Origin of the sequence: Serratia sp. CY56464 (assembly GCF_052168435.1) — a bacterium.
Lineage (GTDB): Bacteria > Pseudomonadota > Gammaproteobacteria > Enterobacterales > Enterobacteriaceae > Serratia > Serratia marcescens.
On sequence record NZ_JBJNMV010000001.1, the window covers coordinates 2699334 to 2755362 of the forward strand.

General features: G+C 56.2%; 56 protein-coding genes, 1 tRNA gene and 4 pseudogenes (2 of these 61 only partly in view). 26 read left to right on the plus strand and 35 right to left on the minus strand.

Going from position 1 to position 56029, the window contains the following annotated elements; translation table 11 throughout:
- Positions 1-1086, plus strand: partial view of a low temperature requirement protein A gene (locus ACJ8KE_RS13150; RefSeq protein WP_016928910.1) — the 3' portion only. 90 nt of this gene lie to the left of the window's left edge; only the last 1086 of its 1176 coding nucleotides appear in the window; the start codon falls outside the window, past its left edge; the stop codon is at positions 1084-1086.
- 31 nt (positions 1087-1117) lie between these two features.
- Here ACJ8KE_RS13150 and ACJ8KE_RS13155 read toward each other — a convergent pair whose 3' ends face one another.
- Entirely contained in the window at positions 1118-2482 is a 1365-nt protein-coding gene (locus tag ACJ8KE_RS13155) for an esterase-like activity of phytase family protein (protein WP_261420039.1), read from the minus strand.
- Between the two features lie 425 nt (positions 2483-2907).
- Between ACJ8KE_RS13155 and aqpZ the strand changes: the two genes are divergently transcribed.
- Positions 2908-3603: an aquaporin Z gene (aqpZ, locus tag ACJ8KE_RS13160; RefSeq protein WP_004940529.1), complete on the plus strand. Its 696-nt coding sequence runs from the start codon at positions 2908-2910 to the stop codon at positions 3601-3603.
- Positions 3604-3660: 57 nt separating this feature from the next.
- On the opposite strand, the gene ACJ8KE_RS13165 is transcribed toward aqpZ, so the two are convergent.
- Entirely contained in the window at positions 3661-4431 is a 771-nt protein-coding gene (locus tag ACJ8KE_RS13165; protein WP_049299700.1) for a class I SAM-dependent methyltransferase, read from the minus strand.
- Between the two features lie 117 nt (positions 4432-4548).
- On the opposite strand from ACJ8KE_RS13165, the gene ACJ8KE_RS13170 reads away from it, so the two are divergent.
- The 3 genes from ACJ8KE_RS13170 (at position 4549) to ACJ8KE_RS13180 (ending at position 6829) form a co-directional block, all read left to right on the plus strand.
- A complete protein-coding gene (locus tag ACJ8KE_RS13170; protein WP_033641179.1) occupies positions 4549-5352 on the plus strand; it encodes a helix-turn-helix transcriptional regulator in 804 nt (267 codons plus the stop codon).
- 107 nt (positions 5353-5459) lie between these two features.
- Positions 5460-6185, plus strand: coding sequence for a DUF2076 domain-containing protein (locus ACJ8KE_RS13175; RefSeq protein WP_016928915.1), 726 nt, complete (start codon positions 5460-5462; stop codon positions 6183-6185).
- Between the two features lie 95 nt (positions 6186-6280).
- On the plus strand, positions 6281-6829 hold the full coding sequence (locus tag ACJ8KE_RS13180; RefSeq protein WP_016928916.1) for a GNAT family N-acetyltransferase: 549 nt from the start codon (positions 6281-6283) through the stop codon (positions 6827-6829).
- Here ACJ8KE_RS13180 and ACJ8KE_RS13185 read toward each other — a convergent pair.
- The 6 genes from ACJ8KE_RS13185 to ACJ8KE_RS13210 all read right to left on the minus strand — a co-directional run bounded on the left by ACJ8KE_RS13185 (position 6820) and on the right by ACJ8KE_RS13210 (position 11367).
- On the minus strand, positions 6820-7071 hold the full coding sequence (locus tag ACJ8KE_RS13185; RefSeq protein WP_016928917.1) for a hypothetical protein: 252 nt from the start codon (positions 7069-7071) through the stop codon (positions 6820-6822). The two genes, ACJ8KE_RS13180 and ACJ8KE_RS13185, sit on opposite strands and share 10 nt — an antisense overlap.
- An 86-nt stretch (positions 7072-7157) precedes the next feature.
- Positions 7158-7610 (minus strand): thiol-disulfide oxidoreductase DCC family protein, encoded by a 453-nt coding sequence (locus tag ACJ8KE_RS13190; RefSeq protein WP_049299702.1) that lies wholly within the window; start codon positions 7608-7610, stop codon positions 7158-7160.
- 75 nt (positions 7611-7685) lie between these two features.
- Positions 7686-8015 (minus strand): hypothetical protein, encoded by a 330-nt coding sequence (locus ACJ8KE_RS13195; RefSeq protein WP_015376796.1) that lies wholly within the window; start codon positions 8013-8015, stop codon positions 7686-7688.
- 239 nt (positions 8016-8254) lie between these two features.
- Positions 8255-9430, minus strand: a complete 1176-nt coding sequence (locus ACJ8KE_RS13200; RefSeq protein ID WP_060444103.1) for a type I restriction endonuclease — start codon at positions 9428-9430, stop codon at positions 8255-8257.
- A 310-nt stretch (positions 9431-9740) separates the two neighbouring features.
- Positions 9741-10367, minus strand: a complete 627-nt coding sequence (gene ycaC, locus ACJ8KE_RS13205) for an isochorismate family cysteine hydrolase YcaC (RefSeq protein ID WP_004928476.1) — start codon at positions 10365-10367, stop codon at positions 9741-9743.
- Between the two features lie 118 nt (positions 10368-10485).
- Entirely contained in the window at positions 10486-11367 is an 882-nt protein-coding gene (locus tag ACJ8KE_RS13210; RefSeq protein WP_079449621.1) for a pirin family protein, read from the minus strand.
- A gap of 125 nt (positions 11368-11492) precedes the next feature.
- Between ACJ8KE_RS13210 and ACJ8KE_RS13215 the strand changes: the two genes are divergently transcribed.
- On the plus strand, positions 11493-12401 hold the full coding sequence (locus ACJ8KE_RS13215; protein ID WP_033634044.1) for a LysR family transcriptional regulator: 909 nt from the start codon (positions 11493-11495) through the stop codon (positions 12399-12401).
- On the opposite strand, the gene ACJ8KE_RS13220 is transcribed toward ACJ8KE_RS13215, so the two are convergent.
- A complete protein-coding gene (locus tag ACJ8KE_RS13220) occupies positions 12402-12785 on the minus strand; it encodes a VOC family protein (RefSeq protein ID WP_199561516.1) in 384 nt (127 codons plus the stop codon).
- A gap of 2 nt (positions 12786-12787) precedes the next feature.
- Positions 12788-13570, minus strand: a complete 783-nt coding sequence (locus ACJ8KE_RS13225) for a DeoR/GlpR family DNA-binding transcription regulator (RefSeq protein WP_110146716.1) — start codon at positions 13568-13570, stop codon at positions 12788-12790.
- A gap of 34 nt (positions 13571-13604) precedes the next feature.
- Between ACJ8KE_RS13225 and ACJ8KE_RS13230 the strand changes: the two genes are divergently transcribed.
- Positions 13605-13895 (plus strand): hypothetical protein, encoded by a 291-nt coding sequence (locus ACJ8KE_RS13230; protein WP_228988477.1) that lies wholly within the window; start codon positions 13605-13607, stop codon positions 13893-13895.
- Positions 13837-14361, plus strand: coding sequence for a hypothetical protein (locus tag ACJ8KE_RS13235; RefSeq protein ID WP_232036913.1), 525 nt, complete (start codon positions 13837-13839; stop codon positions 14359-14361). The genes ACJ8KE_RS13230 and ACJ8KE_RS13235 overlap by 59 nt, the downstream gene beginning before the upstream one ends.
- 35 nt (positions 14362-14396) lie before the next feature.
- On the opposite strand, the gene ACJ8KE_RS13240 is transcribed toward ACJ8KE_RS13235, so the two are convergent.
- The 4 genes from ACJ8KE_RS13240 to ACJ8KE_RS13255 form a co-directional block, all read right to left on the minus strand.
- Entirely contained in the window at positions 14397-14660 is a 264-nt protein-coding gene (locus ACJ8KE_RS13240; RefSeq protein ID WP_016928925.1) for a putative hemolysin, read from the minus strand.
- 50 nt (positions 14661-14710) lie between these two features.
- Positions 14711-15199: a DUF2501 domain-containing protein gene (locus ACJ8KE_RS13245; protein WP_079449624.1), complete on the minus strand. Its 489-nt coding sequence runs from the start codon at positions 15197-15199 to the stop codon at positions 14711-14713.
- A 126-nt stretch (positions 15200-15325) separates the two neighbouring features.
- Positions 15326-15916 carry a lipid IV(A) palmitoyltransferase PagP gene (pagP, locus tag ACJ8KE_RS13250; RefSeq protein ID WP_028128205.1) on the minus strand — a complete coding sequence of 197 codons (591 nt, stop codon included), beginning with the start codon at positions 15914-15916 and terminating at the stop codon, positions 15326-15328.
- Between the two features lie 156 nt (positions 15917-16072).
- Positions 16073-16552: a universal stress protein gene (locus tag ACJ8KE_RS13255; RefSeq protein ID WP_016928927.1), complete on the minus strand. Its 480-nt coding sequence runs from the start codon at positions 16550-16552 to the stop codon at positions 16073-16075.
- Positions 16553-17227: 675 nt separating this feature from the next.
- Here ACJ8KE_RS13255 and ACJ8KE_RS13260 point away from each other — a divergent pair.
- Positions 17228-18907, plus strand: coding sequence for an alpha-keto acid decarboxylase family protein (locus ACJ8KE_RS13260; protein WP_442517263.1), 1680 nt, complete (start codon positions 17228-17230; stop codon positions 18905-18907).
- Positions 18908-18962: 55 nt separating this feature from the next.
- Here the strand turns inward: ACJ8KE_RS13260 and ACJ8KE_RS13265 are convergent, their stop codons facing one another.
- Complete coding sequence (locus tag ACJ8KE_RS13265; RefSeq protein ID WP_079449625.1) at positions 18963-20066, minus strand: DUF1615 domain-containing protein; 1104 nt, start codon at positions 20064-20066, stop codon at positions 18963-18965.
- 178 nt (positions 20067-20244) lie between these two features.
- Here ACJ8KE_RS13265 and tehB point away from each other — a divergent pair, with 178 nt between their 5' ends.
- Complete coding sequence (gene tehB, locus ACJ8KE_RS13270; protein ID WP_016928930.1) at positions 20245-21108, plus strand: SAM-dependent methyltransferase TehB; 864 nt, start codon at positions 20245-20247, stop codon at positions 21106-21108.
- Here tehB and ACJ8KE_RS13275 read toward each other — a convergent pair.
- On the minus strand, positions 21103-21816 hold the full coding sequence (locus ACJ8KE_RS13275; protein WP_274871031.1) for a 2OG-Fe(II) oxygenase: 714 nt from the start codon (positions 21814-21816) through the stop codon (positions 21103-21105). The genes tehB and ACJ8KE_RS13275 overlap by 6 nt on opposite strands.
- Complete coding sequence (ada, locus tag ACJ8KE_RS13280; RefSeq protein ID WP_306376626.1) at positions 21813-22868, minus strand: bifunctional DNA-binding transcriptional regulator/O6-methylguanine-DNA methyltransferase Ada; 1056 nt, start codon at positions 22866-22868, stop codon at positions 21813-21815. The genes ACJ8KE_RS13275 and ada overlap by 4 nt, the downstream gene beginning before the upstream one ends.
- Positions 22869-23105: 237 nt before the next feature.
- Here ada and leuE point away from each other — a divergent pair, with 237 nt between their 5' ends.
- Together leuE and ACJ8KE_RS13290 are read left to right on the plus strand one after the other, a co-directional pair.
- Entirely contained in the window at positions 23106-23744 is a 639-nt protein-coding gene (gene leuE / locus ACJ8KE_RS13285; RefSeq protein ID WP_016928933.1) for a leucine efflux protein LeuE, read from the plus strand.
- A 159-nt stretch (positions 23745-23903) separates the two neighbouring features.
- On the plus strand, positions 23904-25403 hold the full coding sequence (locus ACJ8KE_RS13290) for an aldehyde dehydrogenase family protein (protein WP_016928934.1): 1500 nt from the start codon (positions 23904-23906) through the stop codon (positions 25401-25403).
- A 33-nt stretch (positions 25404-25436) separates the two neighbouring features.
- Here the strand turns inward: ACJ8KE_RS13290 and feaR are convergent, their stop codons facing one another.
- The 3 genes from feaR to ACJ8KE_RS13305 form a co-directional block, all read right to left on the minus strand.
- The gene (feaR, locus tag ACJ8KE_RS13295) at positions 25437-26336 is read right to left on the minus strand and encodes a transcriptional regulator FeaR (RefSeq protein WP_240293895.1); all 900 of its coding nucleotides are present in this window, start codon (positions 26334-26336) and stop codon (positions 25437-25439) included.
- Between the two features lie 137 nt (positions 26337-26473).
- Positions 26474-27115 (minus strand): protein disulfide oxidoreductase DsbA, encoded by a 642-nt coding sequence (locus ACJ8KE_RS13300; RefSeq protein WP_016928936.1) that lies wholly within the window; start codon positions 27113-27115, stop codon positions 26474-26476.
- Positions 27116-27222: 107 nt separating this feature from the next.
- Positions 27223-27627, minus strand: a complete 405-nt coding sequence (locus tag ACJ8KE_RS13305) for an Exc2 family lipoprotein (protein ID WP_016928937.1) — start codon at positions 27625-27627, stop codon at positions 27223-27225.
- Between the two features lie 192 nt (positions 27628-27819).
- On the opposite strand from ACJ8KE_RS13305, the gene ACJ8KE_RS13310 reads away from it, so the two are divergent.
- The gene (locus ACJ8KE_RS13310; protein WP_016928938.1) at positions 27820-28068 is read left to right on the plus strand and encodes a hypothetical protein; all 249 of its coding nucleotides are present in this window, start codon (positions 27820-27822) and stop codon (positions 28066-28068) included.
- Here ACJ8KE_RS13310 and ACJ8KE_RS13315 read toward each other — a convergent pair.
- Entirely contained in the window at positions 28065-28832 is a 768-nt protein-coding gene (locus ACJ8KE_RS13315) for an NAD(P)H-dependent oxidoreductase (RefSeq protein WP_016928939.1), read from the minus strand. The two genes, ACJ8KE_RS13310 and ACJ8KE_RS13315, sit on opposite strands and share 4 nt — an antisense overlap.
- A gap of 84 nt (positions 28833-28916) precedes the next feature.
- On the opposite strand from ACJ8KE_RS13315, the gene ACJ8KE_RS13320 reads away from it, so the two are divergent.
- Positions 28917-29297, plus strand: coding sequence for a winged helix-turn-helix transcriptional regulator (locus ACJ8KE_RS13320; protein ID WP_016928940.1), 381 nt, complete (start codon positions 28917-28919; stop codon positions 29295-29297).
- Here the strand turns inward: ACJ8KE_RS13320 and ACJ8KE_RS13325 are convergent.
- Positions 29294-29875, minus strand: a complete 582-nt coding sequence (locus ACJ8KE_RS13325) for a flavin reductase family protein (protein WP_047572514.1) — start codon at positions 29873-29875, stop codon at positions 29294-29296. The genes ACJ8KE_RS13320 and ACJ8KE_RS13325 overlap by 4 nt on opposite strands.
- Before the next feature lie 174 nt (positions 29876-30049).
- On the opposite strand from ACJ8KE_RS13325, the gene ACJ8KE_RS13330 reads away from it, so the two are divergent.
- The 5 genes from ACJ8KE_RS13330 to ACJ8KE_RS13350 all read left to right on the plus strand — a co-directional run bounded on the left by ACJ8KE_RS13330 (position 30050) and on the right by ACJ8KE_RS13350 (position 35678).
- Positions 30050-31651: an ABC transporter substrate-binding protein gene (locus tag ACJ8KE_RS13330; RefSeq protein ID WP_442517264.1), complete on the plus strand. Its 1602-nt coding sequence runs from the start codon at positions 30050-30052 to the stop codon at positions 31649-31651.
- 269 nt (positions 31652-31920) lie between these two features.
- Entirely contained in the window at positions 31921-32445 is a 525-nt protein-coding gene (gene cybB / locus ACJ8KE_RS13335; protein ID WP_079451037.1) for a cytochrome b561, read from the plus strand.
- A gap of 53 nt (positions 32446-32498) precedes the next feature.
- A complete protein-coding gene (locus ACJ8KE_RS13340) occupies positions 32499-33785 on the plus strand; it encodes a hypothetical protein (protein WP_442517265.1) in 1287 nt (428 codons plus the stop codon).
- Entirely contained in the window at positions 33782-34957 is a 1176-nt protein-coding gene (locus ACJ8KE_RS13345) for a hypothetical protein (RefSeq protein WP_016928945.1), read from the plus strand. The genes ACJ8KE_RS13340 and ACJ8KE_RS13345 overlap by 4 nt, the downstream gene beginning before the upstream one ends.
- A 16-nt stretch (positions 34958-34973) precedes the next feature.
- Entirely contained in the window at positions 34974-35678 is a 705-nt protein-coding gene (locus ACJ8KE_RS13350; RefSeq protein ID WP_016928946.1) for a hypothetical protein, read from the plus strand.
- A 3-nt stretch (positions 35679-35681) separates the two neighbouring features.
- On the opposite strand, the gene ACJ8KE_RS13355 is transcribed toward ACJ8KE_RS13350, so the two are convergent.
- Positions 35682-36797, minus strand: coding sequence for a hypothetical protein (locus tag ACJ8KE_RS13355; protein WP_442517266.1), 1116 nt, complete (start codon positions 36795-36797; stop codon positions 35682-35684).
- Between the two features lie 485 nt (positions 36798-37282).
- On the opposite strand from ACJ8KE_RS13355, the gene ACJ8KE_RS13360 reads away from it, so the two are divergent.
- Positions 37283-37813, plus strand: coding sequence for a hypothetical protein (locus ACJ8KE_RS13360; RefSeq protein WP_016928948.1), 531 nt, complete (start codon positions 37283-37285; stop codon positions 37811-37813).
- Between the two features lie 50 nt (positions 37814-37863).
- Here the strand turns inward: ACJ8KE_RS13360 and ACJ8KE_RS13365 are convergent, their stop codons facing one another.
- Positions 37864-38082 carry a TM2 domain-containing protein gene (locus tag ACJ8KE_RS13365; RefSeq protein ID WP_015376761.1) on the minus strand — a complete coding sequence of 73 codons (219 nt, stop codon included), beginning with the start codon at positions 38080-38082 and terminating at the stop codon, positions 37864-37866.
- 620 nt (positions 38083-38702) lie between these two features.
- Between ACJ8KE_RS13365 and ACJ8KE_RS13370 the strand changes: the two genes are divergently transcribed.
- Together ACJ8KE_RS13370 and ACJ8KE_RS13375 are read left to right on the plus strand one after the other, a co-directional pair.
- Positions 38703-40145 carry a hypothetical protein gene (locus tag ACJ8KE_RS13370; protein ID WP_442517267.1) on the plus strand — a complete coding sequence of 481 codons (1443 nt, stop codon included), beginning with the start codon at positions 38703-38705 and terminating at the stop codon, positions 40143-40145.
- Positions 40146-40165: 20 nt separating this feature from the next.
- Positions 40166-40410: pseudogene (locus ACJ8KE_RS13375) on the plus strand (integrase core domain-containing protein); the annotation flags it as partial.
- A 291-nt stretch (positions 40411-40701) separates the two neighbouring features.
- On the opposite strand, the gene traD reads toward ACJ8KE_RS13375, so the two are convergent.
- The 3 genes and pseudogenes from traD to ACJ8KE_RS13390 form a co-directional block, all read right to left on the minus strand.
- Positions 40702-40875 (minus strand): conjugal transfer protein TraD, encoded by a 174-nt coding sequence (traD, locus tag ACJ8KE_RS13380; protein ID WP_442517281.1) that lies wholly within the window; start codon positions 40873-40875, stop codon positions 40702-40704.
- Between the two features lie 100 nt (positions 40876-40975).
- Positions 40976-41233, minus strand: a pseudogene (locus ACJ8KE_RS13385) (hypothetical protein).
- A 169-nt stretch (positions 41234-41402) separates the two neighbouring features.
- On the minus strand, positions 41403-42056 hold the full coding sequence (locus ACJ8KE_RS13390) for a hypothetical protein (RefSeq protein ID WP_442517268.1): 654 nt from the start codon (positions 42054-42056) through the stop codon (positions 41403-41405).
- A 558-nt stretch (positions 42057-42614) separates the two neighbouring features.
- Between ACJ8KE_RS13390 and mobQ the strand changes: the two are divergent.
- Positions 42615-44003: pseudogene (gene mobQ / locus ACJ8KE_RS13395) on the plus strand (MobQ family relaxase).
- Between the two features lie 198 nt (positions 44004-44201).
- Positions 44202-46322 carry an endonuclease NucS domain-containing protein gene (locus ACJ8KE_RS13400; protein WP_442517269.1) on the plus strand — a complete coding sequence of 707 codons (2121 nt, stop codon included), beginning with the start codon at positions 44202-44204 and terminating at the stop codon, positions 46320-46322.
- Between the two features lie 193 nt (positions 46323-46515).
- On the opposite strand, the pseudogene ACJ8KE_RS13405 reads toward ACJ8KE_RS13400, so the two are convergent.
- From ACJ8KE_RS13405 to gpt, 7 genes and pseudogenes are all read right to left on the minus strand, one after another.
- Positions 46516-46998: pseudogene (locus tag ACJ8KE_RS13405) on the minus strand (tyrosine-type recombinase/integrase); the annotation flags it as partial.
- 175 nt (positions 46999-47173) lie between these two features.
- Positions 47174-47249: transfer RNA gene (locus ACJ8KE_RS13410), tRNA-Thr, on the minus strand.
- Positions 47250-47440: 191 nt separating this feature from the next.
- Complete coding sequence (proA, locus tag ACJ8KE_RS13415; protein WP_016928977.1) at positions 47441-48694, minus strand: glutamate-5-semialdehyde dehydrogenase; 1254 nt, start codon at positions 48692-48694, stop codon at positions 47441-47443.
- Between the two features lie 9 nt (positions 48695-48703).
- Positions 48704-49807: a glutamate 5-kinase gene (gene proB, locus ACJ8KE_RS13420; protein ID WP_015376738.1), complete on the minus strand. Its 1104-nt coding sequence runs from the start codon at positions 49805-49807 to the stop codon at positions 48704-48706.
- 238 nt (positions 49808-50045) lie between these two features.
- Positions 50046-50447, minus strand: coding sequence for a sigma factor-binding protein Crl (gene crl, locus ACJ8KE_RS13425; protein WP_033641981.1), 402 nt, complete (start codon positions 50445-50447; stop codon positions 50046-50048).
- Between the two features lie 60 nt (positions 50448-50507).
- Positions 50508-51755, minus strand: coding sequence for an esterase FrsA (frsA, locus tag ACJ8KE_RS13430; protein ID WP_442517270.1), 1248 nt, complete (start codon positions 51753-51755; stop codon positions 50508-50510).
- 303 nt (positions 51756-52058) lie between these two features.
- Positions 52059-52517: a xanthine phosphoribosyltransferase gene (gene gpt / locus ACJ8KE_RS13435; protein ID WP_004930253.1), complete on the minus strand. Its 459-nt coding sequence runs from the start codon at positions 52515-52517 to the stop codon at positions 52059-52061.
- A gap of 339 nt (positions 52518-52856) precedes the next feature.
- Between gpt and pepD the strand changes: the two genes are divergently transcribed.
- Positions 52857-54317 (plus strand): beta-Ala-His dipeptidase, encoded by a 1461-nt coding sequence (gene pepD / locus ACJ8KE_RS13440; protein ID WP_274985227.1) that lies wholly within the window; start codon positions 52857-52859, stop codon positions 54315-54317.
- Between the two features lie 42 nt (positions 54318-54359).
- Here pepD and dinB read toward each other — a convergent pair whose 3' ends face one another.
- Positions 54360-55421 carry a DNA polymerase IV gene (dinB, locus tag ACJ8KE_RS13445; RefSeq protein WP_016928981.1) on the minus strand — a complete coding sequence of 354 codons (1062 nt, stop codon included), beginning with the start codon at positions 55419-55421 and terminating at the stop codon, positions 54360-54362.
- A gap of 183 nt (positions 55422-55604) precedes the next feature.
- Here dinB and ACJ8KE_RS13450 point away from each other — a divergent pair, with 183 nt between their 5' ends.
- Positions 55605-56029, plus strand: the 5' portion of a protein-coding gene (locus ACJ8KE_RS13450; protein ID WP_079450826.1) for a glycerophosphodiester phosphodiesterase family protein. 469 nt of this gene lie beyond the right edge of the window; only the first 425 of its 894 coding nucleotides appear in the window; its start codon is at positions 55605-55607; its stop codon lies off the right edge, out of view.

A 56029-nucleotide genomic window follows, 5' to 3' on the forward strand; every position in this document is an offset into this window, starting at 1 on the left:
GTGACCCAACTCTCCCACTATCTGTTGCATCATCTGACGCTGACCGGCGCGCTGGAAACCCTGCTGCTGTGGTTCGCCGTCTGGCTGGCCTGGCAATACACCGCCTGGGTCACCAACTGGTTCAATCCGGATACCCGTCAGATCCGCCTGCTGCTGTTCGCGATCATGCTGCTGGGGCTGTTCGCCGCCGCCGCGCTGCCACAGGCGTTTGGCGAGCGCGGCCTGATCTTCGCGCTGTTCTATGTCGCCATTCAGGTCGGCCGCTCTGTCACGGTGCTGCGCCTGCTGGCGCCTGGTCACCCGTTGAAACAGAACTTTCGCCGCATCCTCGGCTGGCTGTGCATCTCCGCCGTCTTCTGGATCGCCGGTGGGCTGGAGGAAGGCAATGCCCGCCTGGCGCTGTGGGCGATCGCCGTCTTGTGCGAATACGTCTCGCCGATGTTCGGCTTCCGTCTGCCGGTGCTGGGGCGCTCGGACAGCAGCAGCGAATGGACCATCGAAGGCCACCATCTGGCGGAGCGCTGCCAGCTGTTCGTTATCGTGGCGCTGGGGGAAACCATTCTGATCACCGGCGCCACCCTGAGCGAGATGGAAAGCTGGAGTCTGCCGGTGCTCATCGCCTCGCTGGTGGCCTTTCTCGGCAGCCTGGCGATGTGGTGGGTTTACTTCGACACCAGCAGCAAAGCAGGCAGCCACGCCATCAGCCAGGCGGAAAACCCCGGCCAGCTGGGCGCTTATTTCCACTACGTGCACGTCGCGCTGGTGGGTGCCATCATCGTCTGCGCCGTGGCCAACGAGCTGGTGATCGCCCATCCCGATGGCCGCATCCAACACGCCACGGCGGCGGTGCTGCTGCTCGGCCCGGCGCTCTACCTGTTCGCCAACGCGCTGTATAAACGGCTGGTGTATCGCCGTTTCCCGCTGTCGCACCTGGTTGGGCTGCTGGCGTTGGCGGTATTGGCCCCTGTCGCCTATTTAACCGATCTGCTGATGGTCAATGGCCTGACGACGCTGATCATGGTGGTGGTGGCGGTGTGGGAGAGCATCTCGCGCGGCAGAGCGCCGCAGCGGCACGCGGAAGCCTGAAGCGAACGGGGGCGCTGTCGCCCCCTCTCGATCACTTCAAGGGTTGCGGCAAGGTGAGCACCCAGAGCTCGCTCAGCGACTCCGGCTGCTCCAGAGGGCGCAATTCGATACGGGCGTCGGTCTTGTCGCCGTCGAGGCTCAACCGCCCTTCTTTCTCCAACTGGTAGTCGCCGATTTTTTTGCTCTTTGGCGACGCATCCACCAGCTTCGCCTGCAAGCCGAAATCGTTGTCATTGATCACCGCCAGCGTGCGATCGTCGATCAGCGCCAGCCCTTCCGCTTTCTCCTGGCGCCAGCCCAACTGGCGCAGATCCGCCACTTCCCGTTTCTGCGCCAGCTTCACGCCGCGTTTAGCCAGATCTTGCGCGTCGTCGAATTCCAGCGCTTTACCCTGGCCATCAAACGTACTCAGATCGCTGGCCTGCGCGAGATCCACCAGATAGATCTTGTTGATCATCGTCTTATCTTTACCGGTTCCCTGTTCAATCAACAGGATGCGCTGGTTGTCCAACGCCACGACATCGCCAATCTTGGCGTCTTTGGCTTTTTTATAGCGGTCGATATCGATGGGATAGCCATACATCGCAGTTTTGCCACTGCGCGGATCGAAGCTCACCAGCCGGGTAAACTGCGCCTTGTTTTTGCTTTTACCATCGACATCCAGCGTGCTCTGCACCGCCGCCAGAATGCGCCCATCCGGCATCCGAGTCAGCCCCTCAAAACCGCGGTTAGGCTGGCGCCACTTCAGGATGTTCGGCAAACCGCTCGCCACCGCCTGCTCGCCGGCCTGCGGCGTTGGGCCATATTTGGCGAGAATTTTGCCTTTGTCGTCGACGTGGATCAGAAACGGGCCATACTCGTCACACAGCCAATAGCCGCCGTTGCCGTCACCGATGATGCCTTCGGTATCCAACCCGCGGCGATCGCCGGACAGCGGTTGCAGCGCGTCGTTCAACGCCACTTCGTTCGTGGAACCAATCAGCTCGCTCGGCAGCGGCAGCCCGCTAATCGGCCCTTTTTCGTCATGCAAGGGCCGCGCATTCTCGGCCACGGCCTTGCCGCCGCCGCCGATGCGAATATCCATCAACAGAGGCGTGAATTGCGGATTGGCAAAAATCTTGGCTTCTTGCTTGCCCACCGCAGGGGCATCAGCATTCGGGCCGCGATCGGTCAGCGTCGTCAGCACCAGATCGTCGCCCTGCTTGCGATTGAACGACAGCCCTGAGCCGATCCCCACCGGCAGCCCCTGCGGGAAATGCTTGGCAAACGCCCCCTGATAGGCGACGCGCTCCCCGCCGGGGAAGCCGACCACATAACGCGCCACCTCAATATCTGCAGCGTAGGTGAATACAGGAAACAGCGAAGCCAACAGCAGGGAGAGCGATTTTATTCTCATGTTTTTACCCGAGGTTGAATGAAGCGTTATCAGGCAGAAGAAGATATTAATTTAGCATGACACTTAGATGACAACAGGCGCTGCGTCAAATGTAAAACAAGCAATAAGGTTGGCTGGCAAATAGAAATTAGCAATTAACCTGAGCGTATTGAATGGAGAAAACCGCTGGAAAAAACCGCCCAAAAATAGCCCGCCATTTTGCTTAGGGTAAATTCTTATAGTAAAGATAAAAAAAACGGCAAACGCGCGTCGGCACGGGGAAAAACGGTGTTTTTCTCATAGACAAAATAAAATACCAGGGATTTAATACCGCCGTTATTCAAGGTGCATTAAGAAAATTCTATAGAATATCTGCATGAACTCAAAAAGCTGTTCTATAGTTTTTAGTGCTAACGCCCGTTAGTCTATTCCGCAGGATGGAATCTATGTCAAAGCGACTTTTTGCTGAATTTTTTGGCACATTTTGGTTGGTGTTTGGTGGTTGTGGTAGCGCAGTATTGGCAGCGGCATTCCCACAGCTGGGTATTGGTTTCCTCGGCGTCGCGCTCGCTTTCGGTTTGACCGTGGTGACGATGGCCTATGCCGTCGGCCATATTTCCGGCGGGCATTTTAACCCGGCGGTCACCGTCGGCTTATTCGCCGGCGGCCGTTTCGCGGCGAAAGACGTGATTCCTTACGTTATCGCTCAGGTCATCGGCGGTATCGCCGCAGCGGCGGTGCTGTATTTGATCGCCAGCGGCAAAGCCGGTTTCGACGCCACCGCAGGCGGCTTCGCTTCCAACGGTTACGGCGAACACTCACCGGGCGGTTATTCTCTGCAAGCCGCGATCGTGATTGAGCTGGTGCTGACGGCCTTCTTCCTGATCGTTATTCACGGCGTGACCGACAAGCGCGCGCCGGCAGGCTTTGCCCCGCTGGCGATCGGCCTGACGCTGACGCTGATCCACCTGATCAGCATCCCGGTGACCAACACCTCCGTCAACCCGGCGCGCAGCACCGGCGTAGCGATCTTCCAGGGCACCTGGGCGCTGCAGCAGCTGTGGGTGTTCTGGCTGGTGCCGCTGGTCGGCGGCATTATCGGCGGCCTGATCTACCGCTGCCTGCTGGAAGACAAAAAATAAGCGTATCGCAGTCGATCGCGTTTCACGGGGCAGCCTTCATCGGCTGCCCCGTTGCTTTCAGCCCTTCGTCACTGCAAACATCATGATATCGCTGGTAAAGGAGCCGTCCGGCTGAATGGCGAAATGCGCCGCCACCTCCTGCGACACGCTTTGCTGCAGCGCGCGGATCGCGGTAACGAAATGCGCCGGCGTGCGCATGCGCGCCACCCAGCTGCCGAACTCCAGCATCAAGCGATCCGACGTCACCTCACGCACCACCAACCCGGCTTCGGTCAATAACGTCAGCCACTCGCCCGGCGCATAATTGCGCACGTGCGAGGTGTCGCGCAGCACTTCCACGGTTTGCAGGTAGATATCCAGCAGCGGATGCCCCGGCGAGACCACGTCCATAAAGATCGCTCTGCCGCCCGGTTTGAGTACCCGCCTGACCTCGCGCAGCGCCTGGCCGACGTCGTGCCAGTGGTGCGCCGAATAGCGGCTGATGACCAGATCGAAGCTGGCGTCTTCAAACGGTAAAGACTCGGCCACGCCCTGCTGCAGCTGAATGTTATTCAGGCCTTTTTCCGCCGCCGCCTGCTTCACCACCGCCAACATTTGCGCCGACAGATCGTAGGCAACCACCTGCGCCACCCTGGCCGCCGCCGTGAAGCTGGCGTGCCCGGCGCCGCAGCCCAGATCGAGCAGGCGCGCGTCGGCGTGCGGCTCCAGTAACTGTGCAAGGCGTTGCAAATCCTTGCCCTGCGCGTGTACCGCGCTGGTTAAGTAGGCGTTGGCCTGCTCGCCGAACTGCCGGTCTACCGCGTTTTTATGGCTGTTGCTGATGCTCATGTTTGCTCCCGTTATTATCCGGCTTGCGCCTGTGCCTGAAGGCTTTCGGCTACTATAATCAGGCTACTATACGGGTACAATATGAGCAGTTATCCTGGTATAAATAGGTACCACGCTATGTCATCAGAAGCCTTATCCGGGCCAAAGGCCCTCGGCGCGTTCCTGCGGGCGCACCGCGAACGCATCACGCCGGAAATGCTCGGCCTGCCCAGCTCCTCGCGCCGTCGCACCAGCGGCCTGCGGCGCGAAGAGCTGGCGCAAATCAGCGGCATCAGCGCCACCTGGTATACCTGGATCGAACAGGGCCGCGAGGTATCCATTTCCCCCTATACGCTGGCACGCATCGCCAAGGCGCTGCGGCTCGGCCCGGCCGAACGCCACTACCTGTTTACCCTCGCGCGCGTCGCCGACCCCGAGCAGGAAACACACCGCGAAACCGCCAACGACGCGGTGCTGCAAAGCGTGCACCAGATGACGGTGCCCTGCTACCTGCTGGACGTGACCTGGAACGTCGTCGCCTGGAACCCGCAGGCGGCGGCGCTGTTCAGCGGCTGGCTGGATGTGGCCAACAGCCCCAATCTGCTGCACTTCATGTTCTTCCACCCGTTGGCGAAAACGCTGGTCAGCGATTGGGAGGAACGCGCTCGCCGCGTGGTGGCCGAGTTTCGCGCCGAGACCAGCCATCATCAAAATACCGAAGAGATGCGCGCCTTCGTGCGCAACATGACGCACAACAGCGCGGACTTTAATCACTGGTGGAAGCAACATGACGTCATGGCGCGCGAAGGCGGCGAAAGAGCGTTCGAACATTCTCGGCAAGGCGCACTGCGCTATCGCCAACTGACCTTCCACCCGGCAGAACACGCCGGTTTGAAGCTGGTGATGCTAATCCCGCTGCCGCAATTGGTAACAAATTCATAGGCAAGTTTACCCGCCATTTATTTATTGGTTCATGTAAACGCGCTAGGGTGATTAATACCGATGATAATGATCATCCAGCACCGTTATTTATCTCCTGAGGTACTCCTATGCAATCCGAAGAACAACGCCTTATCGATGGTCTGTTTGGCCGCCTGAAAGACGCCGAGACCAAGACGGGCCCACGGGATCTCCAGGCAGAGCAGCAAATCAACCAGCATATTCGCGAGCAGCCTTCCGCCCCTTATTACATGGCGCAGGCGATGATTATTCAGGAGGCGGCGCTCAAGCAGATGGATCAGCGGGTCAAAGAGCTGGAGGCTCAGGTGGCACAGCTGCAGCAAACCGCCAACGGCCAGCAGAGCAGCGGCGGCTTCCTGGCCGGTCTGTTCGGCGGCGGCAGCCGCACGCCAAGCCCGCGCGAACAGTATCAGGCACAGCAGCAAAATACGGCGGCCTGGAACAACGCGCAGCAGCAGCAGCCTGCCTATGCCCAACCGCAGCAGGCGGCGCCTTCACGCGCCGGCGGCTTCCTGGGAGGCGCCTTGCAAACGGCGGCGGGCGTCGCTGGCGGCGTGGTGTTGGCCGACATGCTGACCGGCATGTTCCGCCATTCGCAACCACAGGAAATCGTAAATATTATCGAGGAAACCCCGGCGCCGCTGGACGACAGCGCAATGCGCAATTTCGACGCCTCCAACAACCTCGATACCTTCAACAACGGCGATGGTGGCAGCTTCCTGAACCAGGACAACGGCTTCCAGAACGCCAGCTATCAGGACGACACGGATTACGCCGACGACGATTACAGCGACGACGACGACTCCTTCCTGTAATTCCCTTCGCCCCCTCTCACCCGCAGAGGGGGATTTCCCGTTTCACCAATCTGGTCTACAGTGAACACTGTTCATTTATCCAGCCGGGAGAAACGATGATGAGCCTTACTCCTTCAGACCCTTTTTTCAGCGAACGCCTGCAGATGCGCCCGCCGGTGATGGCGGATCTCGCACGTTTCTACGCCATCTTCGGCGATCCGCAAACCCAGCGTTTCAATCCCGCCGGCCCGCTCACCAGCGAAGCGCAGGCCGCCTCGGCGCTGCAAGAGAGGATTTCCGGGTGGCAACAACACGGTTACGGTTCCTGGGCGATCGCCCTGCGCGAACGGCCGGATTGGATTATCGGCTTTGGCGGATTGTCCTGGAAACCGCTCGGCGCGCAGCGCACCGTGAACCTCGGCTATCGATTCGATACACGCGTCTGGGGCATGGGGTTGGCCACCGAGATGGCGCGGGCTTCGCTGCGATATGGTTTTGTCGGATTGGCGATGGAGGAAATTTCCGCCATTGTGCGAGCGGAGAATCAGGCGTCGTGGCGAGTGCTGGAAAAGATCGGCATGCGGCGGGTGGATACGCTGGATGACGTGCCCGGCGCCGCGCCGAGCCTGGTGTACACACTAAAGCGCGGCGACTATCAGGGCTGATCGTCGCTGATTTTGGCCAATGCCATGCGATAAGATTTGACCTTCTGACGCTTCTTTAGCCAGGTAGTGGTCGACACGATGAACACCGCGCCCGACATCGCCAACACGCCGGTCGGGTGGCCGTAAAACACCATCAAGGCAAAGTACACGGCGGAAACGATCGCCACCCATTTCGCCGTATTGCCCATGTCGTTTTTCTCCTGGGTCAAACGGCGAATGCGCTCTTCTTCACTGATTCCCATACGCCCTCCTTGTTGGTTGAACGTTCCATTATATGGAGTTGGAGTGCTGATATTTCAAGCGATTGGATGGTAAAGAAGCGTAAAGCTCAGGCCGGCGGCTCCCGCCGCCGAGACAGATAACGCCCGGGCTGATCGGCGCCCGGCAGGCCGCTACCGTCGTTGCGGCCAAACAGCCGGTAGCGATTGCCGGCGACCGCATCATAGACCTTGTCCGCCAGTCGCGGCGGCAGGTAACGCGCCAGCGCCAGCGCGCGGTACGGCCATCCCAATTGGCGCAGCGCCTGAAACAACGCCGCCGAACGTAGCCAACAGCGCCCCTGCTCAACATAGACCACGGAATCGAATCGATCGGTCGGCAATCCCAGCGCCTGCAGGATCGCCTGCCCTTCGACGGATTGCACCGTCGCCAACAGAATGCGCCGCTGCCGATCGGCGCGAATAAGGTATCTCACCAGCCCGTGACACAGATTGCATTCGCCGTCGAACAACAGCGCGCGATCGCCGGGCTGGAGATAAGGCAGCTGTGATAAAAGGGTCATCCCGCCTCCCGAGAACCGCTCTCCTTAGCCTAACGCGCCTGGCGCGCCCAGGCCAGGACGGGATGACAGGGCTCGTTAAGGCGCAGGCGGCGCGTCAGGCACGGCCACCACCGCGACGCGCACTTCGTAATGTTTGGCGCTGCCCGCCGGGATCACCGCCGTCAGTTTGTTGATGGTTTCCACCGGATTGTCGCTGGCCGAGGTGGCGCAGAACAGCTCGCCGCCGTGGCAGAATCCCGGCTTGGGCGGGTGCCCGCCCGGGAAAGGCGGCATGCGCATCGGCGCATCCATCAAAGGCGGCAACGCGTTGGCCGCAGGCTTCTCAGGCGCCGACATCGCGCTCGCGCTGAACAATAGCGCCATGCCCATGCAGGGCAGCGCCAGGATCTTGATTGCTTGTTTCATTGAATTAGCCTCATTTGCCGGGTTCGGGATTACGCTACCCCGCCCCCGGCCCATGAGAAAGCCGCTTTTCGCTACCTTTTCGCCTCACTGCGTTTTGCTTACATCCCGCGTCTAACGTGATGAAAACAGAAGATTTGGTAAGCATTCCGATCTTTCCCACTTTCCGCACGGCACATGCCGCCCTGCATGGAAAGCTCTTCATGTTCTTTTTTCAATCAATGGATTAAAGTGGGTATGGACTAACTTTCCTGCTTATCTTTTCTCTTCTGCCTAAAGTTTTCGTCATTAATACAATATTGGTAAGAATCAACGATCAAACCCGTTAGCCGCAAAATATTTTCCGGGCGGTCGATAATGATATGCCCCCCTGCAGCCAACTCCAGGCCGGCGCGAGTTATCTCAGCCTGCCTGGCATCGTCTATCTCAAGCGGAAGCAAAATGGTTGGACGTTGCTTATTGTCGAAATAACGCAGAACCCATCGCGTCGTCTTTCCTTGAAAGAGGATGCTGTAATAGCTTTCCGTATCTTTCGCAATCAACTCTGCCTCAGTGCCCAAGATCATCGCCACATTGTCAAACAAACACCTTTCTGCAAAGGTTGTCACTATTTTACTATTTTCGGGGTCAACGATCGGGGCAAGCGGGTCGGGTCTGTTTTGCATTTCACCTTCATCTGGTGACTCAGACGCTACAACATTTTCCGACGTCACAGACAAACCAGAAACGACCATCGCACTCACCGCTTTTTCAACAGCCAAACGAACCAATGGCGTTATTGTGTCCAAAAAACGTTGATTTAGCTGACGCTGAACGTTAGAGCGACTTGCCACATAACGAACAAAATCTGAATCAACGTCTCGAAGGCTGGCGCTGATTGTTTTTGTAAATGAAGTCAGATAGATACTTTCCTCAGCTAAGGTTCGCAGCGCTTCCGGCTGAAATTGGTCGTGTCTAAATCGATAGAGCTGATCAATATCAGAGTCGTTTAGATTATTAAAATCTATCTTCAAGAATGGCGTATCATCCATGATATTTTTATCTTTCAGGTCGGTAAAAAATCGCCATTCTTTTCCATTCGTTATTGCAGAAACCGTGACCTCCGGTGTCGCATTAAAATAACGAGATAGTTGGGGACTATGATTTGACAGATTTTGATTGAAAGACTTCGCCTCGATGAACATGACGGGAACAGCATGACAAAAAAGGGCGTAATCAACGCGCTCACCCACCTTAACACCTGGAAAATCAGCACCATACTCTGCCTTCACCTTAGTAGGGTCATACGGATGAAAGCCTAAGGTTTCTAATAACGGCAAAATTAATGCCTGTTTAGTCGTTTCCTCAGTATTGCAATGCTGGCCTACAGAAGCCACATGAAGAACATGGGCCTTAAGCTTATCTCTGAATGCATTCATCAACCATCCCTCTGCTGTGTTAAATCGCTGTAGTCTCAAATCACACGTTCAAAAATGCTTTTCTTGCAACAAAGCGGGGCTCTTAAATAGAACTCCGTCAATATTTAATAAAATTAACATTAATTATTAGTTATATAGCAGAACAAATAGCCTTAATCAAAATGGAAGCGCAAAGACCTATAGCCGATCACAATAAAAAAGAGAGAAGTATTAACAGATGGGAATTTATAGCGAGTGAACCATTGCTGGTTGGTACTTATACAGAATCCAAATACAAATGATGGGCAGCAAATACTGCCCATCTATCGCGTTACTTACCGTTCGTCAGCGTGTTATAGCTGGTCATCAGGTTGCGGTAGTCCGGGATATGGTTGGAGAACAGCGTGCCCAGCCCTTCGATATCGTTACGCCAGTCACGGTGCAGCTCGCAGGCGACGCCGAACCAGGTCATCAGCTGCGCGCCGGCGGCTTCCATGCGGCTCCAGGCCGACTGACGCGTCAGCTCATTGAAGGTGCCGGAGGCGTCGGTCACCACAAAGACCTCGAAACCTTCATTGAGCGCCGACAGCGCCGGGAATGCCACGCACACTTCGGTCACTACGCCGGCGATGATCAGCTGCTTGCGGCCGGTGGCTTTTACCGCTTTGACGAAGTCATCGTTGTCCCAGGCGTTGATCTGGCCGGGGCGCGGAATAAAGGGAGCATCGGGAAATTGGGCTTTCAGTTCCGGCACCAGCGGGCCATTGGGGCCGTTTTCGAAACTGGTGGTGAGAATGGTCGGCAGGTTGAAGTACTTCGCTAAATCACCCAGCGCCAGCACGTTGTTTTTAAACCGATCGGGATCGATATCACGCACCAGCGAAAGCAGCCCTGCCTGATGATCCACCAGCAATACGGCGGCCTGGTCTTTGTCGAGGCGCTTGTAGTTTGCAGTCATGGTTTTACTCCTGTGGGGGGTTGATGTTGCGGATGGAACGCCCCGCCTTGCGGCGGGGCGTTGAGGTTTAAGTGTAGCGCCTGAGCCGGGAAACACGGCCCGCCCCAGGCGCCAAAGTTCAACCGGCGCTCGCTTCGGCGTTCATGCTGCCGAACTTGCCGCTGTTGAAATCGCGGAACGCCTGCTGGATTTCCGCGTCGCTGTTCATGACGAACGGGCCGTAGCCGACGATAGGCTCATCGATCGGTTCGCCGCTCAGCACCAGCAGCGCGACGTCGTTGTTGGCTTCGATGGTGATCGAATCCCCCGCCCGGTCGAAACGCACCATTTGGGTTTCACGCACCACGTCTTCGCCGTTGACCAGGATCGCGCCGTGCAGCATCACCAGCGCCAGCGTATGGCCTTCTTTCACCGTCAGCGTGGTGGTATGGCCGGCATTCAGCTTCATGTCCCACACGTTGAGCGGGCTGAAAGTGCGTGCCGGGCCGGCGTGGCCGTCAAAATCACCGGCGATCACCCGCACCTGCCCTGCGCCGTCCGCCAGCGGAACCACCGGAATATCGGCGTTCAACAGCGTCTGGTAACCCGGCTCGGCCATTTTGTCCTTGGCCGGCAGGTTGACCCACAGCTGCACCATTTCCATGGTGCCGCCCTTGCGCGAGAAGTCCCGCGAATGGAACTCTTCGTGCAGGATGCCGGAGGCGGCGGTCATCCACTGGACGTCGCCGGGGCCAATCACCCCGCCGCTGCCGGTCGAGTCGCGGTGTTCCACTTCGCCCTGATAGACGATGGTCACCGTTTCAAACCCGCGATGCGGATGCTGACCCACGCCACGGGTGCCGGAGGCGGAGCGGAATTTGGTTGGCGCCGCGTGATCCAGCAGCAGGAACGGGCTCATTTCCGCCCCCAAATCGTTATAAGAGAACAGCGAATTCACCAGGAAACCGTTACCGACCCAATGCGCTTCCGGGCTGTTGTGAATACCGAGGATTTTTTTCATCTTGAACTCCCGTTTCAGACCTCACGGCCTTAAGTTGATGTCAGAAGTTTAATCCGCCGGAGTTTGCTGCAGTAGTAGGCAAGATGTACACTCAGCGTTCTACTGATAGAACGATAAGGGGTACGATGCTGACCGATCTGAACGATCTGTTTTTCTTCGCCAGCGTGGTCGATCACCAGGGATTCGCCCCCGCCGGCCGGGCGCTGGGCATTCCCAAATCCAAGCTCAGCCGCCGCGTGGCGCTGCTGGAGGAGCGGTTGGGCGTGCGCCTGATCCAGCGTTCAACGCGGCGCTTCTCGGTGACCGAGGTCGGCCAAACCTATTACGCGCACTGCAAGGCGATGCTGGTGGAAGCGGAAGCGGCGCAGCAGGCGATCGAACAGACGCGCGCCGAGCCCTGCGGCACGGTGCGCATGTCCTGCCCGGTGGCGATCCTGCACACTCGCGTCGGCAGTATGGTGGCGGCCTTTATGGCCGATTATCCCAAGGTGACGGTGCATCTGGAGGCCACCAACCGCCGGGTGGACGTGGTGGGGGAAGGATTGGATCTGGCGATCCGCGTGCGGCCGCCGCCGCTGGAGGACAGCGATCTGGTGCTGAAGATCCTGGCGCAGCGCACCTGGTGCGTCGCCGCCAGCCCGGCGCTGGTGCGCACCCTCGGGCCGGCGCACACGCCGGAAGACCTGCGTAAATACCCGACGCTCGATCTCGGCCCGGCGCGCGGTCAGCACCAATGGCGGCTGACCGGCCCGCAGGGTGAACGGGTGGAGTGGGAACACACGCCGCGGCTGGTCACCGACGACATGCTGATGCTGCGCACCGCCGCCATCGCCGGCGCCGGCATCGTTCAGTTGCCGGCGATGATGATGCGCGACGACATGCTGCGCGGCGAGCTGGTGCAACTGTTGCCGGGCTGGCAGCCGCAGGGCGGCGTGGTGCATGCGGTTTACCCGTCGCGCCGCGGCCTGCTGCCGGCGGTGCGGCTGCTGCTCGACTATCTGGGCGAGCAGTTCGCCAGCATTGAAGAAGAGTGATCAGGCGGTGATTTCGATCGCATTGCCGTCTGGATCGCGAATGACGGCCTCGTAGAAACCGTCGCCGGTCCAGCGCGGCGCGGACAGCAAAATGCCCTCCTGCTGCGCGCGCTGCGCCAACCGATCGACCTGCCGCTCATCCCCCAGCGACAGCGCGATGTGCGCCCAACCGACCCGCTCCTCCTGCGCCTGTGCCGGCAGCAACGTCGGCACGCGCATGATCTCCAGCGACGGCCCGGCCGCCAGGCTGACGAAGCGGGAAACGAACCCCGGCCGATTGCGGCTGACATACTCCTCCCCCGCTGCACCGTTGAAATAGCGCAGCCAAAATGCCAGCTGCGCGTCGATGTCACGGGTCCACAGAGCAACATGGGCTATTTTCATCATCATTCTCCGGTCGGTAAATCGCTGTGCCAAACCTGGCCGCCGCCCTGCGCCACCTGCAGCTCAAGCTGCGGGTGCGCGCCGCGCGCCGTCACCAGATGATCCACCCGCCCGGCGGGCAGGAAGGTGTAAGGGGCGTAGGTATTGAGCTTGTCGCGGGTGCACAGCACCGCCACGCTGCCGGCGCGCGTCAACAGCCGCTTTTTGAAGGTGGCGTCCTGGTAGCTCAACGCGGAGAAGCCGCCGGCCGGGTCGTAGGCGCAAATGCCGGTGAACACCAAATCGAAATGGAAACCGTCGATTTCTTCCGCGGCCTTGGCGTCCACGCAGCCGCCGACCTGCGCATCCAACTCGCCACCGATCAGGATGGTGCGGATCCCCGGCCGCTCCAGCATTTTGCCGGCGATGCTCAATGCATTGGTCACCACCGTTAAACGCCGATCGCGCGGCAACAGATCCGCCAGATACAGGTGGGTGCTGCCGGCGTCGAGGAAGATCAGCTGTTCTTCACCGATCACCCCCAGCGCGGTTTGCGCCAGCGCCAGCTTCTCGTCACCGCTGAGCGCAATGCGCGTCGCAACGGGCCCCTCGGCCGGCGTCGGCGCCAGCGCGCCGCCATAGATGCGTTTGCACAGGTTCTGCGCCGCCAGCTGGCGCAGATCGCGGCGGATGGTCGCTTCGGTGGTGTTCAGCCGCTGCGCCATCTCCAGGGCCAGCACCCGCCCCTGTTGGCGGAGCGTGTCAAGAATGGCCTGGTGACGCTCATTCGGTAACAGTTTGGACATCATGTCAATCCGGTGACGCTAAAAGTGATCACAAATGTACACAAACAAACAAAAACGTACAATCCAGGGCGGAAGAAAAATCGCCGGGCAGGATTTTCGCCTGCGGGATGTTGGCTATACTGAGGCAAGCGAAGTTACCGCAGACGTAACGGCTTGGGCGCTAAGGGAAAACGATGTTATTGACGATCGCAAGGTGGCTGTTTCAACTCCCCGGGAAGCTGTTCGGGCTGATTTTCAAAAATCGCCTGAGGATATTTTTGTTCTTCATGCTGGTCGCCGTTGGGGTGCTCGGCGCCAAGCGCTATCTGCGCGCCCACCAATATGACGACGAATTCAGCCTCGCCGCCCCCGCCGATTACAATCGCGCAATCAAGCGCGAAATGCCGCTGCGAGAGGCGCGCGAACAGTGCGGTGGGCCGTTGCACGACAATGTCGGCCAGCCGTGGCCCGCCTCAGCCGGTTATCTGCATCAGCCGACGCGGCTGCCCGCATCCGGCCTGCATCGGCTGACGCTGGATAATCAGGGCAACGATTTCGCGGTGCTGGTCAAACTGGAAACGCCGGCGGCGCCGCAACAGCTGGCGGAAGTCTTTATTCCGCCCGCCGGCAGCTTCGAGGTAAAAATCAATGCGGACGCGGAACACGTGATGAAAATCAAGAACATCAAGACCGGCTGCATGTTCCGCTCCCGGCCGTTCAACCTGGATAAACAGCGCGATTGGCGCATGCCGCTGACGCTACAGAAGGATGGCAGCCTGCAGCTGCAGCCGATAGGCGATCGCCAATTCTGATCGGGCGCCGGGCGGAAGAGCCGGCGCCGCATAGGTTACTTTTTCACCGGATGATCGCGGCGGAACAGTTCCCAGCTTTCAATTTCCTGCCCACTCGGCAAGGTACAGGTGGAATACTGGCCTGCCGCATTCTCTTTGGCGTTCAACTTGCCGCCGATTTGGGTGCAGTACACATCGGCCGGGTTCGCCATGCCGATCGGTTTCACCTGCGGCGGTGGCGGCGCCTCATTGGATTTCACGGAACACCCCTGCAACATCGTCATCCCTGCCAGCAGGGAAAGCATCAACGTTTTTTTCATTTTTTCAGCTTATGCAAAAACGAACGGCGGAGCGCTCCGCCGTTCGCTCATCATGAAATAAAGGATTTGCCCTGTTTCAGCACCAGATCGCAGGCTTTTTGCTTCACCTTCTCGGTGATCTGCGAGGTGCCCAGGCTGTTCAGATCCAGACTCTTGCCTTCGCCGGTCTGCAGCAAGCCGCCCAGGCCCTGCTGATAATCCTGGCTCTTGGCGTTTTCGGTGCTGGTGATGCCCAGCTTGCTGAGCAGCTGATCTTTCACCCCTTCGGCACCGTTAGCCGACAGCACGTTGTTTTTCACGCAGTACTGCAGGATACCGGCGGCATTGGTCATGCTGCTGGAGCTCAACGCCTTGTCGCCGCCGTTCAGCAGGCCGGTCAACGAGGAGAGCGACATGCCGCCGCTGCTGTCGCCGCCCGACTTGCTCAGTTCGCCCGCCGCGCTGCTGAGGGAATCCATCAGCCCGGCGGCCTGGGTGGCGCCGCTGGCCAGGGTAGCGGACAGCGCCAAAGCCAGAAATAAACGATGTTTGGTGATCATAGTGGTGAAACTCCTGTCATAACGGCATGCAATCGGCGCAGCGCGCCGGGATACCCTTCCGACGCCGTCGGCGGCGACAAGTTCCTTTTATCTCGCCGCCGCGCCGTTTTTCGGAATTCAGGAAGTTTAGAACTGCCAGCGCAGCCAGGCGAAGAACACGTTGCCGTTGTTATAGGTGCCGGGAATGTAGGTCGCCTGGAACGTCAGCCGCTGATAGCCGATAGAGGCCAGCGGCAGCGGCGCCGGGATAGGGATGTAATTCCAGTTGTCGCGCGCGGTGACGCTGGCGGTGAAGCCCAGCCCCAGGCGAAAATCCTTGTCATCCAGCGGGCGCCAGATCTTCTCGTAGGCATAACCGCCGATCGGCTCCCATTTGTTGAAGGAGTCCTTGAACGCCATGATATAGATGCCGTGCCAGTCACCGTCGCTGTCGTAGCGGGAGATGCCGTAACCGGCGCCCCACGGGCGTTCGTTGTACTTATCGATATGCTCATCATCATAAGTCCAACGGTTGTGCCAGGTGATGGCCGGGATATAGAGATCGTGGTTAGGCGAGTTGTTCCAGGTCTCCGCCACGTTATCGGTAAAACGCTGCCATAAACCCGGTTTTTCAGCCTGTGCGGCATTGCCACTTTCTGCACCAACCTCAGCGTACGAAGGCAGTGCAGGAAATATCAACGCCAGAGAACACGCCAAAAGAGTCCGTTTTAGAAACATCGTAAAGCTCCTGTAAAAATACGGCCGCAGATTTTTACCGATAGCCCGGGCAAGATCAAGCCGTATCTAATTTATCCAACGCCCGTTGTGCTTTGGTTAAGTTTAGCACCGGAAAATTCCCAATAATTCATGACAGACCGTACCGATATCCGCATGCTATCGCCTTTCGGGCGGCAAAACCGTGGGAAAAGTCCGCTTTGTCGCACGCGACTCGCGAGCAAGGTGCTTGACCAACACATCGACATCGAGACGGTTCACAAACGCCAGGGAATAAGAGGAATAGAGGCCGAACAGGCGGTTTTGGTGCCCGACCACCACCAGATCGATGCCGGCCTGGTGAATAAAATCGCTCACGTCCTTAAAGCGCCTTATGGTGACAATCTCCTTGACCGCGACCGGCACATCGACGGCGCTCACCAACCGGCTCAGCATCGCCTTGGCGGCGATCACTTCCTGCGCCTGGCGATCCTTGATTAACGCATCGCTGCCGTACTCCAGCTCCGCATAGTCGGCGTTAAGATGGCCGACAGTGAGGGCGATTGGCTGCCCGCGCACCATCGCCGCCGCTTGACTCAGCAACGGCAGCCCATCACGCTCGTTATGAATCAGTACCAAAATATGCCGATAGCCTTTCATCACACTTCCCCCTCCCAGGCCAGCACTACTGGGATATGATCCCCTCTGGTAGGTATACGCCATCCGCGCACACGTAGAGAAAAGTTTACGTATCACTTCCCACAGAATGTGATGACCGCCACGTTATATTAACGCCCGTGACGGCCCATTTTTACACCGGCCCGACGCGGCGCGCATTGCGGCATCTGTAAAGCAAAACTGACAACCATGACCGAATAAAAAAACCTTATTGTTAATTTTTTGTTTTTTATTGGTTACGGGATGGTTTCGTGAAATAAGCGTGCGGCGGATCACCAAAATGCCCCTTTACGCCAGGCTCTGCTTTTCTTTCTCAGGCAAAAAGCGTTACGCCACCCGATGGGACTTAACGCGGCGTCAAAAGTACCGGATGTCTCGCCCTGCATCACGATAAATGCCAATGCGCCGCCGCTTCTCTGCCGATATACCGTCAATGAAAAATACCGTCTCTTCCCAATATCCAATAACCCTACTTTTTATGTATTACTCAATCGCGTAAAGCGCCGAATACAAACCGCCTATTCACCGGCCGCCCTCCTTATCTTGAACAAGCCGAGACTTTAAATAACTGTTAATGCTAACGACACAACATCGCCAGCAATTTATTTTTGCTGATTTTCGCCTGACAAAATAAAGATAAATAATCCGGAGCAATCAATGAAAATAACTATCGGGTCATTCATTCTGCAACAGCTTCATGCCCTGAGCGTCGATCGTATTTACGGCGTGCCCGGCGACTATAACCTCAGCCTGCTGGAGCTGTTGGAAAGCGACGAACGGCTGACATTTGTCGGCAACTGCAATGAATTGAACGCCTCTTACGCCGCTGACGGCTACGCACGGATGAAAGGCGCCGGCGCGCTGATCGTCACCTACGGCGTCGGCGATCTGGCCGCGTTGTCCGGCATCGCCGGCGCCTATGCCGAATCTTCACCTGTGGTCTGCATCGCCGGCACGCCGCCGCTGCACGCGATGAAGAATCATCAGCTATTGCACCATACCCTGGGCGACGGCAATTTCGACAACGTCATGAACTGCTTTAAACAATTCACCGTCGCTCAGGCTCTGATCACGCCGGAAAATGCCGCTCAGGAAATTCCACGCGTTATTTCTCACGCCTGGATAGAGAAGAAACCGGTATATTTACAGCTGCCGTCTGATATTTGCGATGTCGAAATTGAAGTTGCCGCAGCCGCAGCACCGCCGCAGTTGCCGGCAAGCGATAAATACAATGTGCAATTAGCGGCGATGGCGCTGTTAACCAAAATAAAACGCGCGCAGCGCCCGATCATATTTGTCGACCAAATGGTGGATCGTTATCGGTTGCAGCAGCAGGTTATCGCCGTCGCTCACCGCTTTGCCATTCCGCTGACCAATATGCCAACCGCCAAATGCATTATTCCGGAAGATACCGCCGGTTGGATGGGCGGCTACAGCGGCAACCTATCGCGCCCCGAACTCTATGAACGCATGGCCCACTCGGACTGCGTGCTGAGTTTCGGCGTGCGTCTGGTGGACTCCACCACCGGCTATTTCTCGCAGCAAATTCCCGCCGCCGCTCAGGTGGATATTCAGCCGTTCTCGATGACGCTGGACAAGACTTCCTACCCGGCGGTGTCGACGGCGGATCTGCTGCAGGCGCTGTTGGACCTGAGCGAAGACGCGCCGGCGCAGCGTTTATCACCGCTGGCCGATCCGCGTGACAAGCTGGCGACGCCGAGCGACGCGCCTCTCGACCAGGCCTATCTGTGGCAGCGGATCCAACGCTTCATTCAGGCGGATGATGTGGTGGTGGTGGAAAACGGCACCTCGGGCGCGGCCATCGGCGGCATGCGCATGCCGGGCGGCGTCAAGGTGGTCAACCAACCGATTTGGGGCTCGATCGGTTATACCCTGCCGGCGCTGCTCGGCACCCTGATGGCGGCTCCTGAGCGCCGTCACCTGCTGTTCATCGGCGACGGCTCCTTCCAGCTTACCGCGCAGGAAGTGTCCACCCTGCTGCGCTGTGAACAAAAACCGATCATCTTCCTGATCAACAATGACGGTTACACCATCGAACGCTATATCCTCGGCGAAAACTCGTCCTACAACGACATCAGCCCGTGGGACTACACCAAACTGCCGGCGGTATTGAATACCCAGGCGCAGCCGTTCAGCGTGGCGGTGGAAACCACACAACAGTTGGAAATGGCCCTGGAACACGCCTCGCGGCAGGATCGGCTGGCGTTTATCGAGGTGAAAGTGCCGATGATGGACACGCCGCCAGTGATGAAAGAGTTCTGTAACCGCTGCAACAGCTTTAACTTCGGCCTGACCAACCCGCGCCGCAGCGCCTGAGGCGCGATGATCGCGCCGCCGGTGGTTCAGGCCGCCGGCGGCGTTTTTCATGCCGTTACCCGCCGGCGCGCGCCATGCAACGCTGGCGGCGTTCATCCACCCGCTTGGCGAACCAGGCGGTGGTCAGCTTGCGGGTGATTTTCGGGCTTTCCAGCTGAATGCCCGGCAGCATCTCACGCGGCAGCTTGCCGCCCGCCAACGCAAAGACCTTCTTATACAGGTCGGTATCGGCAAAGTCAGCCGTATCGCCTTTCTCAAGCGCCCGGCGAATGGCGCTGTCGCTCATGTTCAGGCGCTTGCCGAGCGTGCGCACCGCCAGCTCGGTCGAGCCGGGCTTGTCGCTGCTGAAGTCGATCAGATCGCCGTCCAGCGCCAGCGGAATGGCGCTCGCCCGGCTGACCGCGTTTTGGAACGCCGCGTTGCGGCTGGCGTACCAGCCGGCGTTGAAGTCGGCAAAGCGGTAAATCGGCCGGCTGTAATCGGCCGGGTACCCCAGCAAATGCATAATGCCGAAGTACATACCGCCGCGCCGGCTGAAAACTTCGCGGCGAATCGAGCCGTCGACCGGATAAGGATACCCTTTGGCGTGCGCCTCGGCGAAGGCGATGCTCACCTGCATCGGGCCGCCGGTATGTACCGGGTTCAAATGGCCGAACAGTTTCTGTCCCATCGGCACGCGGTCGATCATGTCATCGAAGATATCGCTCAGATCCTTCTCCGTGCGCACCTTATCCAGACGCTCGCTGTAGCTCTGGCCGTTCGACGACGAGATCTTCAACGCGGTATGCACCAAAAAGTTCGGGATATGCATCTGATCGGCGCGGCGGTCGATCTCTTTCCAGGCGATCTTCGGCAGCCCCGGCACCTGCGGGTTAGCCTGGAACGTCGACTCTTGTTCGGTCACCGCCAGCACCGAACACAGGTTCTCATCGCTCGGTTCGATGCCCTGCGCGGCAAAGGCGGCGGTAATATCGGTGGCCCAGCCCTGACGATCGCCGGCGTTGGCCGGGATCAGCGTCATCAGTCGGGCTTTGACGTCGGCGGGACGCGCCGCCGGCGCCGTGGTGGTGGTCTTGCTGGTACAGCCCGCCAGCGCCAGCAGCGCGGCCAGGCTCAGCCAACGGAAGGGCATCGGGTGGAATAAACGAGGTATCGGCATCTTTTCCCTGAACGTGATGACATGAACAGCACTGAAATTAGCCCAGCCGCCGCGCACAATCCAGTATAAAGATACCGCCGCACCTTTCCATCAGGCCGCTATGTTCAAACGATCGATAAAGATGTATTTTATATACATCATATAAATCACTTTGCTCACCCAGCCAGAGGAGCCCCCTATGGAGCAGCAGCTACTTTGCTATAAAACCCTGCCGGAATGGAACAGCGATACGCTGCCGGAAGCCTTCCGCCAGCGCCACAACACCCAGAGCGGCACCTGGGCGAAGCTCACCGTGCTGAGCGGCAACCTGACGTTCGCCATGATGACCGAAGACGGCGCCACCACCGAAACCTGGCAGTTCAGCCCCGAAAGCCAGCCGCCGTTTATCGCGCCGCAGCAGTGGCATCGCATCGTTTCCTTCTCGGACGACATGACCTGCCGGCTGGCGTTTTACTGCACGCCGGAAGATTACTACCACAAGAAATACGAACTGACGCGCACCCACTCCGAAGTGATCGAGGCGGCGGCGCGCATCGCGCCGGGCAAGGCGCTGGATCTGGGCTGCGGCGGCGGCCGCAATTCGCTCTATCTCAATCTGAAAGGTTTCGACGTCACCGCCTGGGACAAGCACGCGCCGTCGATAGCTCGCCTCAACCAGATCGTCGACGCCGAGCAGCTGACCCGCCTGCGCGCCGGGGTGCAGGATCTCAATACTCACCGCTTCAGCGGCGAATATGACTTCATCCTGTCCACCGTGGTGTTGATGTTCCTCGAGCGGCAGCAAATCCCGCATATCGTGCAAAACATGCAGGACAGCACCGTGCGCGGCGGCCATAACCTGATCGTGGCGGCGATGGATACCGAAGATTATCCCTGCCCGCTGCCGTTCCCGTTCACCTTCAGCCCGGGTGAGCTGAAGCATTATTATCGCGACTGGGAAATCCTCAAATACAACGAAGACGTCGGCCAACTGCATAAGACCGACGCCAACGGCAACCGCATCTCGCTGCGCTTCGCCACCCTGCTGGCGCGCAAGCTATAGCGCGTCGTGAAAGATCACCCCCAGCGTATGGCGTTGGCCGGTGCGTATCCGGCTGACGCCGTGGCGCAGATTGACCCGATAGTAACCTTTCATTCCCGCCACCGGCCGGTGATGCACGGCGAACACCACCGCGTCGCCCTGCTGCAGTGGCACCACCTCCGGCCGGCTCTGCATCCGAGGCCGCTGTTCGGTCAGCACAAATTCGCCGCCGGTGAAATCCCGTTCGGGGACGGAGAGCAAAAACGCCACCTGCAGCGGAAACACCCGCTCGCCGTACAGATCCTGATGCAGGCAGTTGTAATCCCCTGTTTCGTAGCGCAACAGCAGCGGCGTCGGCCGCCGTTGGCCGGCCCGGTGGCATTCGGCCAGGTAGGCTTCGTGTTCGGCGGGATAGCGCGCCGCCAGGCCCAACAAGGCGTTCCAGCGGTTGGCCACCGGCGCCAGCCGTGCATACATCAGGTTGCGCGCCTCGGCCACCGGCGGCGGCAACGGATAGGCGAAATAGCGGTACTCGCCGCGGCCAAAACCGTGCTTCGCCATTACGATGCGGCTGCGGAAGTGCGCATCCTGCGGGTAGAGCGCTGTCAGCTCGCGGCACAGCTCTTGGCTGAGCACGCCGGGCAGCCGCGCGCAGCCCTGCGCATCGAGTTCGCACTCAATCGCCGCCCAGTCCAATTCGGCCAGCCGGGCCGCCAGCGCGCCGCTCATCGCTGCGCCTCTTTTTCCAGCAAGGCTTTCTTGCGCTCGACGCCCCAGCGATAGCCGGACAAGGCGCCGTCGTTGCGCACCACCCGGTGGCAGGGGATCGCCACCGCCAGCATGTTGGCGGCGCAGGCGCCGGCCACCGCGCGCACCGCTTTGGGCGCCCCAATGCGCCGGGCGATATCGGCATAGCTGACGGTTTCGCCGACCGGTATCGCCTGCAGCGCCCGCCAGACTCGCTGTTGAAACGCGGTGCCGCGAATATCCAGCGGCAGCGCCAGCCCGTTCTCCGGCGCTTCAATCAGGCCCACCACCTGCGCCATCAGCGCTTCATACTGCGCATCGCCGCCGATCAGCTCGGCGTTGGGGAATTTGTCCTGCAGATCCTGCACCAGCTGCTGCGCATCGTCCCCCAGCAGAATGGCGCAGATGCCCACCTCGCTCTGCGCCGCCAGGATCTCGCCCAGCGAACAGCGCCCGACGGCGAAATGGATGCGCATGCTTTTGCCGCCCGCCCGATAGGCCTTCGGCGTCATGCCCAGCGCGGCGCTGGCCTGCTGGTAGAAGCGGCCATTGGCGCCATAGCCGGCGTCGAAGATCGCGTCGGTCACCGTTTCCCGCAGTGTAAGACTGGCGCGCAAGCGCTGGCTGCGCTGCGCATCGGCGTAGCCTTTCGGCGTCAGGCCGGTGATCGCTTTGAACAGCCGGTGGAAATGGTATTGGCTCAACCCGACGTGGCGCGCCAGCGTCTGCAGTGACGGCGCTTTTTCCGCCCGTTCGATATAGCGGCAGGCCGCGGCTATCTGCCGCGCATGTTGTTCCGTCAGCGGCGTCAGCCCTTGCCGGCAGCGTTTGCAGGGCCGATAACCCGCCGCCTCCGCCTGCTCCGCATCGTCGAACAGCTCCACGTTTTGCCGATTCGGCTGGCGTGACGGGCAGGAAGGCGAGCAATACACGCCGGTGGTTTTCACCGCGTAGATAAAGCGGCCGTCGGCGTGCTTGTCGCGGCTGACGATCGCCAGCCAGCGCGGATCGGCGCTGTCGATTACGTTTTTCATCATCCGTTCCTCACTGCGGTTTCGATGTTAACCAGCATAGTGACGAGCCGTTGGCGAAACACGCCGACTCTTGCTTTTTAATTCGATGCCGACGTTTTCAACAATGTTTCGACAATTTTTAACCAACAACATGAAGTTTATTACGTTGCCAACCCGGTTGCACGGCGTTAGGATCGCGGCCGGCCACGGGCGTGGCCAGTGTTTCTGCCTGTTAGTTGCGCGCATGGAGAGGTTATTGTGTTAGAGAGTTTTGGCGTCCTGAATTTATGGACCTATTTGGCCGGGGTGGTCTTCATCATCATTCTGCCGGGGCCGAATACGCTGTACGTGCTGAAAACCGGCGTATCGCGCGGCGTTCGCGCCGGCTATACCGCGGCGCTGGGCGTGTTTATCGGCGATGCGATCCTGATCTTCTGCGCCTATATCGGCGTGGCTTCGCTGATCCGCACCACGCCGTTCTTGTTTACCCTGGTACGTTTTCTCGGCGCGATTTACCTGCTGTTCCTCGGCGCAAAAATCCTCTACGCCACCTTCGTGCAGAAGGCGCAGGCGCAACAGCAGCAAATTGAAGGCGGCCACAGCATTCTGCGCAAGTCGCTGACGCTGAGCCTGACCAACCCGAAAGCTATTCTGTTTTACGTGTCGTTCTTCGTCCAGTTCATCGACTTTAACTACGCGCACACCGGGCTGTCGTTCACCATTCTGGCGCTGATCCTCGAAGCCGTCAGCTTTATCTACATGAGCACGCTGATCTTCTCCGGCGCGATGCTGGCGCATTTCTTCAATCACAAGAAAGGCCTGGCGAAGCTCGGCAACGGCCTGATCGGCCTGCTGTTCCTCGGTTTCGCCACCCGTCTGGCGACCCTGAGCTCGTGATCCCTCCCGGCCGGCGCCCGCCGGCCGCGGTTTACTGTTCCGTCACGGCAAAATGACACGCAGGACAAACCGAATGTCAGGCAGAGCAAAGCCGCCGCTTTACCGCTGATCTAGACTCTCAGGGTTAACGATAACCTGATGAGCCTGATCGGAGGATGTATGTCTGACAATACCGTAGCCGTGCTGGATAGCGTGTCGCGTTTTCTCGATCGTCAGCATGGGCTGTATATCGACGGCCAGTGGCGCGCGTCCGCCGCGGAAGGCCGCCTGGCGGTGTATAACCCCGCCAATGGGCAGCAGATCGCCACCACCGCCGACGCCAACGAACACGACGTCGCGCTGGCGGTGCAGTCCGCCCACAAAGCCTTCAGCGAAGGCGTCTGGGCGCAGCGTCTGCCGGTAGAGCGCGAACGCATCCTGCTGCGCTTCGCCGATCTGGTGGAGCAGCACGCCGAAGAGCTGGCGCAGCTCGAAACCCTGGAGCAGGGCAAATCCATCAACATCGCCCGCGCTTTCGAAGTCGGCAGCACCCTGAACTGGATGCGTTACACCGCCGGGCTGGCGACCAAAATCACCGGCCAGACGCTGGACGTCTCCATTCCGATGCCGCCGGGCGCCAAATATCAGGTTTATACCCGCAAAGAGCCAATCGGCGTGGTCGCCGGCATCGTGCCCTGGAACTTCCCGCTGATGATCGGCATGTGGAAAGTGATGCCGGCGCTGGCGGCGGGCTGCTCCATCGTCATCAAGCCGTCGGAAACCACCCCGCTCACCCTGCTGCGCATCGCCGAACTGGCGAGCGAAGCCGGCGTGCCGCCGGGCGTGTTCAACGTGGTCACCGGCCGCGGCACCGTGTGCGGCAAGGCGCTGACCGAACATCCGCTGATCGCCAAAGTCAGCTTTACCGGCTCCACCCCGGTGGGCAAAAGCATCGCGCGCGCGGCGGCGGATCGCCTGACCCGCGTGACGCTGGAGCTGGGCGGCAAAAACCCGGCCATCGTGCTGAAAGATGCCGATCCGCAGCAGGTGATCGAAGGCCTGATGCTCGGCAGTTTCCTCAACCAAGGGCAGGTGTGCGCCGCCAGCTCGCGAATTTATATTGAAGCGCCGATTTATGATCGGCTGGTAGCCGGATTCGAACAGGCGGTGAAATCGCTGTCGGTCGGGCCGGGGATGGATACCGGCGCACAAATCAACCCGCTGGTGTCGCTCGCACACCGCAACAAGGTGGCGGCCTACCTGGACGACGCCCGGGCGAAAAACGCCGAGCTTATCGGCGGCGCGGCCGGGCCGGACGCCAACGGCTTCTACATTCCGCCGACGCTGGTGATCAACCCGGACGATCGGCTGAACCTGACGCGCGAGGAAGTGTTCGGCCCGGTGGTCAACCTGATCCGGGTGGCGAGCGCCGAAGAGGCGCTGAGCAAGGCCAATGACACCGACTTTGGGCTGACCGCCAGCCTGTGGACCACCAGCCTGCAGCAGGCGATGGCGCTGACGCCGCGCATTCAGGCCGGCACCGTGTGGGTCAACACCCATACGCTGATCGACCCGAACATGCCGTTCGGCGGGTTCAAACAGTCGGGCAGCGGCCGCGATTTCGGGCCGGATTGGCTGGATGCCTACACCGAGTCGAAATCGGTCTGCATCCGCTATTGAGTGCAGCGGCGCGGGCCTGGCCCGCGCCCTGATTTACTGATACTGCCGACGGTATTCGCTCGGCGACATGCCGAAACGCTGCTTGAAAGCGGTCGAGAAATGGCTGTGATCGGCGAAGCCCCAGTCGAGGCCGACCCCGGCCAGCTTTTCCTGCCCGGCGGCGCTGCGCAGCGCCTGCGCGCACAGATCCAGCCTGCGGTTCCTGATGTACTGCGCCACCACCAGCCCCTGACGGGCGAACAGCCGATACAGGCTGCGTAACGACACCCCCAACTCGGCCGCCACCCACTCAGGGCGCAGCTGCGCCGACTGAATATGCCTGTCGATCAACGCCAGCGCCTTGTCGAAGACCGGTTGCTGCCCCTCCGGGCGCGCCTGTTCGAGCGCCAACGCCGGGCGCAGCAGCGCCGCCAGCGCATTCAGCACCGCCTCGCTTTCCGCCGCGGCGAGCTGAGGATCCTGCATGCTGCTCAGCACCAGCTGGCGGCTAAGGCGCACCGCGCTGAGCTCGGCCCCCAGACGCTGGGCGCAAGGCGGCGGCAGCGGCAGGCAGCCGCGCGGCAATAGCAAAGAGATTTGGCGCGAATCGCGCTGGAAGGTGAAGCTGCTGGGCAGTGAGGCGTCGATCAGCGTCATGTCGCCGGGAGAGAGCACCGTTTGGCGATCGCCCTGCTCCATCAACGCGCTGCCGCGCAACTGGATGACAGTGAAAAAGTGCGCGCCGTCGCTGCGGGCGATCTCACGCGGCGTGCGGTACAGCCGGGCCTGAGACACGTCGACCACGCTCAGGCGCAGGGCATGGGCGCGAAACTCCTGCATCGCCCCGCTGAAGCCGGGCCCCAACGTTTTCGCGCAGAATCGGCCGCAGGCGGTGTTGATTTTCCCCAGCCACTCTTCGAAGCCGACGTCCCGGAGCGTTGCCAATGCCGTCATGATCTCTCCCTTCAAACAGCAGCGGTGCTGCGCCGTTGAACAGAAAAACACCATAACAATCCGTTAACACACAATCAATGGCGAGCGGGGGATTTGGCGCCGCGATCACAGATCATCGAGCGCCGGGAAGCATCGCCTTAAGGCTGCGTATCCAACAGATAACGCACCACCGCCGCGTACTCTTTGGCGTAGCCTTCAACGCTGGTGCTGGCCATGCCGGCATTGTCTATCTTGTATTTGCCTGCCACGTAGAACGACGGGGTGCCGCGCACCTCGAACGCTTTCACCGCTTCGTTCTGCTTGGCGATCAATCCTTTGACCAGCAGGCTGTGGCGCGCGTTTTCATAGGTGGCGGCATCGATGCCGGCCGCCGTAAACACCCGCTGAATATCGTCGGCGCCGTTGACGGCGCGCTGTTTCTGCACCGCGTCGAACATCGCGCCTTCAATCTTGTCTTCCACGCCCAGCACCGTCGCCACCGCCCAGGCTTCGGTCAGCGCATTGCCCAGTTTGCCCATCAGGCTGACGTGATATTTGGTGACTTTCTCACCGGCGGGCAGCGCCTGCGCCACGGTGCCGCCTACGCGGTAGGTTTCGGCGAACTGATAGCAAGGGCCGCAGTAGAAGGAGAAGAACTCCACCACCGCCGGCGCGGCGGCCACCGGCTTATCCAGCCGGGTATATTGCTCGCCAGCACGGTAATCCGCGGCCTGAACCGCGGGCAGCGACAACATCAATACGACGGCGGCGGCGAACGAACGCTTAACTTTTGCCAACATAAACACTCCTGGTTTCATCTATGAACATCGTCCTTAGCGGCGGTTTTTATAATCAAATAACCGCCAGAAGACCAGTTTTTATTACCTTCTATTTGTGAGGGATTAAGTCAGCGTCCTTCGTAGCCGTCCCAATAGGCACCCACCGCTTCCTGCGAGAGCACCTGGCGGCGCTTAGGATTGTCGGCGCTGCTGTAGGCGCGATTGATGAAAATGGTTTTGTGTTCCATGTTCTGCTGGAACTCCGCGCTGGCCAGGTAATCGGCCTTTTTCTGCGCCTCGCTGCGCGCCACGCCCGCCGCGCGATCCTTTTTCCCCTGCTGGTAGAACTGTTCGAACATCGGCACGGCGTTTTTAATGCTGCCGTTCACATCGGTGCGGAATTGCGGATCGAAGTCGTCGCGGGTTTGATAAACGTAGTGTTTGGCATGCTGCTCGGCGCTGCTGAGGTGATGAGTGCAGGCGCTGAGCGCCAACAGCGGCAACAACAGCGCCGCGCTTTTCAGTCTTTTCATGTCGTCTGTCCCTGTCAGTGAGAAAGGTTCCTTTAGCGCCACGAGCATAGCGCCAGCCCCCGGTGAACGTCAAACGACAAATCGCGCATCACTTTGTTTTATATTAATATTATATACATTGATTGGTATTCATTGCCTGAAACACTATGCTTTAACAGACAGGGTAAACACTCACCGACAGCGAGGCGGCCAATGAAACCGATCGACAAAAACGTGGGGGAGTACGACCTCACGGCGGAAAAAAAAGCGGGCATGATCACCGGCACCATCCGCGGTGAACTGCCGGACAGCGACGCGAATCTGCCGCTGGTGCCCTTCTCCGGCACTTTCGCCGGCCCCAGCGTGGCCGAAGCCATCGCCGATATTCAGCAGCAGTTCCCCGACATCGAACCGGCGATTATCGACGATTTGCGCGAGGAACTGCTGAAGGCCGGGTTTTAAACCGGATCGCAGTGCCGCACGAACGGGCTGTACACCGGCGCGCCGGGCTTCAGCGCCAGATCGGCGTCAAAATCTTCATTGCGATTGAACGGTACCGCCGGCCAGGCGGAAAACGCGTTCAAACCGTCCCGGTACGCCTGTGTCACCTGCGCCAACGCGGCGTTTTGCGCCTGCAGAGCTTCACCCGCCAACCCGCCGCGCACGCCATAGACCAGGAACGGCTCCAGCACGCTAAAGCCGATATAGTGCAGCGCATGCATGATTGGCCACAGCATCAGCCGCATGTCGCCGTCGCGCCCGTCCGGCGCACAGGCCTGTGCGGAAGCGCCGGCGGTGACGGTCAGCAGCGCCCGCTTGCCGCGCATCACGCCATTCTCATGGCGGTGGCGGCTGTCGTAGATCCCGCCGTAAACGAACACCCGATCCATCCAGCCCTTGATGATGGCCGGCGCGCCGAACCACCAGAAAGGGAACTGCAGCACCAGCGTATCCGCCCAGCGCAGCAACTCGATATGCCGCCGGATCTCCGCCGGCAGCGCCTGGATCGTCCAGTGATGGCGCTGTTCCTGCATCGCATCGAACCTGTCCGCCTGCTTTCTGCTGGGGTAGTGGCCGGCGCCCTCGCGCGGATCAAACCCCTCCTGATACAGATCGACCGTTTTCACCTGATGCCCCTGCGCCAGCCAGGCCTGCCGCGCCTGTTCGGCCAAATGAGCATTGAAAGAATGCGGCTCGGGGTGAGCCAGCACAATCAGCACGTTCATCCTGTGTCTCCCGTTGTAAGGTGGTGCTGTTATGCTGTGGCTTTATCGCCCCCTTGGCAATTACGCACCTGAAGGTAACCCCCAATGGCTTATCCCGGCGACGTCTATTCGAGCAAGTGTTCCGCGCGCGATGCGCTGGCGCTGATTTCCGGCAAGTGGGTGATGCTGATCCTGCCTGCGCTGGCGCAGCGCCCGATGCGCAACGGCGAGCTGCTGCGCCGCATCGACGGCATTTCGCAGAAGGTGCTGACGCAAACGCTGCGCCAGCTGGAACGCAACGGGCTGCTCGAACGGCTGGATTTAAGTGAAAAGAATCAGGCGCATGTGGAATACCGGCTCAGCGCCGTCGCCCGCTCGCTGGTCGAGACGCTGACTGCGCTGGACCGATGGGCGGAATACCATTTCCCCGAGCTGGACGCCGCCCGCGAGCGCTATGATGCCGACCGCGGGCGCGAAGCCGATTAAAGCGGTTTGGCCCGCAGCGTCTCGCCGCTGCGCACGAAGTTGCCGGCCCCCAGATGATGAATGGTGTGCAGATCCGCATTGGCGGCGGTGAAGTTCCAGCGCCCTTGCTGGAACACCCGCTCGTCCGCCGCCGCGCTCAACACCTCGCCGAAGCAGGTGTCGTATTTTTCCTGCGCGCCGCTTTCCGGTAATAAGCGGCACTCCAGCCACGCCACGCAACCCTGTTCGATCAGCGGCACCTGCAGCGTAGCGCTCGGCGCTGCGGCGATGTGAAAGCGGGCGAACTTGTCGTCATCCAGCCCGGACATGCTGCCGACCGCGTAGGTGGCGTCGATGAACATGGCCGCCGGCACGCAAATGCCGAATGCGCCGCTCTCCTCGATCATTTGCCGGCTGTGCGCCCCTTTGTCCACCACAATGGCGATGCGCGGCGGGCTGAACTCCACCGGCATCGACCAGGCGGCGGCCATCACGTTGCGTTTGGCGCCGTCGCGGCTGCGGCTGGTGATCAATACCGTCGGGCCGTGGTTCAGCAGGCGGCTGGCGTGTTCGAGGGCGACAGGACGAAAGTGGCTCATCGGGAAATCCTTGCGAGTGACTGTTTGCCCAGCAGTGTAGATCTGCGCCGTAAAGGCAAGCAACGCGGGGCGCACAGAATGCACCGATGAGACGCTTGTTCCCGATCTCGCCATCCGTTATCTATAGTTAGATCAATTCGCCGGTAACGGCCCACTCCACCTGAGGATCTTGCCTTGACGTTTTTAAAACACCCTATCGCCGGATTGGTGCTGGCCGGCTGCGGCCTGTTGTCGGCGGGCGGCGCGCTGGCCGCTTCCGATGCGCTGGTGTACTGCACCGTCGCCTCGCCGGAATCGTTCAACCCGCAGCTCTCCAGCTCCGGGCCGACCTTTATCGCCACCTCGCAGGTGCTGTACAACCGCTTGGTGACGCTGCGCGAAAGCGATAAAACCCCCGCCCCGTCGCTGGCCACCGAGTGGAGCGTCAGCCCGGACGGCAAGACCTACATCTTTACTCTGCGCCAGGGCGTGAAATTCAACAGCAACAAATACTTCACCCCAACGCGCGACTTCAACGCCGAAGATGTGGTGTTCACCGTGATGCGGCAGAAGGATCCCGCTAACCCGTATCACAAGGTCTCCGGCGGCAACTATGAATACTTCACCGACATGGGCCTGGATAAGCTGATCACCAAGGTGGAAGCGGTGGACGAGCATCACGTGCGCTTCACGCTGAGCCAGCCCAACGCCGCCTTCGTCGCCGACTGGGCGATGGATTTCGCCTCGATCCTGTCCGCCGAATACGCCGACGCGATGCTGAAAAAGGGCACGCCGGAATACGTCGACAACTGGCCGATCGGCACCGGGCCGTTTGCGCTGCAGCAGTACAAGCAGGATTCGCTGATCCGCTACACCGCCAACCCGCACTACTGGCAGGGCGAAGTGGCCAGCAAGCACCTGATCTTCTCGATTACGCCGGATCCGCAAACCCGGCTGGCCAAGCTGAAAACCAACGAATGCCAAATCATCCCCGCGCCGCTGCCGGAACAGTTCGCCGCCATCAAGGCCGACGGCAACCTGCAGCTGCACGACATTACCGGGCTGAACGTCGGCTATCTGGCGTTCAACACCCAGAAAAAACCGTTCGACAACCTGCTGGTGCGCCAGGCGCTGAGCTACGCGGTAGACAAGAAAGCGATCGTCGCCGCGGTGTTCAAAGACAGCGGCACGCCGGCCAATTCGCTGCTGCCGCCGGGCATGCTGGGCTACAACGACAAATTGCCGGAGTACGCCTACGATCCGCAGAAGGCGCGCGAGCTGCTGAAGCAGGCAGGGCTGGAACAGGGCTTTGAAACCGACATTTGGTCGATGCCGGTACAGCGCCCTTACAACCCGAACTCGAAACGCATCGCCGAGATGATCCAGAGCGACTGGGCGAAGGTGGGCGTGAAAGCCAAGATCGTCACCTGGGAGTGGGGCCAGTATCTGGCCGGGCTGCGCAAAGGCGAGCAACAGAGCGCGCTGTACGGCTGGGTATCGGACAATGGCGATCCGGACAACTTCGCCACCCTGCTCGGCTGCGCCGGCGTGCAGAGCGGCGCCAATGTGGCGCGCTGGTGTGATAAGGATTACGACCGGCTGATCCAGCAGGCGATCCAGGAGAACCAGCCACAGACGCGCGCCAAGCTGTATCAACAGGCGCAGGTGATCTTCGCCAAACAGGCGCCGTGGCTGCCGCTGGCCACCGGCAAAGTGTTCTACGCCACCCGCAGCAACCTGAGCGGCTACGTGGTGGACGTGAACGGCAGCGACTTCGCCAAGGCCAAATTGAACTGATCTCAGGCGCCGCAGCGAGGGCTGCGGCGTAATCCGCTTCATCGCTTAATAAGCTGCCAGCCTCTGAACCTATCGTTTATTAGCTTCATAACTTGCGACGCTCACCTATCGCCAGGCGCATATCCCCCTAAACCAATAGCTTAATAAGTGAGTTGAACCTGGCGTTTTGCCTAAATTGCGCGCACGCGCTTTCCTCCGATGTAACATTTCGTTACCATCGGCGCACAGACCCTTTAACATCAAAAGGTAACCCGGTGCAGAACACCTACATGCCGTGGCAAATTCGCCTGCACTGGCTGGTGGCGATCCTGCTGGTCATCACCTGCGTCACCATCGAGCTGCGGGGCTTTGCCGAACCGGGCAGCGCCCCCTGGTACGTGCTGGTTGTCACCCACTTCAGCTGCGGCGTAACGGTGTTTGCGCTGATGATCGCCCGCCTGTTCCTGCGCTGGCGCCGCCCCTCACCCGCCATCGCGCCCAAACCACCGAAGTGGCAAACCGGCCTGGCGCACCTGACGCACACCCTGATTTACCTGCTGCTGCTGACGCTGCCGGTGCTGGGGGTGTATTCGCGCTATCTGGGCGGCAAGGAGTGGTTTCTGTTCGGCCTGCCGATGCCGTTCGCCGACGTGGCCGATCGGCCGCAGGCGCGGACGATTATCGGCTGGCACAAAACGCTGGCGTCATTCGGCTACTGGCTGATCGGCCTGCATGCCACCGCCGCGCTGTTCCACCACTATATCGTCAAGGACAATGCGCTGGTGCGCATGCTGCCGCTGATGAAAAAGCGCTGACCAGCCGGCGCCAGGGAAGAATTTTCGGGCCACGCCCGCTGACAGGGAATGATATGCAAACCCAATTTTTTAATGTGACCGTCGAACAATGCGCCTGCCAGCAGACGGCGCCCGACAACCTGGTGAGGATCATCGCCTCCGGCCAGACATTCTTTTTTTACCGTGACGACTTCAGCGACAGCGAAAATCTGCTGGCCAGGCTCGCCGCCGGCGATCGGGTGAAGATCGGCGCCCACCGCCTGCAAGACGGCAGCTACTGGCTGCACTGGCTGCTGCACGGGACAAAAGGCCGGCTGGAGCCGGACAGAACGCTGAAATACAAGCTGAAATACTTCACCCTGCTGCTGCTGGGCGCGGTGCTGGCCGGCGGTTTCCCGGCGGCCTTTTTCATCATGGACGGGGAAGATTCCTGGCTGACCATCGTCCTGTTCTTTATCGCCATCATCGCCGGCCTTATCGGCATCGGCATGGTGCTGTTCATCGGTTCGGAGCTCCTGCTGATCGGGCACCGCGGCCGCAGGCGCCTGCTCCGGGCGCTGGATCGCGTGCTGCAGGGGCAAGACGTCACGCCGCCCGGCTCGCTCAGCCTGAAAATCCCCGGCATCAAATACCGAGCCGTCCGCGCAGACGCCGCGCCAGTGCCCGCAACGCCACAAACCGAGTTCCCCCTCCCCGAGGGCGTCGAAGCCTCCGACATCGAGACGGTCAACGCCCTGAGCTACGAACTCCGCCACTATGAACTCCGGCGGCAGGTGCAGTATTTGGATACGTATGCGTGGCGCCAGAAGGAGACGCACTTTGCGTTGACGACCCGCGCGCTCAATGTCCCCAATACCAAACTGCATCCGGTATTTCGTCGGCAACATCCGCTTTTCATCGCCAAAGGCGATCCGCTGCAGGTGCTGTATTGCGAGAACGACACCGTCCCCGAGTTGCCGACGGTGCGTGGGATCATCAATCATCGCGATCGCCAAACCTATCTCATCGGCGGCAATCGCTACTTCACCGAAGCCGGCCTTAACCTGTGCGCGCGCGTTGTCTTCATTTTTGGGGCAATCGTGGCGTGTTTTGTGCTCGGCATGACGGTAGTGGATAACGCCGATACCCCGGCGGGCTTTTATCTGGATGCCTGGACCCTGAAGCGTCTCGGCAGCGAATTGCCGCCGATTATTCTGCTGCTGATGCTGATGGTCAGCGGCCTGGCGCTGTTGATCGAGGGGTTCGCCCAGATCTGCCGCCTGTACTCTTTTGACCAGCACCGCACGTTTAAAACGTTTAAATACCTGCGAAATCTGCGCCGCAGGTTATGGCGGCAGGCTCAGGTGACGGAGCTGAAATGATGACGTTAGCGCTTTATAAAAGACCCCTTATTATCCTGACGCTGTTTTTGGCCAGCGCGCTGGGCGTCTATTTGCTCGCCCCTGAGCAACGCTATGCGCAGTGGCAATGGACTCAGGGCGACCAGGCGTTGCCGACGATAGCCCGTTACGATCTCATCCACAGCTACCCGGCGCAGGACGGCGCTCTGCTGCTCACCAGCAAAAGAAGTGAAGACCGCGCATACAATAGCTTTTACGGCTGGGCGGCCAACTACCTCAGCCAGGTGCTGTTTGCCGGCCCAAAAGGGTTACAGATGCTGGGGGAACTCGACGACTTGATCCACGATGCGGTTTGCGGCGAGCAGGAGTGCGTGCTTTTTCTCTCTGAGGGCCGCAGGCTGGTTGATGTGCAACGGGGCACCATCGGGGCGCTGATCCCCTGGCCGGAGGGCGACGACAACCGGCCTTCCTTTGTCGGCGGCAAACTGGTGGCGCAACCGGGAAAACGCGCGCTGTATCTCATCAGCACCGAAGGCGTATTCTACAGCCCGGACTTCGGCGCCCATTGGCGGCAGACGCTGGAGCTGCCGGCGCTGCTGGACGCGCGGCAACTGCTGGGCTTTGAGCGCGGCGAAGAGGACTCACCGACGGCTTACGCCTCCGGTAAGCGCAAATCCATGCCCGAGATTTTTACCGCCGTTGATGGCGATCGCGTGCATTTCTGGATGAACCCGGTGCTCGGCTCCGGCGCGTTACACATCGCCGTTAACGGTAAAACCGGCGAGGTGACTGAACTGCATTGGCTGCTGGTGCGCGTCAAGGAAAGCGCGCAGGCCCCGGACGGCGGCATCTACCTGATCGCGCAAACGCTGGACAGAGGACTGTATCAGCTTCTGCGTTATCAATCCGACGGGCAGTTGAAGGTGCTGCTGGAGACCGGCGATAAATCGCTGTATCAGCTCTGGGCGGGCAACGATAAGCTGGTCGCCCAAACGGATAACGGCGATGCGCGTCTTTCGCTGATTTTCGATCTGCGCTCATCCGAAGTGCGCTACCGACAGCCGTTGGAGTACCGGTACAACGGGCGCGACGACACGCGCCAAACCGTGATCGAACCGGAAAGCCACTATGACGATGACGGGGAGACCCCGGCGCTGCCCTACTTCGTTCGCTATCGCTCCACCACGCCGTGAACATAAGGAACTTGCCATGCTGTTAGGTTATGGCGCCGGCGCCGCCGGCCTGCTGGCGCTGTTATTGGCCCTGCTGCTCGCCGGCATCCTGCTCGCCTGGTGGGGCTGGCGATACGCCGCCGCCCGCTGCGGCCGCCCGCGCCCGCCGCTTTCCTGGGGCGGCTATCTGTTGGCCTCGGCGCTGGCGATCTACCCGGTGGCGTTCGCGCTGATGCTGATCGACATTGCCCTTCAGGATCTCAAGAGCCAGCGGGCGGAAGAACGCTGGAATCGGCGCAGTTACCTGACGCTCGAGGCGGCGAAACCGTTCGGTGAAATCACCCTGCCAAAAGGCAGCTGGGTAAACCGGCAGGAGCCGCGCCAGCCCGGCACCGAAGACAGCCCCATCACGATGAACGGCGTGACCGCCGTGCGCTTTCCTCAGCCGCAGAGCGTGGCCGGCGTGCCGATCATCGCCTTCGAGGTTTTACCGCCGGTGATGGAGCTGGCAGATGCGCATACTTTCACCCGCCCAACCGGTCAAATGGCGCACTGCGAAGCCGGTTGGCTGGTCTCTTTCTCTTTACCGCCGGATAAGCCGGCCCCGCAGTGGGAGGAGTGGCAAGCCGGCCTGCCTGCGGCGGCGTTTCGGCCCAGCGACTGGATCTTTAAGGAGTGCTTCTCCGGCAGCCCAATCGCGGTGCTGACCTTGCACAACGGCGAAGTCAGGGTGTTGCCTTAAGCCTTACGCCGTGGCGTTGGGCAAGCGCACGGTCACGCGGTTGTTGGCCGTTGGCAACTGCAGCGGCGTTTCCTGCCAACTCACCGCGATAACCAATACCGGCGGGGCCGGCACGCGCGGCTCACGCCCGTCGGGCCCCACGCTGTAAGCATCCCATTCAATCACAAAAACCCCGCCGTCTTGCGGCTCGACCCGCTCGACGAAAAAGGTGGTGTCCGAACCGCGCCCGCCCGCCGGTTTATGCGCGTAAGAGAGCAGGCTGAACCACTCGCCGGCGAAGTACAGATGGTACAGACCATCGACGATATGCTCGCCGTGGAACTGGCAGCCGCCGACGCTCAAGCCGTCACCCGACGGGGATCCCGCCACGCGTTCGAGATCGCGTACGAAGCGATCGGTCGGCCGGTTATCCAGCAGCAGCTCATAAGGCGGCGTGTGCAGCAGCGCGGCAGGATCGTCCGCCTGGCGCAGATCCGCCGGCAACATCGAGCGCGCCGCCAGCATCCGGCCGTTGGGTAAGGCGATCTCCAGCCGATCCGCCGGATCCGCTACCCACTGCGGCACCCACAGACCGCGTACAAGGTGCAACGGCGTGGCCTCCACCTGCCGACACGTCGCCCGCAGCCGCGCCAGCGCCTTAGCGGAACCGGTGGCCAACGCGTCCTGCTCGCGATCGGTCAATGCCGGCAGCGCGTACATCACCCGGGCAGCAGGCTCATAGACCGTCAGCCCCTCCCCCTCGCGGCCGCGGGTCGGGATCAGGCGCAGCTTGCCGTCGTCCACGTCCTGCGGCGCGGCACAGGCGCCATGCACAATCGCCCCGTCGCGCAGCAGCAGCGTCCAAAAGCTGGGGCCGCCCATGCCCAGTTCCCCCACGCCGCCAATCTGCCGGTCGCTGTCGCCGGCGTGCGCCATTTCAATCGGCTGCGAATGCCAGTCGGTCTTGCGCCACTCTGCCGCCTCTTCGGGTTCTTGCTCGCTTTTAGCGGCGTACTTCGCCCATTGCAGCACGGCAAACAGCGCGATGCACAGCACACCCCAAACCGGGTGATCCTGCCAAATCAACACCCAACCGACGATCAAAAGCGCCCAGGCGGCCATGACGATATCCTTTTCCACGAGAAAACCGCCTGATTCTAGCGCAGGAAACGCAAGGGGTTGAAGCCTATGCCATGAATAATTAGCCGTTAAATAGAAAGATAATAATTTCAGCGTTATTTCTGTGACTATGAAGATTACATAAATAATGCTTCACTCCGTGATTTTAACGTAGAAAAGACAACTCCCTGTTTCTCAATGTAATATTTATAACCCTGTTAAAAATAGAAAAATGAAAGTGAAAAAAACCGCAATAATTTGTGCATATTCTAAACATTGACTATGTTTATACATACTCTTTATATGCAGGTAAACAGACTGAAAAACAAAAGATAAAGACTCTCAATATAATTAAACAACCCTCGCGCACCGCGTGGGTGACACGCTATTTATTATAAAAATTCCGAGGCTATTTTATCTCCACGGAACGGGTCACTTTGCGTTTTATCAGGCCAATAGGCTACACACCGCAATTAATATCATTATTAGCATTCCGGAGATCGACAATGAAAATCGTTACGGGCATTATCCTTACCTCTGTGGTCGCCTTCAGCGGCGCGGCTTACGCGGCCGATGCGCAACCTAGCACCGGCAACGCAGAAGTGACGCTGGAACACGTGCACGCCGTGATGGAAAACGGCAGCCCGGCGCCGCAGCATGACGCCGCCTGCAAAAAAGAACTTTCCATGCCGGAATCGAAATATATGGGCATGAAGGTTAAAACCGATTACACCATCAACAGCAGCAGCATGATGATGTCGGCCAAATCGATGTTCCCATCGCCGGATTCCATGAAGCCCATGGAACTGACGGTCGATCTCTCCGCGCTGGGCCTGGCGGATGTGTATGCCTTCGGCGCCTTTAAACCGGCCGCATTGCCGCAGGCCTATATTTATTTCACCATCGACAAGGATTTTAAAAATCCGGTCAGCACCTTTATGATCATTAACCAAGGCAAGCAATATAACTGCGTAATTTCCAGCTCGAATAAAATGATGAGTGAAGAAATGCGCGGCAAGATGATGAAGAAACAATAACGGAATGAAAAACGGCGCTTCCCTTAGCAGGAAGCGCCGCCAGCAAAGCCTTAAATCAGACCCGGATTATATTTCTGGTTGAACTTCTCTTCCGACTGGAACAGATAAATAATGCCTTCGATAAAGCCGACAATCGCCGGGATCCCCGTCCAGCAGAACAGCAGGTAGAACAGCCCCCACCACTTCATCCCCAGGTAAAACTTGTGAATGCCCAGCCCACCCAGGAAGATGGCCAGCAGGGCCGCCGCGAGCTTGTCTTTTCTGCTCATAGTGCACTTCTCCTTACTTCTCACCGAACCACCGGCATGTCCAAAAAACGGATGCCGCCCCGCAGAGCGCCGCATCGCAATGCTTGAGGTGAAAACATTCACCCATCAAGGCTCAACAGGGGTAATTATAACAGTGATTAATTAAACGGTTGTTTAACCGGCGAAAGGGTAAGCAGAGGGAGTATGGAGAGGAGATGGTGCGATAATAGGAACAATACCTATTCACTATTTGATTGATTAGTAATGTAAATCACCTGTTTCATCTTTGGTGATACCCCCAAAGATACCCCCAATGGATTTTTTGTCATTATGGAAATGTCATACTAAGTTGCCTAATCCCTCACATGACAGCTTAATGCCCTGAACTTACGAATAAAATGTGCTAACATTACGAAGAAATCCACAGAGTATGAGCATGCTGTAGCAGGTTGATATATAAGGGTTGTTGTTAACACTCAACACAGGCTCAGATGTTCAAAATAATGTGATCAAGTCCACATTCTTGCATTCTATGTAAATGGAGAAAACAGGAATGAAACCACACAGCAAAATTTATATATAAATTAAATCTGACTCGTTCTGTTTTATAAAGTTAAATATTACATGAGAAAGGATTATATATGAGCACAGTCAAGAAAATTGATACCATTTCATCTTACTTCAAAATTCCCCCTTCAATACTTGATCAATTAGATGTTGTTGATGTTCTGTTAGAATCAGATACATTGCTTTTTATTGACCCAATGCTACTCCCTGAAAGTAAACATTCAGAAATGAAAGATGATGCAGATCAAAAATACATCGACACTTTCACAAAAATAATAAAGCTGCTTAGTGCATGCAAAATAGATAATGACAGTGATATTGCATGGAGAACTGCAAAAAAATTATTTTCATTTTCCGAAATAGGCTGGACATGTCTGGGTTATGGCTCATCAGCCAAAGGCTCAGGATTTGGACCTCAGCTTGTTAATAATACGATGAAAACTGCTCATCAAATTGTAAGTATGGATATTGATGATCCTGATTTATTCATGGTTATGTCATTATTTGAAGAAGGCATTGGGGCTGACCGAATTAGTGACATGACCACCAATATAATATTTGATGCCTTAGTTAAATTTTCAGAAAGAGTAAACATAACACTTAAGATCCCAACAAAAGAATTCACTTTTAAAGGGAATAAATACAACACCCCCCACAATCCATTAACAAATAAGCCACTAATATTAGTTCCTAAAGATATTGTCCGCGACTTACCAATTTCTACAGATTGGAGTGGTGCTGTCCACACAATGAAGGAGAACACTGACTTAAGAGACAGAATCAATACAAATATTGGTAATCTCCTCGCATCTATGACCAAAAATCAAAAAGAGGAAGCCAAACGTCGAGCTTTAGAGAAAAAAGAATATTTTGAGGATTTGCTAACATTAATAAAAGAAGTAGAAAAAGAGCCCTACGATTTCAAAGCGGATAGAAACGGTGAATTATTCTGGTTAAGATTGGCATCTTCAATAGACAAGAAATATCCGTTTAATCTGTCAGGATATAATAAAAAACTAACTTTGGATGATGTTGAACATCTTGTAAGCGACATTTTAAATCAATTCAAGGATCTCATTGAAAACAAAGGGTTATGGAAAGAAATGTGGGCTGATGATAAAAAGCCACGTAAAGAAAAAGCTGCACAACGTTTGCTATTTGCTGTTGCATATTCATATTGTAAAGCAAACAACTTAGATATAAGTCCTGAAGCCGACTCAGGAAATGGCCCCGTTGACTTTAAGCTTTCACAAGGCTTTGAACAAAAAGTATTAGTGGAAGTAAAACTCTCGTCTAATGGAAAGTTATTGCACGGATATGAAAAACAGCTTGAAATTTATAAAAAAGGGGATGACACTGAACGTGCATTTTTCGTAATAGTTGATATTGGCTATATCGGAGACAAATATCAAAAAGTTCAGCAAGCCAGAATTGCTGCCGAAAAAGAAGGAAAGAAAGTTTCAAAAATTATTCACATCGATGCTCAACAAAAAGACTCCGCCAGCAAACGCATTTAAATTTACTCAATGCTGGCTAAATTGAACATACGAAAACCTGAGTCAGGTCACCGCATAAAAATAGTATCTGCGAGCAGTTCCACCGAACGATATTGCAGGAGTTTTATCAGGTGACCTTCCGCAAAAATTGTACGGAGATCTCGGCACATTACAGTCGGATTTTGATGAATGGCTGGCTCACTATAATAATGAAAGCACCCATCAGGTAAAAATGTGCTGTAGGCGAACGCCAATGGAAACGTTACTTGATGGGACACTCATCTGAGTCAAGAAAAATTTAACCCAGATGTAATCTGACAGATTCCTGTATAAATAACCAGCAACTGTCAGATTAGGCCTGAGCTAATACACGCACATTGGTTTTGACCAGATTGGACACTCCAAATTTGACAGTCAGGGCTGTCCTTATCCATTGCTTCATCTCAGGTATCGAAAGCATACCGAAAATTGACTACCGCGCCCTCTGGGGCTTGCTCAACAGTTCACCGACCTAAAAGCGAGTTTTAGGCCGGTTCACCGTTCGGACGTGAGAAACATGATTAGGACTTGGATTTATTTAAAACACTTTCGATATAGGCTTGGCCTTGTGCTTTGTGCTTTGTGCTTTGTAGGTATCAACATCACTCTCATGAATATTGGGCATATTAAGCAAAACCCCAAAGACTAATTCTTTATCTACATAACTAATATCACATTCTAAGACTTTGGCAACCTCTGTACCGAAAATAATTTTCTTACGTGTGTTTTCTTTTTTTGTTGTTTCTTTTTAGCTTCCAAGAAGTATAGACGTTCCTGTGCTGAAGCAATTTGTTGTTTGATTGTTTTTGTTGTCATTTATCTTCTCCCCAATGTTTTCTCTTGTTGGCATACGGGACATCAGCATAATCATAATCTTGTCCAATTTTTTTCTTGATTGATTTTATTTTTATCTTGAACTGTTGTTTAATCTGTCGCTGTTTTGCTTGTTCCCGTATATTAATTACTATTTTTTCGGCTTCTAAATAGGTTTATTCTGTATCGGTATAGATACCATCATCAAGAAGTCGCTTGGCTTCCCAATCAATGGCTTCATCGTTATTTTTATACATTAAACCCCCTAATACTTTTAATGTATAATTCAATTAAAATAATTATCAATACAAAAGGGAATTAATTTTCTAAGAAATAAACCTAGTTAAAAACCCGTAAACGTAATAGCCCCCAAGAGGGGCTAGAGTCATGTTAGCATCGGTTCAAATTATCGTTCTTTGCTGAGCATTATTTATGTTTTTCGATTCCTTTAGTATTAATTAGATGCTTACTCATCTTATAATGATATGGAATCATGACAGCATAAGAAAATATTTCCTCATCCGTTATAAACTTCCTGCCTTTATTTTCATCAAGATACTTAACAAAATAAGAGTATACCTCTTTATCGTATACATTTAATTCCCTAGCTCGATCATGAATTTCTATTAAGCCATGAGAATATTCAATAACATTGAACTCTTTATTTTTACCTTGTGCAATAGAAATTAAATATGCAGAAATTATTTTATCCATTATCAAATTCAACTTACTCAAAACAGCCTCACTATGTGCTGTTTCTAATTTCTCGTTTATAGATGCCAACTCAGAGTTTTTAGATTCAATTTCTAATGATAAATTACCCGCCCTCTCATTTAGATCTTTGATTTTTTCTGTTTGAACGTGCAAATCATTTTTTATTTTTGCAGTTTCCTTGCCCAGTCTTTCATTGTCAGTTTGAATATTTACTTTCTCTTTCCTTAAATCTTGCAATTCCGACTCTTTTTGAAATACAGGGTGTATTGTGTGAAAATAGATCCAGATACCAAAAATAAAACTAACAACAGTAATTATTTTTGTAATTACGTCTAAAACACCATCATCTCGTTTAAAGAAATTCACTTTAAAATCACCTTACATTAATATTATTCAAAGTAAATACAACAACACTCCAGAACAGCCATTACTAATTTTTTGTCTAATACTCGCTGCGTTACTTATTTTTATTTATTAGTTTTTTATTTCACCTGTCGCGTCTCCATCCTAAGTTTACATCGTAACCAGAGAGTTGTGCAACAGAGAAAAATACCGATAAATGCTACTATGCCTCTGTTTTAACTTACTCCACCTTACGGCGGGGTAAGTTAAAACCACCATTGTCATTCGGACATTACATAAAACCCATCTATGTAATATTGCGGAATACTTCGCCCTTTCATCAAGATTGCGCCGCTTAATTCGGCATTTTGTTTTACAGGCATTCATATATTTCGTATTAATTAAGTAGAGGGTTTTACATTGTTAGAAAAAACAATGCCCACTTATACACTCACTTCGTGAGCGTGTGGGGTCTACCGACGGTTGCCTGCCGCAGGCTAAAATAAAAACCAAGGTCAATACATAGAGTTTTTCTTGCGAAAAACTAACAGCAACATAGCGATATTTGAGGGTATTTTTTAAATGACGATTTTTCATCTGGAGTTTAAAATTGTGAAACTTTCTGAAGGCATGTCTTCCTGTAGGAAGGCTGCCTACCATGCGCGTTGCAGAATAACAGATTATCGTACTGGCAATACCTACGATTTCAGCCACAAAACAGATTTATTCCATCATCAGATATTAGCACCAGTTTCCGCACCTGCTCATATTATCGAAAACCCAACCACTTTGTGGAATGAAGTTGAAAGGGTTGAGCGTCAGAAAGATGGTCAAACAGCTCGTTATTTTTATGTAGCTATTCCCTGTGAACTTAGCAATGAAGACAAGATAAAATTGGTTGTTGAATACTGCCAGGCAAATTTCGTTGATAAGGGCATGATTGCCGATATCGCATTTCACGATCTTGATGGTAATAATCCCCATGCGCATGTGATATTGGCATTAAAACCGATAACCGCTGATGGCTTCGGTAAAAAAGAAAAAAGCTGGAACGACAAGAAAAACGTAGATTGCCAATCGCTATCTTACTGTTGCTGGCAGCAATGAGCGTATTGATCACAGCTCTATTCATACCCAATACAATGAAGCACTCGAAAACGCCACGATCACCTTAGACGTTGAGGAAAAAGCGTTATGGCTTGCCAAGGCTACGTTAACCTGCCGACCAGCTATGCAGCGTGTTCATCGTGCTAAGTGGAACAGCGGAAGCGCTAAGAAGCAGCGTGCAGCGGAACAGGCTGTTCGTGATGAAATGAAACAGGAAGCTGTAGCCACATATCATACCTTTAAAGATTTAGATCTGCAGATTGTGGTAGACCTCAACAGTTTCACGGTAACTGAACTGTCTGAGCCAGTAGAAATTATCTTAACCGATACAGGCTCACAATCAGTATCATCTACTGGCCAAAAGTCTGTTCTGGTTGCCCCTAATCCTCATTCACGCACTAAATTGAAAACTACTTCCTCTCAACACTCGGTGCAATTAAACGCGCTCCTGTTAAATCTAAGAGAAAGCAGGTTAAACCACAGAAGGAAAGTCTTTTTAAACGCTTTACCTTACTGGTAGTGACATTCTTTAAGGGAAATTTTGTCTGGGTCAAGGAGAAACCAGTACCTGTTTCCGTTGATGGCGAACATGATAAACGTATTGTCGAAAACTATGTCTTTGACGAAGTTCAGGGGGTCTATGTTTCACGTTCTGAACATAAAAAACGACTCAGGTTTAACAGTGATACTTACAGACCAACCAAGTATGAGATTAGACGCTTCCCGAATCCTCCTAAAGAAGAGCAGCACATGGTCGATAATGATCTAGACCATACACCTGCTCCACCACCAGTATTAGAAAGAAGCAGGAATCATTCATCATTGAAGCCATCGGAGTTAAACAAAATAAAATTCAACATTTAAAAAATCACAATTAAGATTGTATTTAATAATAAAAAATATTGCCAACAAAATTTATGACCATTATAGATAATTATCACTCAAATTCTTAACTTTGTATAAATAACAGTTTACCAGTAATCAACTTGATTTTTTTGACATGATAATTATAATTACCTTGCAAAAAAACAATACCCAACTAGAATTACTACAGAGGCACTTATGATTATCGAAAGTGATTTAAGAGACTTAATATATAATAAAATAGAAATCATTAGTCATGATCTAACAGTGATTGAAAAAGAAAAATACATACCAAATACGATTGGCACGAGAGGATTTATTGACATATACGCAAAAGATAAAAATAACAATCACGTAATAATCGAACTAAAAAGAAGCAATCAAACTGCCAGACAAGCTTTACACGAAGTAATAAAATACGCAGAAGGAATAAAGTCACACTTCGGAGCAACTGATGGTGAAATAAGAATAATCATTGCATCTACTGAATGGAATGAATTATTAGTCCCATTCTCACACCTAGTCCATAAGAGTCCATTTTCTTTACAAGGAGTAAAAATCAACCTTGATGGTAAAAATATAACCACGGAAAGCATTGAACCACTAAGTTATAACAAAGGGAGATTTATATCGCCATACTATACTGTCTATTGGTATAAGGACAAAATTAGTTTAAATAAAGGAATCTCATCGATAAAAAAAATATTCGAAAAATCTGGGATAAACCATTTTTTACTAACTGTTTTTAACACAGAAAAACCTATACCATCTCCATCGAAAGAAAGACGGATAGCTGTACTAAAAGAAATGGCAAAATTTAGCAATATGGATTTTATTGATCATGAAACTGAATTATATTCACATATAGTATTCTTATCTATACAGGCTATTTCTTCAGAAGAACAATTAGATATAATCAAATTAACTAAATCTGAGGAAACTTATAATGATGTATTAGTATCTATCTCAGATTTAGATGAAGATGAAAAATCTGATTATTTATATGAATACACTTTAGATCTCGAAGGCACACACTATGATGATATTGAGATAGGTGGGACAGCAAAATTTTCATTATATTTCAATACGCAATATATTTTATTTGAAAAAATAATCAGAGAAGGTTTTTTTTCTTTAAATAAAAACCTAACAGATGAAACCATTTTAAATGAGTTGAAAGGAAACAAGGGGAATTCATATCATAAGTTAAAATGTGAGATTAGCATTAGTGATACAAAACAATTAAGCATTTTAAAAGAAGATATTCAATCATTACTCGAGACTAATCAGGCATGGCAGAATCAAATACTGCAAATAATTAATGAGTTAGAAAAAAACCACCCTGACTCATTCATTCAAATTGATATTCACCATCCTCGTACAGCATTATTTTCAATTTATTACACCATTAAACATGGTATTGAGGATGGCATTTACCTTCCATATTATTTATTGTCATTGAAAGATCGAGACAATAATAATATAAAAAACTTTTATGGATGTTTACAAAATACAAGCGAGAGCTTTTCATTCGATGAATTAATAGAGAAATACTATGATGGCAATATATCCAGTCTAATTTTCACGATGACATGGGGAGGGTCAGATGAACGAGACGAAGAAATTTTAGATGATGCTGGCTTATGCTATATGAGTTTTTTCCATGATATTGTTAATGATAAAAAATACTCTCTAATTAATAACAAGTGGAGAAGTGAGAATATTAAGAGCATTCTTGATAACTTCCTTGAATTTACAGAAAGAAATCATGATTTAGTAAATAATTTGATAAGTGAGATATCATTTTTTGATCAGGGTAATATCTTCTCAGCTCCAGATATTGATACGCACATAATAATTGAAAGGTCTGAAGTTGAAGCCGGAGATTTATCAAAAATTCATGATTTCATGACTTTTGCAACATCATCATTTTCTGCAATGCGTTATTTTCAAGGAAAAGTAGATATATCCATCAATGGATATGATAATGATAATGAGTTATTTATGATTGATGAGGTTAAGGATTTTTTGAGAAAGGTCAATACCGAAATAAGCTATTTGTTTTTCTTTCTCAATCCCAATTCCCCTATCAATATTTTGAAAATACTATACTTGTGTTTTGTAAAAATAGAAAATCCCATCATTCATTCAAATGGGATAATGGAAATCAATATAACACCCCATGAAGAAGATATTTTTTTTCACACCCAATTTGCTGGATTGAATGAACTTACAGAGCTTTGCAATATGGATCTTGATAAAAACAAAGAAATAACATCTTCAATAATGGAAAGCATAGGAATAAAAACTGATTTATAGTTTATTATCGGGTCATAATTTCAATGCGAAATATGGCCTATTTTTCAGAATTACATACTACATTCTTCGCCTAAAAAACATTATAATGAAAGAGAACCGTGCCAGTAATAAACCTAGCGACAGCGGCTATAGGTAGGCCGACTGTAGCTCTGGCAATAAATGATATACCAATAAAGGCTTACAAACAAAAAATGGTAGCTCCCCTGTCTTCCATCTTTTTAAACACGTTTAGCAGTTCCAACGGCTTGATGTCTGCAACAGGACGTTGACCAATGAACGGGATGACGTCTTTGTTGAACACTTCAGGAATGTCAGAGGCATAACCCGCTGAGCATTTCTTCACTTTCATGCTGTGCCATTCGAGCGCAATTTGCTGAAAAGTGTTTTTTACTTCTTTGATGTGGGCTTGTTTGCTTTCTTGCTTAAACGCACTCGGATCAACGCCATTAACCAGCAGCTTTTTAGCCTCATCTCTTTTGCTTCTGGCATCGGCTAAGGTAATGGTCGGGTAGACGCCAAACACCACACGTTTTTCTTTACCTGCGATGCGGTATTTCATGCGCCAGCTTTTAGTGCCGTTCGAGAACACCTCCAGATACATGCCCCCACCATCCGCTAACTTGTAGGGTTTATCTTTTGGCTTGGCAGTCTCTACCTATCTGGCATTGAGCTTCATTTGGGGGCATCTCCTCTAGACCGAACACGATATGCCCCCACCGATACCCCCAACTCACCGTAGATTTCTGTGAACGTGAGTAGACGAGCAGAGACAATAAGGGCCGTGAAACCGCGTATTATAAGGGTTTAAAGGGTGTTTAAGTAGACTTAGGGAGACGTTAAAATAGGTAGGATGGTGCCGATAATAGGAGTCGAACCTACGACCTTCGCATTACGAATGCGCTGCTCTACCAACTGAGCTATATCGGCATCGAGTCGGGCCTGCGGGGCAAGCCGGAAGTGCGTTGAACAAGGTAGACCTGCGCGCGAAATGAGTCAATAGCCCGCCGGGGCGTTTGGTTGTTTTGCAAGCAACCAGACTGTCGTGCAGTCCCCCTTTTCCAAAAACAATCAGGGCGCAGCATGCTGCGCCCTGACCTCTTTATTACCGCAATCCGGCCTTAGCTGCGCACCAGATCGTCGCCGTAGCCAATCCACTTGTAGGTGGTCAGCGCGTCCAGGCCCATCGGGCCGCGGGCGTGCAGTTTCTGGGTGCTCACCGCCACTTCCGCGCCCAGGCCGAACTGGCCGCCGTCGGTGAAGCGAGTGCTGGCGTTAACGTACACCGCCGAGGAGTCCACCGCGCGCACGAAGTGCTCGGCGCTGCTGAGCGAGCGGGTGAGGATCGCGTCGGAGTGGTTGGTGCCGTGGGTGCGGATGTGGTCGATGGCCTGATCGATATCGTCCACCAGCAGCACGTTCAGATCCAGCGACAGCCATTCGTCGTCGTAATCCTCCGCATTCACCGGCACCACCGTCGCCGGGCCGCCCTGCAGCAGCGGCAGCGCGTTTTCCGCCGCGTGCAGCGTCACGCCCGCCGCCGCCATTTTGGCGCTCAGCGCCGGCAGGAACTCGGCGGCGATGCTGCGGTTCACCAGCAGCGTCTCCAGCGAGTTACAGGCGCTCGGGCGCTGGATCTTGGCGTTTTCAATCACCGTCAGCGCCTTGTCGAAATCGACATCGGCATCCACGTAGGTGTGGCACACGCCGATGCCGCCGGTGATCACCGGAATGGTCGATTGCTCGCGGCACAGCTTGTGCAGGCCGGCGCCGCCACGTGGGATCAGCATGTCGACATAGCGATCCAGGCGCAGCAGTTCGTTCACCAGCGCGCGATCCGGGCTGTCGATCGCCTGCACCGCCGCCGCCGGCAGGCCGCACTGTTCCAGCGCCTGCTGGATCACTTTCACCGTCGCCTGGTTGGTGTTGTGTGTCTCTTTCCCGCCGCGCAGGATCACCGCGTTGCCGGTCTTCAGGCACAGGCTGGCGACGTCGATGGTGACGTTCGGCCGCGCCTCGTAAATCACGCCGATCACGCCGAGAGGCACCCGGCGGCGCTCCAGCTTCAGCCCGCTGTCCAGCAGGTTGCCGTCCAGCACGTGGCCGACCGGATCGTTCAGGCGGCACACCTGGCGCACGTCGTTGGCGATCGCCGCCAACCGCGCCGGGGTCAGCAGCAGGCGATCGAGCAGCGCTTCGCTCATGCCGGTGGCGCGCGCCTGCGCCATGTCTTGTTCGTTCGCCAGCAGGATCGCTTCACTGTTGGCTTCCAGCATGTCGGCCATCACCGACAGCACCTGATTCTTCTTCGCCGTGCTCAGCACCGCCAGCTGCCAGGAGGCCTGCTTGGCGGCCTTCCCCATCTGCTCCAGCATGCTCACTCCTTAACTGACAATCATATCGTCGCGGTGCACTGCCACCGGACCGTATTCGTAACCGAGGATCTCGCTGATTTCCTGCGAGTGGTGCCCGGCGATCATGCGCATCGCATCGCTGTTATAGCGGCTGACGCCGTGCGCCAGATCGCGCCCCGCCAGGTTGCGGATGCGGATCACTTCGCCGCGCGAGAAATCGCCCTTCACTTCGCGGATGCCCTTCGGCAACAGCGAGCTGCCGCGCGCCATCATCGCTTCCACCGCGCCGTCGTCGACGGTGATCTCACCGGCCGGCGGCGCGCCGAAGATCCAGCGCTTGCGATTTTCCAGCGGGGTTTCCAGCGCGTGGAAACGGGTGCCCACCGGTTTGCCTTCGATCACGTCCGCCACCACGCCCGGCTTGCTGCCCGCGGCGATCACCACGTCGATGCCGGCGCGGCAGGCCACGTCGGCCGCCTGCAGCTTGGTGCCCATGCCGCCGGTGCCCAGGCCGGAGACGCTGTCGCCGGCGATAGCGCGCAGCGCGTCGTCGATGCCGTGCACTTCACGGATCAGTTCGGCCTGCGGGTTGTTGCGCGGATCCGCGGTGTAGAGGCCCTGCTGATCGGTCAGCAGCAGCAGTTTGTCGGCCCCGGCCAGAATGGCCGCCAGCGCCGACAGGTTATCGTTGTCGCCCACCTTGATTTCGGCGGTGGCGACGGCGTCGTTCTCATTGATTACCGGCACGATGCGGTTGTCCAGCAGCGCCGTCATGGTGTCGCGCGCGTTGAGGAAGCGCTCGCGGTCTTCCAGATCGGCGCGCGTCAGCAGCATCTGCCCGACGTGGATGCCGTAAATGGAGAACAGCTGTTCCCACAGCTGGATCAGCCGGCTCTGCCCCACCGCCGCCAGCAGCTGCTTGGAGGCGATGGTGGCGGGCAGCTCGGGGTAGCCCAGGTGTTCGCGCCCGGCGGCGATGGCGCCGGAGGTGACGATGACGATGCGGTGGCCCGCGGCGTGTTGCTGCGCGCACTGGCGCACCAATTCGACGATGTGGGCGCGGTTCAGACGCAGCGATCCGCCGGTCAACACGCTGGTGCCCAATTTCACAACCAATGTCTGGCTGCCGTTCATAGTATTTCTGCCGTGTAATATACCCGTCATCTTTCAAGCTGCAGCGTTGTTGGCTGCACGCACTCACCCCAGTCACTTACCTCAGTAAGCTCCTGGGGATTCCTGCGCTTGCGCCTAGCCGCAACTCGAAAGCTATAGGGTATGATGAGAATAAGGGTGCAAAGGTCTTTGTAACAGGAGAGACGCGTTATGCCAACAGGCACAACGCGAAATCAGCACAATACGTGGTCAAACGGGGTCAGGCGGAGAGTTTGATCAGTTTTTCTTTGAAATCGTCGGCGGGTTCCAGCCCCAGCTCCATGGTCGCCAGCAGTTCGCCGAGGCGGCGATGGAAGTCGCGCAGGGTGTCTTCCAGCTTGGCACTCACTTCATCATCCTTAATGTTTTGCGCCGTCCAGTCGCCTTCCTTGTCGAACAGGCCGAATTGGTACGAATAGGTGAAGCGCGCCTCTTCCGCCTGCAGCTCCATCCACCAGCCCCAGAACTCACGCTTCTCCGGAGCGGGCTTTACATTGACGCAGACGGCCAAACAATCAAAGAAAAAACGGTCGTTTTCACATTGCCCTTCACGCAGGTACGGCCCCAAGCTGGCAAAACGTTTCATTAGTCGGCTTTTAGGGTGACCACTCGGTAACGTCATTCTCTAACCTCCTCAATGTAGACCACTCTTTTTAACAAACTGTTAAAATTTAGCAACTAATTAACGCATTTTGTCCCTCAGCCAACCGGACATCTGCAGCAACGCCCGGTGGAAGCTGTCGTAAACCGGGGTGCGCGGGATGGCGACCAGCTTGCCGCTCACCGAGGAAGTGACGATCAGCTGCGACTCTTCTTTCGGGCTAAGCGTATCGCGCTCCCAGTAGCCGGAGATCATCGGCGTCGGGCAACGGCGCCCCAGCAACCCCTGCATTTTCAGCGAGTAGCTGTTCAACTCCACTTTCAGCACGTTGTCGGAGGCATTGGCCATGCCCATGCGGCTGGCCAGCACGTCCATATACATGTCCGGCACGTTCAGCTGGGTGCTGCTGTCGCACAGCAGGCGATGCACCACCGGCCCCAGGCAGGCCACGCCGCGCAGCCGCTGCGGCTCCAGATAGGCCAGCCGCACCGCCACGTTGGCGCCGAAGCGGAAGCCGAAGGCGCTCACCCGCTGATGATCCACCCACGGCACCGAGGCCAGCTGGATCAACACTTGTTGGTGCAGGTAGCTGGAGTCCTGCGTCAGCTTCCATTTGCAGGAGGAACCTATCGACGGCATGTCGAGCGTCAGCATGGCGATGCCGTGCGGCGCCAGGTAGTCGCGGAACAGGCGATGATAGTCAGTCTGCAGCGTATCGAGACTGCCGCACATCAGCACCGTCGGGAACGGCGCTTCGCCCTTCTCGGGCATGTGCAGGAAACCGGTGACGCAACCGCCGCCTTCGATGCGGAACTCCAGCTCTTTCAACTGATACGGCAACAGCAGCGCCGCCTCTTCATAAGCGCGGTTGGCGAGCATCTCCGCCTGTTCAGCCAACTCGTCGCCCTTCAGATGCGGGTAGCCGGCGATGCTGTACAGGCTCGCGGCCTTCAGCCAGTACTCGCCGCCGAGCAGCGGATCCTGCTGCTCCGTCGCCCGCTGCTGCCACTGCATGCCCTGATGGCTCCACTCGTAGATCCAGTTGCCGTTGCGGTAGCCCACCACGGTATCCAGCCGCTGCGGATTGCTGCGCTCGGCGTCCGAGGCGGCGATGCGCGCCAGCACTTCGTGGATTTCGATCGGGCTGACGCCGCGCCAGGCCCACAGCAGCGGATTCAGCATGCGGTACCAGCTGCCGGTGGTGTCGCCTTCCAACGCGGAATGCATGGCGGCGCTCACTTTGTTGCGCGCGCGCAGCACCAGCGTCGAGGTTTCAGGGTGTTTGAATTTGGGCTTGAAAAGAATTTCAGAAAGGTTGGCCTGTGCCATGGTAACAACAGCCTCCGTAAATCTGGCGATAGGCCGCAACAGGCCTACTTAACTGGAGGTAGTGTACCTAACTCTGGCGGGATAAACCAAGATAACGCAAACGCCCGGCATAACCGGGCGTCAGGCGGCTGACAAAGGAGGAAAAAGCGTGGTTTTTCCTCCTTTGTGGTCAACGGCCGAAAATCAATAAATTGATTTTCCTTATTTTTTATATCTTGCCTTCGGTAAGCCTGACAACGCCATCACGTTTATCATTAAACAAACGCCCGGCATAACCGGGCGTTGACTTGGAACTGGCTGGGCTTAGCGACCGCCGATAGGGGGAACGAAGCTGACACCCATGTCCCACGGCTGCTCAATCCAGGTGTCCTGCGGGATGTCGATCACGTAGTCGTCCACCAGCGGACGGCCCGCCGGCTTGGCGAAGATGGTGACGAAATGCGCTTTCGGGTACATGTCGCGAATCGCTTTTGCGGTGCCGCCGGTATCCACCAGATCGTCCACCACGATGAAGCCTTCACCGTCGCCTTCGGCGCGCTTGAGCACTTTCATTTCGCGCTGGTTGTCATGGTCATAGCTGGAAATGCAGACGGTATCCACATAGCGGATGCCCAGCTCGCGCGCCAGCAGGCCCGCCGGCACCAGGCCGCCGCGGCTGACGGCAATGATGCCGGTCCATTTGTCGGCAGGCAGCAGGCGGTGCGCCAGCTTGCGTGCATGTATTTGCAGCATATCCCAGGTAACAACGTATTTTTCGCTCATAGAATCGTGTCCCAGCCGGTTGGTGAAGCGGCTTACTTTATAGTTCAGGGGAAAAAAGGTTGCGCGAGATTATAGAGACTGGCCGCGTTGAATTCCAGCTGTACCGAGGAAAACCTCGCGATTTCCGCCGGGCGGCTTTTCGGTGATTGATGCTGAAAAAGCGAGCGTTCCCGCCGCGAAGCCGTGTGATCAAGCGCTTAAACCGCACAATACGGGGGGCGCACCGCCGGAAATAAAGTGATATTCTCTGACGATCGTGCCACGACGCACAGATACCCGCTCACCTTAACCGCGCGGCACGCCCGTCCTGTCGGAGCCTGCCGTCACAGGAGACTTATAGTGTCTGAATTGTCTCAGCTTTCGCCACAGCCGCTGTGGGATATTTTCGCCAAGATCTGTTCTATCCCGCACCCTTCTTATCATGAAGAAGCGCTGGCGCAGCACATCCTCACCTGGGCCAAAGAAAAGAACCTGCACGCTGAGCGCGATCGGGTCGGCAATATCCTGCTGCGCAAGCCGGCCACCAAAGGCATGGAAAACCGCAAGCCGGTCGCGCTGCAGGCGCACCTGGACATGGTGCCGCAAAAGAATAACGACACCGTGCACGACTTCGCCAAGGATCCGATCCAGCCTTATATCGCCGGCGAGTGGGTGAAAGCGCGCGGCACCACGCTGGGCGCCGACAACGGCATCGGCATGGCCTCCGCCCTGGCGGTGCTGGCCGACGACAGCGTTGAGCACGGCCCGCTGGAAGTGCTGCTGACCATGACCGAAGAAGCCGGCATGGACGGCGCCTTCGGGCTGCAGCCGAACTGGCTGCAGGCGGACATCCTGATCAATACCGATTCCGAAGAAGAAGGCGAAATCTACATGGGTTGCGCCGGCGGCATCGACTTCATCACCACCCTGCCGCTGCAGCGCGAAGCGGTGCCGGCCGGTTACCAAACCCTGAAGCTGACCCTCAAGGGCCTGAAAGGCGGCCACTCCGGCGCCGAGATCCACGTCGGGCTGGGCAACGCCAACAAACTGCTGGCGCGCTTCCTGTTCGCCCATGCGGCGGCGCTGAACCTGCGCGTGCTGGACCTGAACGGCGGCACCCTGCGCAATGCCATCCCGCGTGAAGCCTCCGCGGTGGTAGCGGTGCCGGCGGACAAAGCCGACGCGCTGAAAGCGCTGAGCCAGGAGTTCCTGGCCGTGCTGCAGAACGAACTCTCCGCCAAAGAGAAGAACATCACCGTGCTGCTGGAGCCGGCCAACAGCGCTTCGCAGGCGCTGAGCGCCGACAGCCAGCAACGCTTCCTGGCGCTGCTGAACGGCACGCCGAACGGCGTGATCCGCATGAGCGACGCGGTCAAAGGCGTGGTGGAAACCTCGCTGAACGTCGGGGTGGTCACCACCAGCGAAAACGAAGCGGAAATCATCTGCCTGATCCGCTCCCTGATCGACAGCGGCAAAGACTACGTGGTCGAGATGCTGACCGCGCTGGGCCAGCTGGCCGGCGCCAAAGTGGCGCCGAAGGGCGGCTACCCGGGCTGGCAGCCGGACGCCGACTCGCCGGTGATGCACCTGGTGCGCGAGCTGTATCAGGATCTGTTCAACAAGACGCCGAACATCATGGTGATCCACGCCGGCCTGGAATGCGGTCTGTTCAAAAAGCCGTATCCAAACATGGACATGGTATCGATCGGGCCAACCATCACCGGCCCGCACTCGCCGGATGAGCAGGTGCATATCGAAAGCGTCGGTCTGTACTGGAAGCTGCTGACCTCGTTGCTGAAAGCGATCCCTGAACGCTCGTAATCTGCGCGCTTAACGCAAAAAGCCGGCGACTTGCCGGCTTTTTTATTCCCAAGGTAGCGCCAACTGCCGCTCCAGCTGCGGATCGAGCAGCGTCACATGCAGCCCCACCAGCCGCACGCCGCGCCCTTCTCGCCGCTCGCGCCACGCCTGCCGCGCCACCTCCAGCAAATCCTGCCGGTTCAGCACCGGGAACACGTGTTCCTGAGTGGTTTGCTGAAAATCCTGAAACTTCAGCTTCACGCCTTGCCGGGCGATGTGCAGATCCGGCTTCACCTTGCGCAGCCGCATCTCCAGCTCGGGGTAGAGTTTGTCGATAATCAGCGTTTCGCAGTCTTCCCAATCGTGAATGTCTTCCGCCAACGTGCGCTCCACCCCCACCGATTTACGCAGCCGCTCCGCCGAGATTTCGCGCCGATCGATGCCCTGACACCGCTCCCACAGCACCCGGCCGAACTTGCCGAAACGCTTGAGCAACTGCGCCAAATCGTATTGCTGCACGTCGGCGCAGGTGATGAGCCCCACCTCTTCCAGCCGCTTGGCGGTCACCTTGCCGACGCCGGGGATCTTGCTGAGCGGCAGCTGCTGCAAAAACGCCGGTACCTGCGCCGGCGTGATCACGTATTGCCCGTTCGGCTTGTTCATCTCGGAGGCGATTTTGGCGAGAAACTTGATTGGCGCGATGCCGGCCGAGGCGGTGAGGTTCAGCTCGTCGGCGATCGCCTGACGGATCTCCTGGGCGATCAGCGTCGCCGAGCCATTGCATTGCGGGCTGTCGGTCACGTCGAGATAGGCTTCATCGAGCGACAGCGGCTCGATCAACGGGGTGTAGCGGGCGAAGATTTCACGGATGTGTTGCGAAGCCTCTTTGTAGGCCGCCATGCGCCCCGGCAGCAGGGTGAGATGCGGACATAGCTTGAGCGCCATCGCCGTGGACATGGCGCTATGCACGCCGTAGCGCCGCGCCGGGTAGTTGGCGGTGCTGATCACCCCGCGCCGATCGGCGCTGCCGCCAATCGCCAGCGGGATATCGCGCAGGCTGGGATCGTCGCGCATTTCCACCGCCGCGAAGAAGCAGTCCATATCGACATGAATGATTTTACGCATCGCACCCTCCAGTAATACTGTATAAGTATACAGTCAGATACCGAAAGCTCAAGGCCGCAGGCTTCGATGAAAGCGCCGTTTCCGCCAGATATTTCCGCGTTGTTAAAAAAGCTTAATTTTTCAATAGTATGATTTCCGCCATCCCGTGCGGCTCACCATAACGATAACGACAAGGTACTCTACATGATCAGATTTTCTTATTTGCTGCTGGCTTCCGCGCTGTCGCTGAGCGCGCTGGCGGCCAGCGCTGCCGGTCACGCGCCGGCGATCGTCGCCCACCGCGGCGGCACCGCCGATGCGCCGGAGAACACCCGCATCGCCATCGAAACCGCTCTGAAAAACGGCGCCGACGCCGTTTGGATCACCCTGCAAGCATCCAAAGACGGCGTCATCGTGCTGTATCGCCCCTCAGATCTGAAGGCGCTGACCAACCGGCAGGGCCCGGTTTCTGCCTATACTGCCGCGCAGTTGGCCGAGACCGATGCCGGCTGGGCGTTCGCCAAAGGCGATGCGCATCCGTTCCGCGGCCAGGGCATCGGCATTCCGCGGCTGGATGAGGTGTTGAAGGCCTTTCCGCGCGTGACTTTCTATCTGGACATCAAATCCCC

Coding starts and splice junctions, on each gene's coding strand:
- ACJ8KE_RS13265 (WP_079449625.1), bottom strand. CDS start 20,066: ATGCCGATACCTCGTTTATTCCACCCGATGCCCTTCCGTTGGCTGAGC.
- ACJ8KE_RS13190 (WP_049299702.1), bottom strand. CDS start 7,610: ATGACCCTTTTATCACAGCTGCCTTATCTCCAGCCCGGCGATCGCGCG.
- ACJ8KE_RS13215 (WP_033634044.1), top strand. CDS start 11,493: ATGCTGACCGATCTGAACGATCTGTTTTTCTTCGCCAGCGTGGTCGAT.
- ACJ8KE_RS13290 (WP_016928934.1), top strand. CDS start 23,904: ATGTCTGACAATACCGTAGCCGTGCTGGATAGCGTGTCGCGTTTTCTC.
- ACJ8KE_RS13400 (WP_442517269.1), top strand. CDS start 44,202: ATGATTATCGAAAGTGATTTAAGAGACTTAATATATAATAAAATAGAA.
- ACJ8KE_RS13325 (WP_047572514.1), bottom strand. CDS start 29,875: ATGAGCCACTTTCGTCCTGTCGCCCTCGAACACGCCAGCCGCCTGCTG.
- ACJ8KE_RS13305 (WP_016928937.1), bottom strand. CDS start 27,627: ATGAAAAGACTGAAAAGCGCGGCGCTGTTGTTGCCGCTGTTGGCGCTC.
- frsA (WP_442517270.1), bottom strand. CDS start 51,755: ATGGCACAGGCCAACCTTTCTGAAATTCTTTTCAAGCCCAAATTCAAA.
- crl (WP_033641981.1), bottom strand. CDS start 50,447: ATGACGTTACCGAGTGGTCACCCTAAAAGCCGACTAATGAAACGTTTT.
- ACJ8KE_RS13175 (WP_016928915.1), top strand. CDS start 5,460: ATGCAATCCGAAGAACAACGCCTTATCGATGGTCTGTTTGGCCGCCTG.
- ACJ8KE_RS13310 (WP_016928938.1), top strand. CDS start 27,820: ATGAAACCGATCGACAAAAACGTGGGGGAGTACGACCTCACGGCGGAA.
- ACJ8KE_RS13220 (WP_199561516.1), bottom strand. CDS start 12,785: ATGAAAATAGCCCATGTTGCTCTGTGGACCCGTGACATCGACGCGCAG.
- ACJ8KE_RS13155 (WP_261420039.1), bottom strand. CDS start 2,482: ATGAGAATAAAATCGCTCTCCCTGCTGTTGGCTTCGCTGTTTCCTGTA.
- ACJ8KE_RS13275 (WP_274871031.1), bottom strand. CDS start 21,816: ATGAGCGGCGCGCTGGCGGCCCGGCTGGCCGAATTGGACTGGGCGGCG.
- ACJ8KE_RS13365 (WP_015376761.1), bottom strand. CDS start 38,082: ATGAGCAGAAAAGACAAGCTCGCGGCGGCCCTGCTGGCCATCTTCCTG.
- ACJ8KE_RS13200 (WP_060444103.1), bottom strand. CDS start 9,430: ATGAATGCATTCAGAGATAAGCTTAAGGCCCATGTTCTTCATGTGGCT.
- proB (WP_015376738.1), bottom strand. CDS start 49,807: ATGAACGGCAGCCAGACATTGGTTGTGAAATTGGGCACCAGCGTGTTG.
- ACJ8KE_RS13170 (WP_033641179.1), top strand. CDS start 4,549: ATGTCATCAGAAGCCTTATCCGGGCCAAAGGCCCTCGGCGCGTTCCTG.
- gpt (WP_004930253.1), bottom strand. CDS start 52,517: ATGAGCGAAAAATACGTTGTTACCTGGGATATGCTGCAAATACATGCA.
- ACJ8KE_RS13210 (WP_079449621.1), bottom strand. CDS start 11,367: ATGAAAAAAATCCTCGGTATTCACAACAGCCCGGAAGCGCATTGGGTC.
- ACJ8KE_RS13320 (WP_016928940.1), top strand. CDS start 28,917: ATGGCTTATCCCGGCGACGTCTATTCGAGCAAGTGTTCCGCGCGCGAT.
- proA (WP_016928977.1), bottom strand. CDS start 48,694: ATGCTGGAGCAGATGGGGAAGGCCGCCAAGCAGGCCTCCTGGCAGCTG.
- pagP (WP_028128205.1), bottom strand. CDS start 15,916: ATGTTTCTAAAACGGACTCTTTTGGCGTGTTCTCTGGCGTTGATATTT.
- ACJ8KE_RS13230 (WP_228988477.1), top strand. CDS start 13,605: ATGTACACAAACAAACAAAAACGTACAATCCAGGGCGGAAGAAAAATC.
- ACJ8KE_RS13245 (WP_079449624.1), bottom strand. CDS start 15,199: ATGATCACCAAACATCGTTTATTTCTGGCTTTGGCGCTGTCCGCTACC.
- ACJ8KE_RS13195 (WP_015376796.1), bottom strand. CDS start 8,015: ATGAAACAAGCAATCAAGATCCTGGCGCTGCCCTGCATGGGCATGGCG.
- dinB (WP_016928981.1), bottom strand. CDS start 55,421: ATGCGTAAAATCATTCATGTCGATATGGACTGCTTCTTCGCGGCGGTG.
- ACJ8KE_RS13185 (WP_016928917.1), bottom strand. CDS start 7,071: ATGGGAATCAGTGAAGAAGAGCGCATTCGCCGTTTGACCCAGGAGAAA.
- aqpZ (WP_004940529.1), top strand. CDS start 2,908: ATGTCAAAGCGACTTTTTGCTGAATTTTTTGGCACATTTTGGTTGGTG.
- ACJ8KE_RS13235 (WP_232036913.1), top strand. CDS start 13,837: ATGCTGGTCGCCGTTGGGGTGCTCGGCGCCAAGCGCTATCTGCGCGCC.
- ACJ8KE_RS13360 (WP_016928948.1), top strand. CDS start 37,283: ATGAAAATCGTTACGGGCATTATCCTTACCTCTGTGGTCGCCTTCAGC.
- ACJ8KE_RS13255 (WP_016928927.1), bottom strand. CDS start 16,552: ATGAAAGGCTATCGGCATATTTTGGTACTGATTCATAACGAGCGTGAT.
- tehB (WP_016928930.1), top strand. CDS start 20,245: ATGGAGCAGCAGCTACTTTGCTATAAAACCCTGCCGGAATGGAACAGC.
- ACJ8KE_RS13370 (WP_442517267.1), top strand. CDS start 38,703: ATGAGCACAGTCAAGAAAATTGATACCATTTCATCTTACTTCAAAATT.
- ACJ8KE_RS13165 (WP_049299700.1), bottom strand. CDS start 4,431: ATGAGCATCAGCAACAGCCATAAAAACGCGGTAGACCGGCAGTTCGGC.
- ycaC (WP_004928476.1), bottom strand. CDS start 10,367: ATGACTGCAAACTACAAGCGCCTCGACAAAGACCAGGCCGCCGTATTG.
- ACJ8KE_RS13350 (WP_016928946.1), top strand. CDS start 34,974: ATGCTGTTAGGTTATGGCGCCGGCGCCGCCGGCCTGCTGGCGCTGTTA.
- ada (WP_306376626.1), bottom strand. CDS start 22,868: ATGAAAAACGTAATCGACAGCGCCGATCCGCGCTGGCTGGCGATCGTC.
- ACJ8KE_RS13300 (WP_016928936.1), bottom strand. CDS start 27,115: ATGTTGGCAAAAGTTAAGCGTTCGTTCGCCGCCGCCGTCGTATTGATG.
- ACJ8KE_RS13240 (WP_016928925.1), bottom strand. CDS start 14,660: ATGAAAAAAACGTTGATGCTTTCCCTGCTGGCAGGGATGACGATGTTG.
- ACJ8KE_RS13180 (WP_016928916.1), top strand. CDS start 6,281: ATGATGAGCCTTACTCCTTCAGACCCTTTTTTCAGCGAACGCCTGCAG.
- ACJ8KE_RS13225 (WP_110146716.1), bottom strand. CDS start 13,570: ATGTCCAAACTGTTACCGAATGAGCGTCACCAGGCCATTCTTGACACG.
- ACJ8KE_RS13340 (WP_442517265.1), top strand. CDS start 32,499: ATGCAAACCCAATTTTTTAATGTGACCGTCGAACAATGCGCCTGCCAG.
- cybB (WP_079451037.1), top strand. CDS start 31,921: ATGCCGTGGCAAATTCGCCTGCACTGGCTGGTGGCGATCCTGCTGGTC.
- ACJ8KE_RS13315 (WP_016928939.1), bottom strand. CDS start 28,832: ATGAACGTGCTGATTGTGCTGGCTCACCCCGAGCCGCATTCTTTCAAT.
- feaR (WP_240293895.1), bottom strand. CDS start 26,336: ATGACGGCATTGGCAACGCTCCGGGACGTCGGCTTCGAAGAGTGGCTG.
- ACJ8KE_RS13345 (WP_016928945.1), top strand. CDS start 33,782: ATGATGACGTTAGCGCTTTATAAAAGACCCCTTATTATCCTGACGCTG.
- ACJ8KE_RS13260 (WP_442517263.1), top strand. CDS start 17,228: ATGAAAATAACTATCGGGTCATTCATTCTGCAACAGCTTCATGCCCTG.